This is a genomic window from Martinezella lusitana (assembly GCF_016901135.1).
GTDB lineage: Bacteria > Pseudomonadota > Alphaproteobacteria > Rhizobiales > Rhizobiaceae > Rhizobium > Rhizobium lusitanum_D.
This window is the reverse complement of the sequence record NZ_JAFEVL010000010.1, coordinates 504,800-555,991: the sequence shown is the minus strand read 5'-3', so window position 1 is coordinate 555,991 and position 51,192 is coordinate 504,800. Positions and strand designations below refer to the sequence as shown.

55 protein-coding genes and 1 pseudogene (1 of these 56 running past the window's edge) are annotated in these 51,192 nt (G+C 60.0%); 10 read left to right on the top strand and 46 right to left on the bottom strand.

The window, feature by feature from the left end; translation table 11 throughout:
* From JTP94_RS05685 to JTP94_RS05580, 22 genes and pseudogenes are all read right to left on the bottom strand, one after another.
* Positions 1 to 145, bottom strand: a pseudogene (locus JTP94_RS05685) (bifunctional methylenetetrahydrofolate dehydrogenase/methenyltetrahydrofolate cyclohydrolase); the annotation flags it as partial.
* 117 nt (positions 146 to 262) lie between these two features.
* Positions 263 to 2,182: a succinoglycan biosynthesis transport protein gene (locus tag JTP94_RS05680; RefSeq protein ID WP_204849546.1), complete on the bottom strand. Its 1,920-nt coding sequence runs from the start codon at positions 2,180 to 2,182 to the stop codon at positions 263 to 265.
* Positions 2,183 to 2,281: 99 nt separating this feature from the next.
* A complete protein-coding gene (locus JTP94_RS05675; RefSeq protein ID WP_204849545.1) occupies positions 2,282 to 3,121 on the bottom strand; it encodes a WecB/TagA/CpsF family glycosyltransferase in 840 nt (279 codons plus the stop codon).
* Between the two features lie 261 nt (positions 3,122 to 3,382).
* Positions 3,383 to 3,898 carry a hypothetical protein gene (locus tag JTP94_RS05670; RefSeq protein WP_204849544.1) on the bottom strand — a complete coding sequence of 172 codons (516 nt, stop codon included), beginning with the start codon at positions 3,896 to 3,898 and terminating at the stop codon, positions 3,383 to 3,385.
* A complete protein-coding gene (locus JTP94_RS05665; RefSeq protein ID WP_204849543.1) occupies positions 3,895 to 4,263 on the bottom strand; it encodes a hypothetical protein in 369 nt (122 codons plus the stop codon). The genes JTP94_RS05670 and JTP94_RS05665 overlap by 4 nt, the downstream gene beginning before the upstream one ends.
* 13 nt (positions 4,264 to 4,276) lie before the next feature.
* Positions 4,277 to 4,873: a rod-binding protein gene (locus JTP94_RS05660; protein WP_204849542.1), complete on the bottom strand. Its 597-nt coding sequence runs from the start codon at positions 4,871 to 4,873 to the stop codon at positions 4,277 to 4,279.
* A 132-nt stretch (positions 4,874 to 5,005) separates the two neighbouring features.
* Positions 5,006 to 5,425, bottom strand: coding sequence for a hypothetical protein (locus JTP94_RS05655; RefSeq protein WP_204849541.1), 420 nt, complete (start codon positions 5,423 to 5,425; stop codon positions 5,006 to 5,008).
* Positions 5,426 to 5,497: 72 nt separating this feature from the next.
* A complete protein-coding gene (gene fliR / locus JTP94_RS05650) occupies positions 5,498 to 6,250 on the bottom strand; it encodes a flagellar biosynthetic protein FliR (protein ID WP_204849540.1) in 753 nt (250 codons plus the stop codon).
* Positions 6,247 to 8,334 (bottom strand): flagellar biosynthesis protein FlhA, encoded by a 2,088-nt coding sequence (flhA, locus tag JTP94_RS05645; protein WP_204849539.1) that lies wholly within the window; start codon positions 8,332 to 8,334, stop codon positions 6,247 to 6,249. Before flhA ends, fliR begins: the two co-directional genes overlap by 4 nt.
* A gap of 149 nt (positions 8,335 to 8,483) precedes the next feature.
* Positions 8,484 to 8,750: a flagellar biosynthesis protein FliQ gene (gene fliQ, locus JTP94_RS05640; protein WP_034513658.1), complete on the bottom strand. Its 267-nt coding sequence runs from the start codon at positions 8,748 to 8,750 to the stop codon at positions 8,484 to 8,486.
* Between the two features lie 45 nt (positions 8,751 to 8,795).
* A complete protein-coding gene (flgD, locus tag JTP94_RS05635; protein ID WP_204849538.1) occupies positions 8,796 to 9,278 on the bottom strand; it encodes a flagellar hook assembly protein FlgD in 483 nt (160 codons plus the stop codon).
* Positions 9,266 to 9,718: a flagellar biosynthesis repressor FlbT gene (gene flbT, locus JTP94_RS05630; protein ID WP_204849537.1), complete on the bottom strand. Its 453-nt coding sequence runs from the start codon at positions 9,716 to 9,718 to the stop codon at positions 9,266 to 9,268. Before flbT ends, flgD begins: the two co-directional genes overlap by 13 nt.
* Positions 9,715 to 10,062 carry a flagellar biosynthesis regulator FlaF gene (flaF, locus tag JTP94_RS05625; protein ID WP_204849536.1) on the bottom strand — a complete coding sequence of 116 codons (348 nt, stop codon included), beginning with the start codon at positions 10,060 to 10,062 and terminating at the stop codon, positions 9,715 to 9,717. The genes flbT and flaF overlap by 4 nt, the downstream gene beginning before the upstream one ends.
* A 37-nt stretch (positions 10,063 to 10,099) precedes the next feature.
* Positions 10,100 to 11,143, bottom strand: a complete 1,044-nt coding sequence (locus JTP94_RS05620) for a flagellar hook-associated family protein (RefSeq protein ID WP_204849535.1) — start codon at positions 11,141 to 11,143, stop codon at positions 10,100 to 10,102.
* 3 nt (positions 11,144 to 11,146) lie between these two features.
* Positions 11,147 to 12,622 (bottom strand): flagellar hook-associated protein FlgK, encoded by a 1,476-nt coding sequence (gene flgK, locus JTP94_RS05615; RefSeq protein ID WP_204849534.1) that lies wholly within the window; start codon positions 12,620 to 12,622, stop codon positions 11,147 to 11,149.
* 24 nt (positions 12,623 to 12,646) lie between these two features.
* A complete protein-coding gene (locus tag JTP94_RS05610; protein WP_204849533.1) occupies positions 12,647 to 13,912 on the bottom strand; it encodes a flagellar hook protein FlgE in 1,266 nt (421 codons plus the stop codon).
* 273 nt (positions 13,913 to 14,185) lie between these two features.
* Entirely contained in the window at positions 14,186 to 14,857 is a 672-nt protein-coding gene (rem, locus tag JTP94_RS05605; RefSeq protein ID WP_034513670.1) for a transcriptional activator Rem, read from the bottom strand.
* Positions 14,858 to 15,137: 280 nt separating this feature from the next.
* Positions 15,138 to 15,743, bottom strand: a complete 606-nt coding sequence (locus tag JTP94_RS05600) for a transglycosylase SLT domain-containing protein (RefSeq protein ID WP_271024353.1) — start codon at positions 15,741 to 15,743, stop codon at positions 15,138 to 15,140.
* Positions 15,673 to 17,292, bottom strand: coding sequence for a flagellar hook-length control protein FliK (locus JTP94_RS05595; protein ID WP_204849532.1), 1,620 nt, complete (start codon positions 17,290 to 17,292; stop codon positions 15,673 to 15,675). The genes JTP94_RS05600 and JTP94_RS05595 overlap by 71 nt, the downstream gene beginning before the upstream one ends.
* Positions 17,293 to 17,294: 2 nt before the next feature.
* A complete protein-coding gene (motC, locus tag JTP94_RS05590; protein WP_204849531.1) occupies positions 17,295 to 18,599 on the bottom strand; it encodes a chemotaxis protein MotC in 1,305 nt (434 codons plus the stop codon).
* 3 nt (positions 18,600 to 18,602) lie between these two features.
* Positions 18,603 to 20,039, bottom strand: coding sequence for a MotB family protein (locus JTP94_RS05585; RefSeq protein ID WP_204849530.1), 1,437 nt, complete (start codon positions 20,037 to 20,039; stop codon positions 18,603 to 18,605).
* On the bottom strand, positions 20,036 to 20,668 hold the full coding sequence (locus tag JTP94_RS05580) for a hypothetical protein (protein WP_204849529.1): 633 nt from the start codon (positions 20,666 to 20,668) through the stop codon (positions 20,036 to 20,038). Before JTP94_RS05580 ends, JTP94_RS05585 begins: the two co-directional genes overlap by 4 nt.
* A gap of 38 nt (positions 20,669 to 20,706) precedes the next feature.
* On the opposite strand from JTP94_RS05580, the gene JTP94_RS05575 reads away from it, so the two are divergent.
* On the top strand, positions 20,707 to 20,928 hold the full coding sequence (locus tag JTP94_RS05575; RefSeq protein WP_204849528.1) for a hypothetical protein: 222 nt from the start codon (positions 20,707 to 20,709) through the stop codon (positions 20,926 to 20,928).
* Here JTP94_RS05575 and JTP94_RS05570 read toward each other — a convergent pair.
* Both JTP94_RS05570 and JTP94_RS05565 read right to left on the bottom strand, forming a co-directional pair.
* Positions 20,916 to 21,896, bottom strand: coding sequence for a flagellin (locus tag JTP94_RS05570; RefSeq protein ID WP_204849527.1), 981 nt, complete (start codon positions 21,894 to 21,896; stop codon positions 20,916 to 20,918). The two genes, JTP94_RS05575 and JTP94_RS05570, sit on opposite strands and share 13 nt — an antisense overlap.
* 258 nt (positions 21,897 to 22,154) lie before the next feature.
* Positions 22,155 to 23,075, bottom strand: coding sequence for a flagellin (locus tag JTP94_RS05565; RefSeq protein ID WP_204849526.1), 921 nt, complete (start codon positions 23,073 to 23,075; stop codon positions 22,155 to 22,157).
* A gap of 438 nt (positions 23,076 to 23,513) precedes the next feature.
* Here JTP94_RS05565 and JTP94_RS05560 point away from each other — a divergent pair, with 438 nt between their 5' ends.
* Positions 23,514 to 25,001 carry a pyridoxal-dependent decarboxylase gene (locus tag JTP94_RS05560; protein ID WP_204849568.1) on the top strand — a complete coding sequence of 496 codons (1,488 nt, stop codon included), beginning with the start codon at positions 23,514 to 23,516 and terminating at the stop codon, positions 24,999 to 25,001.
* Positions 24,995 to 26,257, top strand: a complete 1,263-nt coding sequence (locus JTP94_RS05555) for a RimK family alpha-L-glutamate ligase (RefSeq protein ID WP_204849525.1) — start codon at positions 24,995 to 24,997, stop codon at positions 26,255 to 26,257. Before JTP94_RS05560 ends, JTP94_RS05555 begins: the two co-directional genes overlap by 7 nt.
* Positions 26,258 to 26,365: 108 nt before the next feature.
* Here JTP94_RS05555 and JTP94_RS05550 read toward each other — a convergent pair whose 3' ends face one another.
* Both JTP94_RS05550 and JTP94_RS05545 read right to left on the bottom strand, forming a co-directional pair.
* Positions 26,366 to 27,274, bottom strand: coding sequence for a flagellin (locus JTP94_RS05550; RefSeq protein WP_204849524.1), 909 nt, complete (start codon positions 27,272 to 27,274; stop codon positions 26,366 to 26,368).
* Positions 27,275 to 27,528: 254 nt separating this feature from the next.
* Complete coding sequence (locus JTP94_RS05545) at positions 27,529 to 28,437, bottom strand: flagellin (RefSeq protein ID WP_204849523.1); 909 nt, start codon at positions 28,435 to 28,437, stop codon at positions 27,529 to 27,531.
* 332 nt (positions 28,438 to 28,769) lie between these two features.
* On the opposite strand from JTP94_RS05545, the gene JTP94_RS05540 reads away from it, so the two are divergent.
* Complete coding sequence (locus JTP94_RS05540; RefSeq protein ID WP_312038135.1) at positions 28,770 to 30,713, top strand: glycosyl transferase; 1,944 nt, start codon at positions 28,770 to 28,772, stop codon at positions 30,711 to 30,713.
* A 53-nt stretch (positions 30,714 to 30,766) separates the two neighbouring features.
* On the opposite strand, the gene fliP is transcribed toward JTP94_RS05540, so the two are convergent.
* The 13 genes from fliP to flgF form a co-directional block, all read right to left on the bottom strand.
* On the bottom strand, positions 30,767 to 31,525 hold the full coding sequence (fliP, locus tag JTP94_RS05535) for a flagellar type III secretion system pore protein FliP (RefSeq protein WP_204849521.1): 759 nt from the start codon (positions 31,523 to 31,525) through the stop codon (positions 30,767 to 30,769).
* Entirely contained in the window at positions 31,522 to 32,016 is a 495-nt protein-coding gene (locus tag JTP94_RS05530; protein ID WP_204849520.1) for a flagellar basal body-associated FliL family protein, read from the bottom strand. The genes fliP and JTP94_RS05530 overlap by 4 nt, the downstream gene beginning before the upstream one ends.
* A 43-nt stretch (positions 32,017 to 32,059) precedes the next feature.
* Positions 32,060 to 32,773, bottom strand: a complete 714-nt coding sequence (flgH, locus tag JTP94_RS05525; protein WP_204849519.1) for a flagellar basal body L-ring protein FlgH — start codon at positions 32,771 to 32,773, stop codon at positions 32,060 to 32,062.
* Entirely contained in the window at positions 32,770 to 33,294 is a 525-nt protein-coding gene (locus tag JTP94_RS05520; RefSeq protein WP_246754664.1) for a MotE family protein, read from the bottom strand. Before JTP94_RS05520 ends, flgH begins: the two co-directional genes overlap by 4 nt.
* A 23-nt stretch (positions 33,295 to 33,317) precedes the next feature.
* Positions 33,318 to 34,436: a flagellar basal body P-ring protein FlgI gene (locus JTP94_RS05515; protein WP_204849517.1), complete on the bottom strand. Its 1,119-nt coding sequence runs from the start codon at positions 34,434 to 34,436 to the stop codon at positions 33,318 to 33,320.
* A complete protein-coding gene (flgA, locus tag JTP94_RS05510; protein WP_409456583.1) occupies positions 34,433 to 34,918 on the bottom strand; it encodes a flagellar basal body P-ring formation chaperone FlgA in 486 nt (161 codons plus the stop codon). The genes JTP94_RS05515 and flgA overlap by 4 nt, the downstream gene beginning before the upstream one ends.
* Before the next feature lie 34 nt (positions 34,919 to 34,952).
* Positions 34,953 to 35,741, bottom strand: a complete 789-nt coding sequence (gene flgG, locus JTP94_RS05505; protein WP_204849515.1) for a flagellar basal-body rod protein FlgG — start codon at positions 35,739 to 35,741, stop codon at positions 34,953 to 34,955.
* A gap of 96 nt (positions 35,742 to 35,837) precedes the next feature.
* Positions 35,838 to 36,188: a flagellar hook-basal body complex protein FliE gene (locus tag JTP94_RS05500; protein ID WP_204849514.1), complete on the bottom strand. Its 351-nt coding sequence runs from the start codon at positions 36,186 to 36,188 to the stop codon at positions 35,838 to 35,840.
* Positions 36,188 to 36,604, bottom strand: a complete 417-nt coding sequence (gene flgC, locus JTP94_RS05495; protein WP_204849513.1) for a flagellar basal body rod protein FlgC — start codon at positions 36,602 to 36,604, stop codon at positions 36,188 to 36,190. The genes JTP94_RS05500 and flgC overlap by 1 nt, the downstream gene beginning before the upstream one ends.
* A gap of 16 nt (positions 36,605 to 36,620) precedes the next feature.
* Positions 36,621 to 37,013 (bottom strand): flagellar basal body rod protein FlgB, encoded by a 393-nt coding sequence (flgB, locus tag JTP94_RS05490; RefSeq protein WP_034513691.1) that lies wholly within the window; start codon positions 37,011 to 37,013, stop codon positions 36,621 to 36,623.
* A 116-nt stretch (positions 37,014 to 37,129) separates the two neighbouring features.
* The gene (locus JTP94_RS05485; protein WP_204849512.1) at positions 37,130 to 37,675 is read right to left on the bottom strand and encodes a flagellar protein; all 546 of its coding nucleotides are present in this window, start codon (positions 37,673 to 37,675) and stop codon (positions 37,130 to 37,132) included.
* Between the two features lie 100 nt (positions 37,676 to 37,775).
* A complete protein-coding gene (fliI, locus tag JTP94_RS05480; protein ID WP_204849511.1) occupies positions 37,776 to 39,164 on the bottom strand; it encodes a flagellar protein export ATPase FliI in 1,389 nt (462 codons plus the stop codon).
* 12 nt (positions 39,165 to 39,176) lie between these two features.
* Complete coding sequence (gene flgF / locus JTP94_RS05475) at positions 39,177 to 39,911, bottom strand: flagellar basal-body rod protein FlgF (RefSeq protein WP_204849510.1); 735 nt, start codon at positions 39,909 to 39,911, stop codon at positions 39,177 to 39,179.
* 223 nt (positions 39,912 to 40,134) lie between these two features.
* Between flgF and motA the strand changes: the two genes are divergently transcribed.
* From motA to JTP94_RS05445, 6 genes are all read left to right on the top strand, one after another.
* Positions 40,135 to 41,007, top strand: coding sequence for a flagellar motor stator protein MotA (gene motA, locus JTP94_RS05470; protein ID WP_204849509.1), 873 nt, complete (start codon positions 40,135 to 40,137; stop codon positions 41,005 to 41,007).
* A complete protein-coding gene (locus JTP94_RS05465) occupies positions 41,007 to 41,957 on the top strand; it encodes a FliM/FliN family flagellar motor switch protein (RefSeq protein WP_204849508.1) in 951 nt (316 codons plus the stop codon). Before motA ends, JTP94_RS05465 begins: the two co-directional genes overlap by 1 nt.
* Positions 41,958 to 42,021: 64 nt before the next feature.
* A complete protein-coding gene (gene fliN, locus JTP94_RS05460; protein WP_204849507.1) occupies positions 42,022 to 42,552 on the top strand; it encodes a flagellar motor switch protein FliN in 531 nt (176 codons plus the stop codon).
* Between the two features lie 49 nt (positions 42,553 to 42,601).
* Positions 42,602 to 43,645, top strand: coding sequence for a flagellar motor switch protein FliG (fliG, locus tag JTP94_RS05455; protein WP_204849506.1), 1,044 nt, complete (start codon positions 42,602 to 42,604; stop codon positions 43,643 to 43,645).
* A gap of 94 nt (positions 43,646 to 43,739) precedes the next feature.
* A complete protein-coding gene (gene flhB, locus JTP94_RS05450) occupies positions 43,740 to 44,819 on the top strand; it encodes a flagellar biosynthesis protein FlhB (RefSeq protein WP_204849505.1) in 1,080 nt (359 codons plus the stop codon).
* A 5-nt stretch (positions 44,820 to 44,824) separates the two neighbouring features.
* The gene (locus JTP94_RS05445) at positions 44,825 to 45,265 is read left to right on the top strand and encodes a hypothetical protein (protein WP_204849504.1); all 441 of its coding nucleotides are present in this window, start codon (positions 44,825 to 44,827) and stop codon (positions 45,263 to 45,265) included.
* Positions 45,266 to 45,330: 65 nt separating this feature from the next.
* Here the strand turns inward: JTP94_RS05445 and visR are convergent, their stop codons facing one another.
* The 7 genes from visR to cheB form a co-directional block, all read right to left on the bottom strand.
* Positions 45,331 to 46,077, bottom strand: coding sequence for a transcriptional regulator VisR (visR, locus tag JTP94_RS05440; protein WP_204849503.1), 747 nt, complete (start codon positions 46,075 to 46,077; stop codon positions 45,331 to 45,333).
* Between the two features lie 11 nt (positions 46,078 to 46,088).
* Positions 46,089 to 46,826, bottom strand: a complete 738-nt coding sequence (gene visN, locus JTP94_RS05435; RefSeq protein ID WP_204849502.1) for a transcriptional regulator VisN — start codon at positions 46,824 to 46,826, stop codon at positions 46,089 to 46,091.
* Positions 46,827 to 47,346: 520 nt separating this feature from the next.
* Complete coding sequence (gene fliF / locus JTP94_RS05430; RefSeq protein WP_204849501.1) at positions 47,347 to 49,026, bottom strand: flagellar basal-body MS-ring/collar protein FliF; 1,680 nt, start codon at positions 49,024 to 49,026, stop codon at positions 47,347 to 47,349.
* Positions 49,027 to 49,193: 167 nt separating this feature from the next.
* Positions 49,194 to 49,583: a hypothetical protein gene (locus JTP94_RS05425; protein WP_204849500.1), complete on the bottom strand. Its 390-nt coding sequence runs from the start codon at positions 49,581 to 49,583 to the stop codon at positions 49,194 to 49,196.
* A 16-nt stretch (positions 49,584 to 49,599) separates the two neighbouring features.
* Positions 49,600 to 50,154, bottom strand: a complete 555-nt coding sequence (gene cheD, locus JTP94_RS05420) for a chemoreceptor glutamine deamidase CheD (RefSeq protein WP_034513709.1) — start codon at positions 50,152 to 50,154, stop codon at positions 49,600 to 49,602.
* Positions 50,151 to 50,540 (bottom strand): response regulator, encoded by a 390-nt coding sequence (locus JTP94_RS05415; RefSeq protein ID WP_034513711.1) that lies wholly within the window; start codon positions 50,538 to 50,540, stop codon positions 50,151 to 50,153. The genes cheD and JTP94_RS05415 overlap by 4 nt, the downstream gene beginning before the upstream one ends.
* Positions 50,540 to 51,192, bottom strand: partial view of a chemotaxis response regulator protein-glutamate methylesterase gene (gene cheB, locus JTP94_RS05410; RefSeq protein WP_204849499.1) — the 3' portion only. 391 nt of this gene lie beyond the right edge of the window; 653 of the gene's 1,044 nt are visible here — the last part of the coding sequence; its start codon lies beyond the right edge, outside the window; the stop codon is at positions 50,540 to 50,542. The genes JTP94_RS05415 and cheB overlap by 1 nt, the downstream gene beginning before the upstream one ends.

The window sequence follows — 51,192 nt, the reverse complement described above, 5'->3', positions numbered from 1 at the left end:
AGGCGTGGCTGGCCGGATCGTCGCCGACGATGACAACGGCAAGCCCGGTCCTAACACCGGTCTCCGTCTCTAGCCCGCCGGCGGCAACCTTCACCGCCTCGATCACCGAAGCCGCCGCAATCTTTCCATCGATCACTGTCGTCACGCTCGTCTCCCGATATGAATTCGGCAGCAATCTACAAGCCGTCAGCCTGATGGAATTGCCTGCAAACGCCCTATGGTGTCTGAAAGTGGTAATTGCAAGGAGAAAACGGCGGGCCGATCAACCGCGCCCGACGTGCCTGTGCGCGGCATAGGTTTGAACCTTGGCACGCAGGAATGCCAGCTCCTGATGAATGCGCGTCCATTCATCGGCGCCGGCCGGTCGGCTTCCAATTTCCGGCATAGGGGCCGCAACAGGTTCGTCGGGAGCATCATGCGTTGACGGAAACTCCAGCTCGATATCGTGCTGTAGAGCGGTGGCGGGCACGGCGGCATCGCCGATTGCATCATCCTCCGTCGGCGCGGCCCCAGTCAGCCATTTGCGCAGGAAAACCAGGCAAAGCGCCAGGCCGAGCCCTCCCAGGAAGCCGATCGCCTGATTGCCAACAAGATCGTTGTCCAGCGGAGCTGCGGCTGCCGGCGACACCACGGTCATCGGCGCCCCGGCTTCCGGCGGAGCAATAATGGGACTTTGCTGATCCGCCTCGTAGCGGCTTTGCGCGGCGGTAACAGCATCCTGCAATTGCGCGAGACGGACGACGTCAACACCGACGCTCTTCTGGCTGAGAGCGGTCATACGCGCAGAAAGGGCCTGCTGGCTCTCAAGAGCGGCCTTCAGAGCTGCATCGCTGCTGACGACAAGCCGTTGCAGCTGGCTGCGGATGCCGGCCGAGAGATCATCGACCGTCGCCTGCTGCGCGAGCAGGCGAGGATGGCGAGGCCCAAGCTGCGTCGAGAGCTGCGTGAGCTGCGCCTTGGCGGCGTTGTAACGGCTGCGCAGATCATCGAGGGCGGCGGATGCCAGATCGCCCGGCAAGGCACCGCCGAGCACGGAAGCGGGTGTCGCGGATTTGACCGCCGAAACGCGGGCCTTGGCGCTACGCACCGCCAGACCGGCCGCTTTGATGTCGCTATCCAACTGCTGCCGTTGCTCCTGCAACGTCAGTGCCGCCGCGATCCTGTCTTCGCCATACTGCGCCTTGAAGCCCGCGAGCGCGGCCGAAGCGCGCTCGAGCTCCTTGCGACTGTCGTCGGCTGCCGTATCACCAAGGGCTGGCGTTCCCGCCGCCTGCGCGACGGCGGCATCATGGGTGGTGGCGACAGCCAGCCGATTGGCGATCTCGGCGGATCTGACCGGATCGCCCGTGGTGACAGCCAAGCGCAGGAGGCCGGTCGAGCCATCGACGCTCACGGCGACGCCCTTGCGAAGAGCGGCTTGCGCGCGCGACGGCGCATCGGAGGCATTGCCATTGCCGGACAAGAGTTCGACGGCAACGCCAAGAGCGCCCGCCCGGCTGCCGGTAAATTCCGGATCGCGATCCAGCTTCAGCCTGGCGACGACGTCGGAAAGGGCTGAAGGGGCGACCGCGCGCTTTGCGGCTACATCCAGCAATGCCTGGCGCGCCCTGCCCTCGCCTTCAGCATGCAGGATGGTCTGTGACATATAGAGCGGCGGCGGTGCGAGCATCGTCGGAATGGCCGCTCCCGCCAGCGAAGCTGCGATGACAAGACCGATGGAACCAATGCCAAAAGTCCGACGACGCGGCGGAGGGATTTGCTCACGAGGGGCTGGTGTGGCGGCCAGAGCCGGCAGCCCGGTTTCGCCGTCGAGCAGGTCGGGCACGAACTCCAGCAGATCGACGCCGGCTTCCGATGACGGACGACTGATCGGCTCGTCGATGTGGCGATGGCTCAGAATGCTGCTGATATGCTCGGTCAGAGACTGAGCCTGCTGTGAAGCTTCCGCCACGGATGCCCTTCGACCCGAGACGGGATAGGGATCGCCGTCCAGCATTCTGCGGAGGATCGCGCGCAGCTCCGCATCGCGTGGATCGTCGGAGTTGGCCGCACGCAGATGGGCGGCAACGGAGGGGCCATTGTCTTCCCGGTGGGAGGAGACACGCCGGTGCGGCCCGCGCGAAACCTCGAAGGCTTCCGCATCGTCAGGGTAAAATCCGAGCCTTGCTTTGCTTTCCGACATGGCAGGTCATCTCGCGCGCATGGTCGAGGACCGATGCGAATGGTTAACCCACTCTAAATTTTCATGCCAAAGAAATGGTTAACGCCACGTCGGCGATCATCAACTTGCCAGCTTATCTCGCGATACGAGCAGCGGCTGCGGCGCTTCCTGTGGTTCTGCACGAAGGATACGTTCCTTGCGGCCGAACTGGTGCCGAACCACCTGATAGAAGAACTGCGGCACGCCGAGGACATAGCGCCGCCACAACCTGTTTGGTTCCAGCAGCAGGCGGAACATCCATTCGCTGCGCAATGCGCGTACCAGCCCCGGAGCGCGCGGCACCGATCCGGAAAAGAAATCGAACAGCGCGCCAACGGTCAGCACCAGCCGCGCATGCTGCGGACCGATGTTTTCGGCAACCCATTTTTCCTGCAGCGGCGTCCCCATGCCGACGATCAGCACATCGATCTTCTGCCTGCTGATTTCCCTGGTTACCGCGTCGCTTCTCGCCGGATCGAAGAAGCCGTCCGAGACGACGATGAATTCATGCCAAGGCGCGTGTTGCCGCATTCTCTCTGCGGCCTTCTCGACGATCGCGCGACGGCCGCCCACAAGACCGATGCGTTTCGGCCGCTCCATGAAGGTCAGCAGCGCCGGCACAAAATCGGTGCCGTTCAGATTGGCGGGAAAGGGCTCTCCATGGGCGATCCGGGAGGCGATATCGAGACCTACACCATCGGGCAAAACGAGATTGCGCTCCAGAACCTCGCGATAGCTCTCGTCGCGCAGCATCACCAGCATGTTATGAGCATTGACGAAGGAAATTGCGGTATGTCCGACCGGCAGGGATGCAAGTTCATCGATGAAGGTCAGCGCATCTTCCCAGTCGAGATCGCAGACCGGCAGATCGAAGATCATGCGGCGTGACGCGAGTACGGCGAAATCAGCGACCGGGTTCAATCCAACAACCTCCTGCCGGCAGCGCTCAACCATATTCGGTGCCGGCGATACAAGGCGCGCCTCCGCTGCCGTTCGTCGGTGCGGCAACAATGGAGGCATGCATAGGAGGTGCTTATAGCAAGGCAATTCCAACCTTCCGTTAGAATAAAGCCTTGCAATTGCGCGAAATCGGCAGGGATTTTTTAACTTTGCCGTCGGGCGGCAAATCCTTGTTCGCCGCCCCTCGGATGGAGCGGCACTATCGCCTTGCCAGGACGATATCTACTCAGCAGTCGCGGTTTCCGGAACGATCTTCACCGGCTTGACCGTTTTCTTGCCGACGGTTTCCCCGCCATGGGTCTCTTCCTTGGAGAGGTAGTCGAGCTGTTCGATCAGCACGTCGGCAACATAGTCGCCGCCGAGCCGCTCGTTCATCCCCTTCTTCAGATCGCTGCGAAAGGCAGCGACATCGAAGCTCTCGGTGTGGGCGATATCGATCGCCTTGTTGCCGATCAGCAGCGAAAAGAGCTCATCGGTCGTCAGTTCCGGCAAGGGTATCTGCACAGTGTTTGCCTTGCCCTTCTCCATCATGAAGGAGATACGGGTCAGGAAATAGCCGGTCACCTGGCCGTTGGCGATAACGGGAACATTGATCGATTCGCCCTTGACCAATTCCTGCTGTGCCCTCTTGGCATCGTCAGGACTGATCGCGGGCGCCGTCGCCGTCTGCACCGAAAAATAGACCGAGGCCAATGTTACGGCGCAAACCCACAGACCGGTGAGAACGAGCTTGATCATCCGGCCTCACGGACGCGGAATTGCTCTTGAGAATAGGTGCCATCCGCATCGACGTTCTGCACCGCGCTTCTCAGAATATCGGCGACCGCACGCACGGCCTCGAGATGAGCCTCGACGCGACGCGCGTTCACAACCAGTTTCTTCTTCAGACCATGAAGCTGCTCGATATGAGCGACGGCGAGGTCCGCCGGATCGGTATCCCGAAACAGCATCGACAATTCGTAGAGGCAGCGGCTCTTATGAGCGTTCGACACCTTCAGATCGAACTCCGGGTCGGTGCCGATCCGGTTGTTCTCGTTGTCGATAATCATCTCCAGGCGGCCAAGGACCGATTTGATTCGATAGTCCTGCGACATCACTTCCATGGTATTACCTCGCTTATGCTTTCTGGGACGTCAGCGTGTTCTGATTGGTGATGCTGGTATCGCTATCGCTACTGTCGTCAGCCGCGGCAAGCGTCTTGCGCTGAAAATCCGTGATGGCGCTGAGGGCCATCTTCTTGTCGTTCTCATTGGTCGCGGAATTGATGGCGCCGGTATTGCGCATCTTGGTGACCTGTTCCTGATACATCTTTTCGGCGATGCCGACGCCGCCGTTCTTGGCGATCGTGTTGCCCAGCTGCTCGGCCATCATGCCTTTCCAGATCTCGCCCGCCGAACCCTTGCCATAGAGCGTCTCGCTGCTCGGCAGCATGTTCTTCACGAAATTCTGCAGCATCATGGCTTCGAACTTGCGATAGACCTGCGGTACCTTCGTCGGGGCCGCATTCGTATTCGCATTGCTGAGGCCGGCCTGCGTCCCAGCGCTGTTGAGCGCATCCACTGTCGAGCCGAAGCCGTTGCCGTTCTCGGCCAGGCTTGTGGCGGCGAAGGCTGCTCTGTTGGCGGCGAGCTTGGCCTGGGCAGCCTCGACATCGGTCGGATCGGCGGCCTTGACGACATCCAGAACCAAATCACTCGGAGGCGAAATAGCCACGTCACGTCTCCTTCTGCTATCGCATGCCCCGGAAACACACGATGCATCGATCGCGCGGAGGGCATGTCGAATCAAACGGTCAGAGCAAGCGGGCAACCCAACGATGCACGTCCTGCTCCATGATCGCGGTGATTATGGTTTTTGAACCTTGCTGGAGGCTGGCGTTGCTGCGGCGAAGTGCTGATCGACGATGTCGTAGACCGCATTATCGTCAGCTTCACGCGTTTCGAGCTCCCGAGCGTCCTTCATATGCTCTTCCAGCCGGTCTGCCTTGGTGCGCTCCTGCTGGACCTTCATCTGAATCAGCTCCTGAATGCCCTCAAGCTGCTGATCCCTGATCGTCAGGCGGCCGTAGCGGTCGGCATATTGCATGGAAAACGCCATATGAATGGGGTCGGCGGAGCTGATCGCATCCATGACCCTTTCCATCGATGCGGTGACATCGGAGCGCTGACGCGTCGTATCGGCAAGCTCGGTCTCGGCTATCCGTTCCAGATGCCGCTGCACCGCGACGAGGCGCTTCAGTTTTTCAGAACGACTTCTTTCCGCCATATCCTACCTGCTCACCGTCTGTGCGTTCCCGAGCCCGTCCGAAGTGCGCTGCGCAGCCTTTCCGCTCATCCGCTAATGCCCGTTGAAGACGGTGAGGAACGCATTGGAGAACTGGCTGATCATCGCCGCGATACTGAGATAGAGCATGAACAAGCCGCCCATCAGAAGATAGGGCGTGGAAATGAAATAGATCGGTATCTGCGGCGCCAGCTTGTTGATGAAGCCGATCGAGATCTGGAACATCAGGCCATAAAGCAGAAAAGGGCTCGCCAGCCGCAACATGATGAAGAAAGTCGCCTCCAGCGCGTCCGTGATGGAGATCAGCGCGGCTCGGGGCTCGATATGCCCGCCGAAGGGAATGAGGGAATAGGAATCGACCAGCGCCTGCAGAACGTAGTGATGAAAATCCAGGATGAAGAGAATCATCAGCCCGCAAAAGCTGATGAGGCTGGTCAGCGAGGTCTCGCTTGAATCCTCGATGATATCAGCGCCAGCCGGAGCGTTGAAGCCGATCATCATCGATATGACCGTACCGGCGAACTGCAGGCCCAGCGTATAGATCCGGGCCATCATGCCATACATCAGACCGATGATCGTTTCGGTGAAGATCAACGCTATATAGCTCGCGCCGCTCTTCGACACTTCGGGATAGATCGTATTCCAGAGCAGCGGCAGGATCGCCATCGACAAGGCCACCGAGATCAGCAGCCGAATCTGCGTCGGCACCCGGCCAGACGAAAACCCCGGAAGCACCATCATGCAGCCGCCGATGCGGCAAAAGGCGACGAACAGCGCCAGAATGGTACCCTGGGGGTCAGATATCATGAAATCGAACCTAGAATCTTGATCTCGATCCCCTTGGCCAATTCCACATGCGACAGAACCGGAAGTGTCGCGAACAAGCGTTCGATGATCATGCGCACATAGGAGCGCGTTTCCGGCGACGTGACAAGAACGAAGGGCATGCCTCGGTCCATGTATTCACGGATAACTTTGCCTGCCTGCTCGCTGAACTCCTCGAGGCTGCGCGGATCGATGTCGAACTCGACGACCTCGCCCTTCTGATCGCGCTTCAGCGCCTGATGGAAGACCAGGTCCCATTTGCTGCCGAGGCGCAGCACTCGCAATACGCCGTTGTCGGCCAGATCGCCGCAGAGCTGCTGCGCCATGCGCACGCGGACATGCTCGACGATCTGCTCCGTCTTGCGCACGTGCGGCGCAAGTTCGGCCACGGCTTCGAGGATGAGATGCAGGTTGCGGATCGAGACGCGCTCGGCAAGCAGCAGCTTCAGCACCGCCTGCAGGCCGGAATAGGACATATGCGACGAGCAGATCTCGTCGGCGAGCTTCTTGTACTCGGGATCGAGACGTTCGATCAGTATCTTCACGTCCTTGTAGGACAGAAGTGCGGGCAGGTTGTTGCGAATGACCTCGCTCATATGGGTGAGCACGACGGAAACATTGTCGATCGGCTGGAAGCCTTCGCGCTTCAGATCCTCCGTGAAGGCTTCGAGAACGGACACGGCCGGCATGCCGAAGGCGGGTTCGCGGATGTCATCGCCCGGAACGGTGGGTTTGCGGCCCGCGCCGGTGACGACAAGCACTTCGCCGACGCGCAGCACATTGGAGGCGATCGTCGTGCCGTGGATGCGGATCTGATACGACTTATCGGCGATGGCCATGTCGTCGATCACCTTGATCTCCGGCACGACGAAGCCGTATTGCGTCGCGAACTTCTTGCGCATCTTGCCGACGCGGAAGGCCAGTTCCTGGTGGGCGCCAAGCAGGCGGGTGGAGACGATCTTGCCAAGCGCCAGCTCGATCTCGGCGGTCTTCAGAACCGACTTGACCGAATCCTTCTCCATTTCCTTCGTGTGCATCACCTTCTGCTCCTCGGCGTCGCGGCGAAGCTTGTTCTCGGCTTCGATCTGGCGCGGAATGAACCAGGCGCCAGCAGCCATCAGGCCGCCAAGGAACGTGAAAGGCAGGAAAGGCATGCCGGGCATGACGGCCAGGATGCCCATCAGGACCGCCGACACGGCGAGCGCGCGCGGATAGCCGCTCAGCTGATTGATGACGGCCTGGTCGGTGGAGCCGGAGGTGCCGCCGCGCGAAACGAGGAGGCCGGCGGCCAGAGACACGATCAGCGCCGGCATCTGCGAAACCAGACCGTCGCCGACGGAAAGCTTGACGAAGACGTCCGCGGCCTGGCTGATCGGCATGCCGTGACGGAAATAGCCGATGATGATGCCGCCAAAGATATTGATGCAGGTGATCAAAAGGCCGGCAACCGCGTCACCGCGCACGAACTTCGAGGCACCGTCCATGGCACCGAAAAAGGAGCTTTCCTCTTCCAGCTCCCGACGGCGCCGCTGTGCCTCCTTCTCATCGATCAGGCCCGCCGAAAGATCGGCGTCGATCGCCATCTGCTTGCCGGGGATGGCATCCAGCGTGAAGCGGGCGCCGACTTCGGCGATACGGGTCGCGCCCTTGGTGATGACGATGAAGTTGATGGTGATCAGGATCATGAAGACGATCAGACCGATGACGAAATCGCCCGACATTACCAGGCTGGCGAAGCCCGCAATGACGCCGCCGGCGGCGTCATGCCCTTCATAGCCATGCGAGAGGATGACACGCGTCGTCGCGATGTTCAGCGCCAGACGCGTCATCGTGGCGATCAGAAGGATGGTCGGGAAGGACGAAAACTCCAGCGGCTTCTTGATCCACAATGCCACCATGAGGATCAGCACCGAAAGCGCGATCGAAAAGGCGAGCCCGAGATCGATCAGGAACGGCGGGATCGGCAGGAACAGCACGCAAAGGATGACCATGATGCCGAGGGCGAACCCGACATCACGCATACTGGGATTGGCTTTGGGGAGTGCTATTGCGGGTGGTTGTGCCATCGACCGGTTCCGTCTCTTCATGAGAGGAGGCAAACGGCTGATCCGCTTACCCTATTCAAACCGATCTTTAAGAGGCGAAGCTTGTGCGAGAATGGTTTATAGCCAGCGAAACGTATGAACCGAAAGCCGTTTCGGCCTTCGGCTCCGATCTAGAAGCCCGATTGGATTCGGGAAAAGACGAGATTGGTAAAGATCCCAATCTGCGAGCCGACGAAAGGGGCCGTGATGCCGATGGTCACCATGACGGCGACGATCTTCGGCACGAAGGTCAATGTCGCCTCCTGCACCTGGGTCAGCGCCTGAATCAAGGCGATCACCAGACCGACAACCATGGCTGCGAGAACCGCCGGGCCGGAAGCCACGAGCACCGTCCAGATCGCCGCCTGGAAGATATCCAATGCATCGGCTTCATTCATGGCATCTTCACCTCAGGTTCAGCCAGCTCCTCATGAGCTGCTGCTCTAGTTCGTACTCGACGAATCGCTGGTGCTAGTATCGCTCGTTGATGTCGTCGTATCAATGGTCGTGCCGGCCGGGGCAATCGTCACGCCGGCCTGGATCAGGACCTTGTCGCCCGCCTCGGTCTCGGCGATAATACCGTCCGAATAGACGGTTACTTCCTTGATCGTGCCCGTGACCGTGCCGTCGGCGCTCTGGATTTCCTTGCCGATATAGTCGGACGCCTGCGAGATCCATTGGTTCTGCAACACCGTTTCGAGGTGCGAGTTCGTCTGAATCTGCTGCTCGACCTGAGAGAAGCTGGCAAGCTGCGAAATCTGCTGGGTGGCATCCATCGGAGCGGTCGGATCCTGGTTCTTCATCTGTGCGATGAGGAGCTGCAGGAAGTCGTTATAGTTCAGGGTAGCGCTCGCAGAAGCCGCGGCAGCGGTACTGGTGGAATCGCTCGTGCTCGTGCTGCTCGTGACGGCATCTACCGCTGCCATGGAGCGATCTCCCGGCGAATGTGCTCGATCGTGGCCGCCGGCATTTCCTGAGTGTTCAGGATATTGTCCTCGACCGGATAGAGCCCGCGGATCGCCTTCAGTGCATCGAAGGCGCGGCCGGTGGCCACGAGGCCGTCGATACGCTTCAATTCGGCCAGCACTTCCTCATTGTGGAAGCAGGACAGCAGCATGACGATCGACTTGCGGAACATCATCATCGACTGTTCCTTGCCCTCGGGATTGATGAGGATCATCTGCGCGATGAAGTAGAGCTGGCGCAGCGGGGTGTTCGCGTCCTCGGGCTGAAGCACGTGGTTCTCAAGGAGGAAAGTCACATCATTCAGGAATTCCAGGGCGACCTTGCGATCGACACGCAGAACGGCCCCATTTATAAAGATCTTTTCCCCGGCTTTAAGCGATATGCGAAGCGTACTTTTCATTTAAGTCCATCCCTGATGATGGTGGTGACATCGATGATGCCTTGATAGTTTACCGACTGGCGCCGCCGGATCCGATCGCATTCCTTCAATATCCAGATGGCGATCGAAATTAGGTTGGCGCGCAGTTCGACATTGAGCTGGTTCTCCGGACTTTTAAGGTCCTCGACGAAGCTGACCCATACGCGTCGCGTATAGAACAGGGCTTCAATCGCTTCACGGCCGTATTTCCCCGCATCACGGGCCGCAGAGAGAAGGGCAATCGACCGGTCCAGAACTTGTCGTTCTCGCTCTTTGGCGTCGGCCACTGCATCCTGCATGACTTCCGCATATGAGAACTGATACATTCATGCATCCTTCCTGGTCATTACTTCCCTTTGATCATCAAAGGTAATTTACAAGGCTTAGTTGTTGGATCTTGGAGACGATGGTGTAAGCGGTCTCGAGCTGGGTCTGGAGGCTATTGACCTTGGTCGAAGCCTCGTAGGGATCCACTCCCGTCAGGTCGCCAATATTGGTATTGAGAATGGTCTTCTGGGCATTCAGAGCAGTGTTTGCATCCGTCAGGCGCGACTGAGAGAGGCCGAGCTGGCTCGCCTGGGTGTTAAGCCCGTCTATCGCCTGGCGCGCATAACTGGTCGCCTGGTCGGTGACGGCATTCAATGCGTCCTGACCGAGACTAGGCGTCGTACTCATCAGCGAATTGGCAACCGTCGTTGCGAGTGCCAGATAGCGCATACCCGAGGAATTCGCATTTGTCGACGAATCGATGACTTCAGAGTTACTAATCCGGCTCGTCATGTTCTGATCCGACGCACTCGACCAGCTAGACCAACCGCTGTCGGACGTGACCATCGGCTCGACAATGGTCGTGATGAAGTCCTTCATCTGGTCGCCGCTGAGCTGGTCCACAGTTGTGCCATTGTCCGTGGCATACTGCGTCAGCGCTGTCTGGATCGCCGTGGTCGTCGCCGAGGAGTTGTCGGTCACCGGCTGCACGTCGGTGTTGGTGCCGGCGAAAAGATATTCGCCGTTGACCATGGTATTGGCGTCCGCAAGGAAGCTGGACATGGTCGCCGTGGCCGTCTGCTGCGTCAGCGACACGCTGCTGCCGTCGGTGTTGCCGCGCAGCGCCACCAACTGATCCATGAACTTCTGGGCCTGGGAGCTCATGTCGCTCAAGGCCGTCTGCGACGATGTCATTCGCTGGTTTGCGATCGAGTTGCTGCTGAGGATCGAATCGATGCGCGTCACTTCCCTCGTCAGATTGACGTTCTGCGTCGTGCTGCTGCCCAACGAAACGCCAATATCCGCATAGGTACCGGTGGTTGCCTCTGTCGAAGCATCCGTCATCTCGTTCTGCGCCTGACGGATCGTCTGGCGCATGGAGTTCTGAATGGCCGTGCTCGAAATGAAAGAAAGTTTCATGGCTTAGCTCGCAATATCCAGTACCGATTGAAGCATCTCGTTGACTGCGTTCAATATCTTGGTTCCAGCCTTGTAGGACTGTTCGATATCCATCATCAGCGTCAGCTCTTCGTCGAGATTGACGCCGGTCGCGTTTGAATAGGCGCTTGAGGAGCGCGAGAGTGCCGCAGATGTGTTTTCACCCGCCGTCGTTGCCGTGCTGCGCTGCCCCTCGAGCCAGCCGATAGAGCTGGACGAATAATCCATGAGGCTGGCGTTCGTGTCGGAGCCCGCGCTGGAGTCGAAGTCCATCTTCGTGTTCATGGATGTGATATAGGCATCCAGCTGGGTGGAATAACCGCTATCGCCGCTGGTGTTGACGACATAATCCGTACCGTTGATACCGCCGTCGCGCAGGAGGTCCGGATTGCCGCCCTGCGAGGCGATCAATGCCGAGTTGACGGTGATCGAGCCGGCCATACCCGTGACGACCGATGCGCTGGTCGGAACAGTACCGTCGCTCCAGGTGAACAAACCGGTCTGTGCCGCTGCGGTAGGATCCGACTGGTTCTTCTCCGAGAAGACCGTTACCAGACCGCGCGCGATTTCATCGAGTTGCTTCTGGTAGGTCGGAGCGACGTCGTCTCGAACCTGCAACGACGCCTGCAGGCTACCCTGCCCTGTGGTGGCGGCGCCCTGACCCGCAGGCAATGCAACACCATCGATGTAGACATTGTTGCCGACAGTGCCTGCCGTGTAGGAATTCGTCGGCGTAAAGGTCACCGAGCGTGGAATGGTCTCGAAGAGGGTCGCACCGTTCGTGGTGTAGAGCGCCACGTCGTTGTTGGCGCGCGTCACCGTCGTCACACCGACGATCTGCGAGATCTGCTTCAAGACGGAATCGCGCTGATCGAGCGCATCGGCAACCGCGCTCGAAGTAGGTCCGGCGGTTGCCGTCGCGGACTTGACCGCGTCGTTTGCCGTCTGGAACTGATTCAACAGACCATTCAGCGTATCGACATCGGACGCGATCTGCTTATCGGCATCGGCCCGGGTGCTCTGCACCGCGGTCGTGGCGTCGTTGAGCCCAGTGGCAAGGCTTTGAGCCGCATTGATGGCGGATTGAGCCGCCGTGGTGCTGGACGGCGACCCCGCATAAGTCTGCATCGCCGTCTGAAAGGTGGACAGGTAGGTTGCAGGTGCGGTCTCGTTGTCGTTGCCGCCAAGTGTCGCTGACTGAAGGCTGTTATAGGCCTTCAGAAGCAACTGCTGCGCAGAGTCGGCCGACGCGTTGCTGAGATAGGCCTTCTGCAGCGCTGGCTCATCGGCGCGAGCGATCTTCACGACCTGCGCGCCAGACATGTCGGTCGTCAACATCGCCTGGCGACGCGAATAATCCGCGTTGCTAGCATTGGAGATATTGTTCGATACGACGCTGCTCTGCGCGCCTGTATTGTTGAATATCGCCTGTGCGTTATTGAGTGCTGTTGTGAGCGACATGACTGACTCGATACCCTATCCGTTTTAACGTTGCAGGTTGACGAGAACGTCGAGAAGATCGGAACCGGCCTGGAAGACCTTGGAGTTCGCGGTGTAGCTCTTCTGCGACACGATCATATTCGTCAGCTCGGTTGCGAGGTCGACGTTGGATTCCTCCAGTGCGTTGGACTGGATGTAGCCGAACCCGCCGCTCTGTGGCCAACCACTGACCGTTACGCCGGACACACCATTCGCTGAATAGACGTTTCCGGTTTCCACAGTCAGATTGTCAGGGCTTGCCACCGTGGCGAGCGGAATGCGGTAGAGTGCTTTGGTCGAGCTGTCCTTGTAGACGGCGTTGACAGTGCCATCCTTACCGATGGTGACGCTCGTCACCGGGTTGGGAGCCTGACCGTTCATCTTGCCGGTGGCGCTGAAATCGGTGGCTACCTGGCTGAAGCCGGTGAAATCCATGGCAATGGTCTGCGAGTTGGATCCGAAGGTGACGTCGAACGTGCCGCCCGATGTCAGCGCACCATTGTCGTCGAACGTCAGGGTCGTGCTGCCGACAGCGCCGGAAGAATAGGGGAACGGCGTGTCGCCCGAAGCGGCGTCCGCCTTGTTGTAGACCGAGACATCCCAGGTGTTGTCGGCAGTCTTGGTGTAGTAGACGTCGAAGGTGACGGCGTTGCCCTGACTGTCGTAGCCCGTAATCGAAGCCTTGCTCGTGTCGGTGGTGACTGGCGACTGGTTTTCGGACGGCAGGTATCCGGTCGCGCTGCTGGTGGCGATGTCGGCGTTGGAATCGAGATTACCCGACATGGTGCCGGTCGTCGTCGCGACCGCAGTTACGCCACTCTGGTTGACATTGATCGGGACCATGCCGCCGAAGCCGTTGACGACAACCGAAGGGGAGCCAGCCGCGGCGGAATAGCCCATCAGCGTAAAGCCGGCGGAATTGACCAGGTTGCCGCTGGCGTCGGCCGAGAAGTCGCCGGCGCGGGTTAGAAACGTTTGTCCCGCCGCGCTCTGAACGACGAAAAAGCCGTTACCCTGGATTGCAAGGTCGGTGCTCGAAGTGGTGGACGATACGTTGCCCTGCTGCGAAATCGCATAGTGAACCGAAGTCTCCACGCCGCCGGAATTGTAGCTGCCGCCCGAAGAAGGCAGCACGAGGGAGGAGAAGCTCGTCGTCGCCTCTTTGTAGCCTGTCGTGCTGGAGTTGGCGATATTGTCAGAGACGGTTGCCAAACGATTCGCTTGCGCATTCATCCCTGAAACCGCGGTTTTCATGCTACCGAAAATGCTCATCTGGAATCCTCGTTTTCCTTCTTGCGACTGAGAGTAGGTGGCGGGCCTTGCGTGAAGCTGTCTGAGAGGAGGAAAAGTCATTCATCGCGAGGTGACTTTTCAAAGAGCGTCGCATTGCATCCGCCCGGGCATCAGCGAGACGCCAAACGGTAAGAGACGACGCACCTTCGAAAGGAAACATCAGCCTGACGACTGCCCAAGCAAAAGCCCGAGAATCGCTGGATTCCCGGGCTTCTGTTTGAATTCAACTGGCTGGAGGCAGGAGCGGGAGCTTCAGCTCCAATCGATGCAGTAACCAAGGAAGCGCTTGGAGTCGACCGGATCGAAACCAAGCTTCTTGCGCAGCTTCTTGCGCAGCTTCGAGATATGGCTCTCCACCACGTTTTCTTCGACTTCCTCATCGAAGATGCCGTAGATGGCATTGAAGATTTGCGTCTTGGTTACCCGGCGACCGCGATTGGCGATCAGGTATTCCAGGATGCGCCGCTCACGCCGTGGCAATGCAAAGACATCACCGTTGATTTCCGGGTCGCGACCATCGGCAAAGATGCGAATCGCGCCGATATCGGTATAGTTGTTGATGGCCTTGAGCCTACGGCGGATTGCCGCGGCACGCGCCAGGATCTCCCGCGGATGCACCGGCTTGCGGACCACATCGTCGACGCCACAATCAAAAAGCGCAAGAGTCGATTCAAGCGAGGGATGATCGCTGACCGCGATGACGGGTGCCATCGTCCGGTCACGGATCGCCCTGGGAAGCTCGTGTACGTGCTGTCCCTGCCCGATTAGAAATGCCTCGACCGCCGCAATATCGCCCTCTGCCGCCGTCGTGACCCATTCGCCAAATTCGCGAGGATCAAATCCCGTGGACGGGATGCCCTCCCGTCCAAAGAGTGAAGTATATCCGTCCTTAACAAGCTCTCGCTCATCAACCACTACGATCATTCGTCCGCCTCCGAATCAGTGTGGTGTTTCGATGAACTATGGGTACGAATCGGGCGAATCACGAACAACTGTCGGAAATGAGTGACGGGAATTAATAATTGATTAACTTTCAAGGAGCGATTTGCACTAGATATAGTGGGTGCTCGGCAATTTACACCGATAAAAAAGTAGTTAGTTATTACATTACGAATATGCGTAATTCAGGCCATCTCGCGGCTGTCAACTACATCGAAAGGGTTAGTGGCGGCTAACCGGAAGCGGTATGCAACCTATAGGTTGTCTAATCCTGGCAGAAGGTCGCCGCGTTGGGCGTCCATTTTCCGTAGCCCGTGGCAACCAGATTGGCGATCACGCGGCAGACATAGACCTTCTGGGCGGGGTTATTGTTCGGACCGGCGTGGTATCTAGCTACCGCCATCGTCCAAGTCTCATGCTGGTCATGGAGGTTGCGGAGAAACTTGGCGGCATACTCGACGTTACTGCGAGGATCGAACATAGCGGCAACAGAGGCGAAATTCTCGCCGTGGAAATACTGGTTTATCTGCATGCAGCCGATATCGATAAGCTTTGCGCCGTTCTGTCGCGCTGCGGCGAAAGCTTGCAGGGCGGCATTTTCGGACGGCGGGAAGACCGGCCGGCCTTCGATATTGAGGGCGTAAGGATAGAGCGAACCCTTGCGTCCCGTTTCCGTCAACCCGACCGAGTAAAGGATTCCTTCCGGTATTCCGTATTTCGCGGCGGCCGACTGAATCTCACGTTCGCAGAGGCCGGCGGCACCGTTATCGGGTGGCGTCGCGTTTCCGGATGCGAACGCCTCACAGGTAAACTGCGCCAGAGCGAGAACGCAGAGCGTTGCCAGCAGCGCCGTCTTCCACGCCGCGCTCACCCGAGCTGCGATTGCCGTTATTGCCATTTGCCTGCTGTCCCGAATAGTTCTGGCCCTTCGGCCGTGCATCGCCGCCTTGCCCCTGGTTCAAGAGGGATTGCTGTTGCGACTGCCCCGATCCGGATTGCCGGCTGCCGGTGTCGGACTGTTGATCCGCATTCGACGCCATCGTCACCGTGATGCTGTCGACCTGATAGCCCTGAGCCCGCAGCGCATCGACCATGCGGCTCTGATCGGCATGGAGCTGTCTGTAGGCCTCGCCTGTCTGCACCTTCAGGTCGACGCTCAACTGGTCGCCGGAAAGCCGCATGGTGGCCGTGACATCGCCGAGATTGTCGGGGCGCAGCTGGATCTTGAGGGTGTTGACGACCTTGCCGGTGCTCGTCTGACTTGCTGCGTTGGAGAGCGCCGAGCCCGGCTGCATCGCAGCCGACCACTCGCGATCGCCCGCAAGCGAGCCGGCAACGAGCGCCGAGTTGGGGCTAGCGGTCAGGCCCAGATAGCGGCGACTGTCGAGCACTGTGACCGACTGCCCATCGCCGTTCGCCGAGGCCGCCACATTGACATCTGCCGCGTCGTCACCATTCTTGGTGATCGACATGTCGAGCGAGCCGCCTCGTCCATCTGCGCGCGCCACCCGAAATGTCTGCGCCGTATCCGCTTCATTGCCGTCGCTTGGCAACGCCGCCGTATTGTCCGACGAGTCTTGCGTCAGCGCCGCCTTGCCGAGCACGGCTCCCTGAACCTTCGTATCGCCTGTAGCCTGACCATTTGGTACCGCTACGGCTTGCGCCGCGGCAACGGTCTGCGGAGCGTTGAGGAGCGACAAGGCGTCCGAGATCGTTCCAGCCGTATGCGCGCCTTGTGTCACTGAAGACTTACCGTCATCAGTGGTTGACGTGCCTTTGCCACCCTTTACGACCGGTGTCTTGCCGTCACCTTCGCCCGGTGCCGGCTGGTCAACGGCGGTGGCCACCTCGACCAATTGCTGCGCGATATCGGCGAGCTGATCCAGGCTCTTGGGCTGCACTGGCACTTTACCCGCCTCACCCGCTTCGGAAGAGGGCATGGCCTGATCCGTCGTCGCGGCAGCCGGGTCAGTAGCGGAGCCGGCGGAAGCATCGGCCGCAGCCGCCTTCTGAAGCTCTATCAACGACTTGGAGAGAGTGGCTGTCCCTGCACCTTGGGCAAGCTTGGCGCCCTTGGGCAGGCCGGCGAGATTGGCCAGATTGGCGGCGGACGTATCGATCATTCCAGCCCCGGCATCGATGCTTTCGTCGACAGCCAGAGCGCTGGAAGCCAGAGCGTCAGGCGCCTTATCGCCCGACGCTGCCTTCCCCGTATCCGTATCCGTGTCCTCGTTCATATCGGCAGCGGCATTCGCGTCGGTACCGGCACTCGTCCCCGACGTGTTACGTCCGTTGCCGAGTGAGCCGGTCAGCGCATCCAGAAATCCCTTGCCGTCATCCTGTTTTCCCGGGCGGGCACCCTTGGCGGAAGCAAGAACATCCACCCCCGAAGAGGCGCCGGATATACCGATGTCGTTCATGATCAATGACTTTCCTGCTTCAACATGCCGTCGATCGCATCAAGCTTCGAACGGCTCGTCGTGACGAATGCATTGAACGAAGAGTCGGCCTCCTGCCGCCCTCCCTCCGGGGTACGAGCCGCGCTTGCCGCGGCTCCCTCCTCAACACCCGCCGTGCCGGGCAATTGGCCTCCCGGTTGATTCGTCACAGCAGCATCGTGTTCAGTACTCTGTTGGTTTGGCAGATTAGGAAGAGTGCCTTGCCCGAGGCTTACGGGGTCCGGTGCGCGCAGGATCTCCTGCGCCACCGCCTTGGCAGCATCGCGCAACGCACGATCCTGCGTGTTCAATTCACCCGCAGGCATCTGGTTGAGATTGTTGACCGCCGATTGCAGAGCTGGCGTGGATACGCCCGCAACCCCGCCGTAGAAGCCCGCCAATGCGCCGAAGGCATCGCTACCGTCATTTGATATCGCCTGGGCGCGACCGGCCGCGAGCGTCGCGAGATCGGACTTGCCGGCGATCGCCGCGCGGCGTGCCATACGCAGATAGATTTCCCGTTGCCTGGGAGGATCCATGAAGGAGAGGATATCGACGATATCCTGCTGTTTGACATCGGAGTCGTGGTCGACGACCAGCTGCACGAAAAGATCGGCGAACTGGCTTGCATAGGGCGAATGCAGAAAGCGCCTCGTGTAGCGCTGCGCATATTCGAGCCCTGATGGCACCAGCCCGGCATCGGCGCACAGTGCAAGCGAGCGTCGAAGTGCCGATTCCTCTACGATCGTCCCCGGTGCGGTCAATCGCGCCCAGTCGTAAAGCTTCAAGGCCGCCGCCGCGTTCTTGCCGGACATCACATTGCCGGCAACCAGTGCGAGGTAAGGGCCGATCGGCTTGTCACGATATTCCTTGGCAATGTCGGCGAGCGTGTTGACGACCAGCAGACCCTTGCCGTTCAGATACTTCCTGAGAAGGTCGGCAACCCGGTTGTCGAAATTGCCGTTGACGTCGCGCGACATCAGATATTCGAGTGTTTCCGGATTGCCACCGCTCATGGTGTAGATCAGGGCCGCATCGACGTTACGGTCGTCGTCGAAAACAGCCTTGTCCGCATTGCGCAGGCGCTCATCGATTGTGGCCAGCATGAAACGCTGCATTTCACCGGCGGAGCTGTCGCCCGCGACGACGGAATCCTGGATGAATTCGAGCGAGCGCAGCATCTTGTAGAGTGGCAGGATGTCCTGCCCCTCGGCGCGCACGCCCCCCGGCAGGAGCATGCCGAAGGTCAGCGCGAGCACAAGGCTATGACGATGCTGTTTGCGCATCATGGACTATCCCTGTTTGCCTTGGCCTGACTTGCCCTTGCCCGGGACGGGCTTCACGGGGTTCTGGGTATCGGGAGGTGCCTGGTCTTTCGACGCCTGGCTCGACGGGTTCGCAATCAGGATCTCGATACGGCGATTGGCGTCGTTGAAGGGATCGTCGGGCAATTTCAGGCGCCGGTCCGCAAAGCCGGAGACCTGCACGATTCGCTTCTCATCCAGTCCGCCGCCGGTCAGCATATAGTAGGCACTCTGGGCGCGGTCGAGCGACAGCCGCCAGTTGTCGTTACGGCCGCCAACCATATAGGGGCGTCCGTCGGTATGGCCCCGGACCAGGATCGATCCCTTGCGCTCAGCCAGGATCTTGCCGATCTTCTCCATTGCCAGCACCATTTCCCGGCGCGGCACGGCGGAACCGATGTTGAACATCGGGTCGTTGCTCTGATCGGAGATCGTCACCAACAGACCGCCTTCGGTCGACGTGACCTGCAGACCCTCGGCCAGCTGGCCCGCGACACCGTTGATCTCAGCCTGTATCGCCTGCTGCAGTTCCTTGGCTTCCTGCTGCTGCTCCTTGGTCGGCGTCGTGCTCTTGCCCTGCGCCACGGCGGCGTTGTCCTCGAAGGTCGAGGCATCGCTCTGCCCGACGGCGCTCGCGGTCTGTGCCGACTTTCCTGCCCGATTGTTCTGCTGCTGCGCGCCGGATGCCTGCTGCTCGCTCACCGTCGGTTGCTGTTCCGGGGTCTGAGGCTGATTGGCCGGCTGGCCGGTATCGGCAGCGGTTGCCTTGGAAAGCGCGATGACTTCGCCCTTTGGCGACTGATCCGACTTGGCGGACTGTTCCTCGTTCGCATTCTTCGACGCGCTGGAGACCTTGACCTGCTTGGTCCAGAAATCCGGATCGAATGGATCGCGATAGGCCTGACCGCCGTCCGCGCCCGTGGCCGGACCCGACTGGGCGGCACCGCCCTCGCCCTTGGCGCTGACATTGGCCTGCTGACCGACTTCCTGTGCGATTTCCGCCAGGACCGAATAGGGGTTCTCGAAGAAGTCAGCCTCCGAGTAGTTCGTCTCGTCGCCGGAGGTGGACGTCAGGTCTTCGCCCGTCTTGGCGGATTTGCCGTCGTTCGGTCTGTCTTGCGGCTTATTTGATTTCTGCTGATTCTTCTCGCCTTCAGCCTGGTCGACAGGCTTCTTGAGACCCTTCTCCGTCGGCTTCTCATCGGCAAGCTTGATCGGATTGAAATAGGAGGCGACCGAGGCCTTCGTTTCCTCGTTTGCGGCGTTCACGAGCCACATCACCAGGAAGAACGCCATCATGGCCGTCATGAAGTCGGCATAGGCGATCTTCCATGCACCGCCATGGCCGGTATCCTGATCTTGGCCGCTATGCCGCTTGACGATGATGATCTCATGCTTGCCGTGATTTTGATCGCCGTCGCTCATTTCAGAATCTCTCTCAGGCTGGCGGCCCAGGCGGACATGCGCGTCACAAGAACGCTATCGCCGATCGTGACGGCGAGATCGACATCCGGCGCTTCGACGTGGCGCAGGAGAGCGCCATCGTCGCCGAGATGGGCGTGAAGGGCTTCAAAGAGATGATGGGGCCCGCTAACCACAATCGGACCGGCGCTGCCGTCGAGGATCGCCGCCTTGACCAGATCGGCGAGATCGGCGACGGCGCTGGCGGTCAGCGTTTCGGTCATGATCGGCGCAAGCACCGCGGCGGCTTCCGCGCTGATCGCCTGGCCGAGCATCGTCGCCATACGCGTCATGTCTGCCGCAATCCTTTCCGCCGCCTGCTCCTCATAGCGTGCCCGCAGGGCGTCGATTTCGCTGCGGAACGAGCCCGCCATGGCCTCGAGCTCAACCTGATGCTTCTCAGACAGTTGCTGCGTGGCCGCCTCGTGCCCTTCCGCATATGCCTCGCGGCGCTCCGCCTCGATATCAACCGGCGGCTCTACCGGACTATCTGGGACAACGGCCATCTCGCCGAACGCCATGTCCACCACGTCGGAGGATGGTGCCTGTTCGGCGCTGAAATCCTTGAGGTATCGGGATAATACCAAGCTCACGCGTGCATCTCCCCGTTCACATCGGCAAGGCGCTGCGAGTGGATACCATAAGAGGGCCGAACAATTCCCATGCTCAAAACGTCGATCATCACGCTTCCGGTTTCCGTCCTGTGGCTGCGCTGCCGGAAATGACGACTGATGTCACCGGCAAACTGCGCAACCATGCCACTGCGATGGACCGTAGGCAGTCAAACTTGTGCGAGGATGAAGACAGGACCGTCGCCGATCTGGCCGCGCCGCCCGACCATCATTTCGCCTGAAGGAGAATCAACACCTTGTTCGCCATGCTATTGGCGATCGACAATGACTGGACGCCCATCTGCTGCGCCGTCTGGAGGGCATTCTGCCGCACCGACGCCTCTTCCATGTTCGTATCGACGAGATCGCCGACACTGCTCTTGATGGCGTCACTGAGCTTGGAAATATAGCTGGACTGGTCATCGATGCGCGACTTCATCAGGCCCAGGGTCGAATCCGCCGAGGTTGCCGACGTCAGAAGCGAATTCGTGACATTGAGCATATCCGTCAATTCAGCGTCCGTCGTGCTGCTCGAGATCGCGATTTCCGTCCCGCCGGTCGGCGTCGTGCCGCTATCGGCGGCCAGAAGATAATAGTTGCGGGCCGTAGTGCTGCCACTGCTCGAGGTGTCGAACGTGCTTGCATCGACATTCTTGGTCAGCAATCCGCGGCTCGGATCGGCAGTATCGATCATCAGGGTTTGTGAACTGTCGTAGTTGATCGACACGAGGCTTATCTGCCCGCTGGCACCGCGGGTGAAGTTGCTGATTACGGATTGCTGCGTCGTGGCCTGCTGATTGGTATTGTAGAGCCAGTTCTCGCCGGAGAAGGACGCCGACTGCGTGACCGATTGCAGCTGACTCTTGAGCTGCTGAATATCGGCGTTGACGGCATCCTTGTTCGTGCCGGGCTCCTGCGCCGAAACCAACTTCGCCTGGATCTGGGTCAGCAGGCTTACGACGCTATCCATGGCCGTGGACGCCGTGTCGACCTTGGACGAGCCGAGGCCGAGTGCGTCCGTAATCGTGGAAAGGCTGCTCTGGTCCGAGCGCATCGTTGTCGCCATCGACCAATAGGTGGGATCGTCGCTTGCAGTTTCGACGCGAAAGCCGGATGAAACCTGCTGCTGCACGATACCCAGATCTTTGTTGACTCCGCGTAACACGGTCAGTGCCGCGGACGTGGCACGATTCGTCGTCACATTGCTCATCTGAACATCCGTAATTCCATTGGAACTGGCAAACCGGGCCGATCCGGCAGCAACGATTGGCCTCATGCCCACCAGCGGGAGAGATCCCGGCACGGCCCGTCGCTAAAACAAGGTGCCGAAATCGCTCCAAAGAGATCGAAAAACGGGCCCTGCGCAGAAAACTGCAAATCAGTTACGCGGCAAGGTTAACAAAAGCTTGTGCGCGGCGACAAGAGAGAAAAGCCGCCGCGCCATCTCAACGTAAGCTCCGGTCAAGGCTCACTTGAAGAGCGCCAGGACGTTCTGCGCGCTGCTGTTGGCGATTTGCAGCGATTGGATCGCCAGTTGCTGCTGCGTCTGCAACGCCGAAAGCTTGCTCGACTCTTCTTCCATGTTCGCATCGACGAGCTTGCCGACGCCCGAGTCGATCGTATCCTGCAGGGAGGAGACGAAGCTGGTCTGCAGATCGATGCGTGTCGAGAGCGAACCGAGCTGCGAAGCGGTGCTTGTCATGGCGTTGAGGGCGCCTTGTACAAGGTTCATCGATTTGGCGATATCACCGCTCGTCATGTTGGTGATATCGAGGCTGAATACGGAATAGGATGTGCCGTTGATATCCTGCTTGGTACCGAGGATGCCCGAACTTGTATCGATGGCGCCCGCAGCATCCGCGCCGAACATGACATTGCCCTGCGACCCGGTATCGAAGCTGTAGCTGGTGCTGTTGACGGCAACAGTACCGTCATTGTTGCGCACGAAGGAAGAGACGACGGAAGCCGACGCACCATCGGCCGCAAACATCCAGTTTTGTCCGGAGAAGGAGGCGGATTGGGCAATGCTCTCCAACTGCTGCTGAAGCTGCGCGAGCTCCTCCTGCACATCAGCCTTGTCGACGCTGTTTTCGGTTGCGGCGACGAGCTTGTCCTTGATCTGCTGAACGACGGTGATGGAATTGTCCATTGCCGTATAGGCCGTATCGACCTTGGCCGCACCCAGCCCCAGCGCGTCGGAGACGGCGGAGAGCGCGCTGTTGTCGGAGCGCATGGTGGTTGCAATCGACCAATAGGCAGCGTTGTCGGATGCCTTGGCGACACGATAGCCGGAAGAAACCTGGCTTTGAGTATCTTCGAGGTTCGTATTGATGGAGCGCAGAGTCTGAAGAGCGGACATTGCCGCGTTATTGGTGAGGATGCTGGTCATCGAAGGGTGCCCCTTGTGGCTGAGTTTGGAAGGGACATTCCGGTCTGCGGCCGGGAACGGCAATCAGCCTCATGCTTGTTAACCGGCTCTTAAGAGTGGTTAACCAACCGTTGCGTTAGCTGCAAATGACAGCATTAGCCTTAACAAAAGGTTAATGCCGCGCGTAAAAATTAACGGAATCATATTTCCCGGAGAATAGCCAATCGAGCCCTCGGGGAATCCATCTGCACCACCTTGCATTGCGTATGCCCAAGAGCTTTTCGCTCCGCGCGCATGAAAGCATCGATTTCGGGGGGATCTTGCCATTTTGGAGCGTTTGAACAACGCAAGTCAGCCTCGCGCCATCTTGGACGGCATAGCATTGCGCCGATCCGACGAATGTCGAGTAAGACGCGGCCAGGCGGCAATGTCGGCCCAACGGCCGATTACGAGGTGATGATGTTTAGCTTGCAGGACGCCGGACGGATGGCGGATGATCGCCATCAGCGGACGAGCCTCGATCCCGACGACTGGCAGGCCTTGCGCAAGCAGGGTCATCAGATGCTGGACGACATGTTCGATCATCTGCAAACACTTGCTGCAAAGCCGGTCTGGCAACCCGCCCCGTCTTCCGGACGCGCGCTATTCGATGCACCATTGCCCATCGAAGCAAGCGACCTCGAAGATGTCCATGCGATTTTCCGCGACAACATTCTCCCCTATGGCAGCGGCAATATCCATCCGGGATTCATGGGTTGGGTGCAGGGCGGCGGCACGGTTACCGGCATGCTTGCCGAAATGCTCGCCGGAGGGATGAACGCCAATCTCGGCGGGCGAGACCACATGCCGATCGAGGTCGAACGCCAGATCATCCGCTGGACACGCCAGATATTCTCGTTTCCGGATACGGCCGGCGGCATATTCCTGACCGGCGCGTCTCAAGCCAATTTCGTGGCGGTGCAACTTGCAAGATGCCGCAAACTCGGCGCCGATGTTCGAGCGACGGGGCTATCCGACGAAGCTCGGCTGGTGGCCTATGCGTCGCGTGAGGTGCATGGCTGCGTGCCGCGCGCCTTCGAGATGTCCGGGATCGGCAGCGATCAGCTGAGGCGCATCCCGGTCAACACCGCCGGGCAGATCGATGTGCCCGCCTTGGAGCAGGCGATCCTGCGCGACAGGCAAGAGGGGCACACGCCATTTCTCGTGATCGGAAGCGCGGGAACCGTGAATACCGGCGCCGTTGACGATCTGGCCGCCCTGCGCGGCATCGCTGACCGCTACGATCTTCATTTTCACGTCGACGGTGCGCTGGGCGCGCTGGGTATCCTGAGCGAGGATCTCGCCGATCTGTTCGCGGGCATCGAGACCTGCGATTCGCTGGCCTTCGATTTCCACAAATGGGGCCAGGTACCCTACGATGCCGGCTTCCTGCTCGTTCGGGACAGCGAGTGGCAGCGTCAAACCTTTGCATCGGAAGCCGCCTATCTCAGCCGCGCAGCCACGGGCCTTGCGGGCGGCGACTGGTGGCCCTGCGATTACGGCCCGGATCTTTCCCGTGGCTTCCGCGCGCTGAAGACCTGGTTCACTCTAAAGACCTATGGCGTCAAGGCGCTGGGCAATGCGATGAGCGCCAATTGCATGCTGGCGCGCGGCCTCGCCCAAAGGATCGAGCGGGAACCGGTCCTGAAGCTGCTGGCGCCTGTCACGCTCAATATCGTCTGCTTTGCCTATGTCGGCCCCGACGGCGAGGCACCACCGGCCATTAACGCTGATATCGTCGAACGCCTCCATGCCGAAGGCCGGGTCGCTCCGTCTCTGACCCATCTGAACGGACAGCCGGCAATCCGCGCCGCGATCGTGAACCATCGCACGCGACAGGCGGACATAGACGCGCTCGTTCAGGGCATTTTGACACTCGGTTCCCGACAGGATCTTCGCCAATGCTGATGACCAAAGCCCCTTTTACCGCCTCGGCCTCACTGGACACGTCGGCCGCAGCCCGCATTCTGGGCATGCAGAGAATCGTATCGCTCGTCTATGCCGGCCGCGACGTGACGCCGCTCTGGAACGAGCTGATGCAGCGCGCGACGGCGGATCACACCGATGCCGCCGCATTCCTGGATCTGGCGACGATCCTGCAAACGCTGAGCCGCACCGAGGAGGCCCGCCAGATCCTGCACAATGCCGTGCAGCTGCGCCGCGATTTCTGTGTGGTCCATGGCAATGGAACCGGCCCGCGCCTTCTGGCCTTCGTCACGGAAGGCGATTTCATGGCGAACACGCCGGTGGACTTCCTGCTGGCCGGCAGCAATTGTGTGTTGTGGTTGCACTATGTCGACCTCGAGACCACCGCGCTCGCAGATCTGCCGGAATACGACGTGGCCTTCATGGCAATCGGGGAATCGACCGAAAACGCACCTCTCCTCGCCCATATGAAAAAGCTGCTTGCAGGTTTCGACGGCCCTGTCATGAACCGCAATCCCGAACTGATCAGCAGGCTGACACGTGATGGCGTGAGCGAAATGCTGGCCAATGAACCATCAATCCTCTCGCCGGCCACCTATCGCGTATCACGTCAGGATCTCGTCGCCGTGGGCGCGGGTGTCAAACGCCTGGAAGACTGCGTTCCGGGCCTCGCATTCCCGCTCGTCATCCGGCCGATCAGCACCCATGCCGGCCACGGAATGGAGCGCATCGCCGATCTGGCGGGACTGTCAGCCTGGCTGGAGATACAGCCCGCTCCCGAGCTCTACGTCGCGCCCTTCATCGATTTCCGCGGCCCGGACGGCTACTACAACAAGCAGCGCGTCGTGTTCATCAACGGCAGGGCTTTCGCGAGCCACATGGCGCTCTCCGACCATTGGATCGTGCACTATCTGAGCGCCGGCATGGGGCAAAACCCGGCAAAGCGCGCCGTCGAGCAGGCCTGGATGGAGAACTTCGATACGGACTTCGCGGTTCGTCACAAGGACAGTTTTGCGGCTCTCCACCGCCACATCGGGCTCGATTATTTCGGCATCGACTGCGCCGAACTCCCCGACGGGCGCCTGCTGGTGTTCGAGCTCGATGTCGCGATGGTGGTCCACAATATGGATGATCCGGCCATCTATCCCTACAAGCAGGTCGCCATGCGCAAGCTGTTCGACGGCTTCGTCGATGCGGTTCGCGGCAAGGCTGGCGCAACACTCGCGGCCGCCTCGTAGAGGCCACCGCAGCAGCAAGCGACGAAAAAAGGAAAACCGCGCCTTTGATAGGCGCGGTTGACTTCTTGTTCAAAGATTTCGACCGGCGCGCTGCGCCGACGTTTCCGATTAACGGAAGAGCGTCAGGATCGACTGCGTCGAAGAGTTGGCGATCGACAGGGACTGGACGGCCAGCTGCTGCTGCGTCTGCAGAGCGGACAGCTTGCTCGATTCCTGTTCCATGTCAGCGTCAACCAGCTTGCCAACGCCCGATTCGATCGAGCTGGAGAGCGAGGAAGCGAAGCTCGTCTGCAGGTCGATACGGCTGGAGATCGAGCCCAGCTTCGAGCCCATGCTGGTCAGGGAGTTCAGAGCGGTCTGAACCATGTTCAGGGCGCTGGAGATCTGGCCAGAAGTCATGCTGGAGATGTCAAGGCTGAACACCGAGTAGCTGCCGGTCTTGGTGCCGAGGATGCCCGACGTCGTGTCGATCGTGCCGGATGCACTCGCGCCGAACAGAACGTTGCCGGTTGCGCCGGAGTCGAACGCGTAGGACGTCGTGCTGACCGAAACGGTGCCGTTGGTGCCGCGGATGAAGGAGGCAACAACCGATGCGGAGTCGCCGTTTGCGGCTACGACCCAGTTTTCGCCGTTGAACGAAGCCGACTGGGCAACGCTCTGCAGCTGCTGCTGCAGCTGGCCGATTTCTTCCTGGATGGACGACTTGTCAACCGAACCTTCCATGGCGGTGACAAGCTTGTCCTTGATCTGGCCGACGACGTCGATGGCGCTGGTGACGGCGGTGGTTGCCGTATCGACCTTGGCAGCGCCGAGGCCGAGAGCGTCAGAAACGGCGCCGATGGCGCTGTCGTCGGACTTCATGCTGGTGGCGATCGACCAGTAAGCAGCGTTGTCGGAAGCCTTGGAGATGCGCAGGCCGGACGAAACGGCGTTCTGCGTGCTCTGCAGGTCGGAGCCGATGGTGCGCAGCGTCTGGAGAGCAGCCATTGCGGCGTTATTGGTAAGAATGCTCGTCATGATATTTTGCCCCTTTGGCAGTGGTTAAATAAGGGACATTCCGGACTAAGAACCGGTAACGGCATTCAGCATCATGCCTGTTAACCAAATCCGTTAAGGTTAACTCGCCGCTTCGATGGTCCTAAGAAACAGCAATATAGTTAAGAAAAGCTGAACCGCCTTGAGGCTGAAAATATAAAAAAAACCGCGCCTTAGATAGGCGCGGTTAACTTCTTCTTTAGGAATTTCGATCAGCGCGTAGCCGACGCTTCCGATTAACGGAAGAGCGACAGGATCGACTGCGTCGAAGAGTTGGCGATCGACAGGGACTGGATGGCCAGCTGCTGCTGCGTCTGCAGAGCGGACAGCTTGCTCGATTCCTGTTCCATGTCAGCGTCAACCAGCTTGCCAACGCCCGATTCGATCGAGCTGGAGAGCGAGGAAGCGAAGCTCGTCTGCAGGTCGATACGGCTGGAGATCGAGCCCAGCTTCGAGCCCATGCTGGTCAGGGAGTTCAGAGCGGTCTGAACCATGTTCAGGGCGCTGGAGATCTGGCCAGAAGTCATGCTGGAGATGTCAAGGCTGAACACCGAGTAGCTGCCGGTCTTGGTGCCGAGGATGCCCGACGTCGTGTCGATCGTGCCGGATGCACTCGCGCCGAACAGAACGTTGCCGGTTGCGCCGGAGTCGAACGCGTAGGACGTCGTGCTGACCGAAACGGTGCCGTTGGTGCCGCGGATGAAGGAGGCAACAACCGATGCGGAGTCGCCGTTTGCGGCTACGACCCAGTTTTCGCCGTTGAACGAAGCCGACTGGGCAACACTCTGCAGCTGCTGCTGCAGCTGGCCGATTTCTTCCTGGACGGACGACTTGTCAACCGAACCTTCCATGGCGGAGACGAGCTTGTCCTTGATCTGGCCGACGACGTCGATGGCGCTGGTGACGGCCGTCGATGCGGTGTCAACCTTGGCGGCGCCGAGGCCGAGAGCGTCAGAAACGGCGCCGAGGGCGCTGTCGTCGGACTTCATGCTGGTGGCGATCGACCAGTAAGCAGCGTTGTCGGAAGCCTTGGAGATGCGCAGGCCGGACGAAACGGCGTTCTGCGTGCTCTGGAGGCTGCTGCTGATGCCCTTCAGCGTCTGGAGGGCGGCCATTGCGGAATTGTTGGTAATGATGCTGGTCATTGAGGTTGTCCCCTGAAAACTGGATACAAAAAGGAGGACATACCGGACTGGGAATACCGGCGATGACGGAGCGGCTTCATGCACCTCGATCCATTTCCTAGCGGACCAAACCCGTCATGTCGCAAGGACACTCGCATCCATTGCTTGCGAATTCCTTAAACGCCGGCTGCCGGGAAATATCTCTCCGGAACGTGGCTAAGAAAGCATGAAGACCTATCGATCGATGCTTCGGTTTCAGGCAAGCTACGCGCGCGATGATGGGGCGAATCCATGATGCCGGCGCTCGGTCTTCGACCGGAGCCAGTTCAACATTCCGCTCGGAGTTCTCGCTCGTGAATACGAAAAACGCCTTTGTGACAGCGTCCGGTTTCTATCAGAAGGGACAATATACGCGCGCGCTCGAAACGCTGAACGAATTGCTTAACGTCGACAGGTCACCCAAGACCTACGCGCTGCTGGCGAAGACATTGCTCAAGCTCGGGTTTAAATCGGATGCGGCGAGCGCCTACGAGCTGGCAGGCAGGCAAAAGCCCCGTCGCGAGGACTATCTTCGCGAAGCGCTGCTGTTGCACGGCGATTGCGGCAACGACAATCAGGCGCTGGCGATCGGAAGTCTGATCCTGCCGATGGCGTTCAAGGATCCGGACCTTGCCTTCGTCCTCACCCGCATTTTCCTGAGCCGCCAGCAGAAGGAACTCCTCGCCGGCTTCAAGACCGTGCTGGTCGAGGGGCCTGAACTCAGACATCGGCTGATGGCGGCAAAACTCCTGACGGACGACCTCTATGACGAAGGCAACCGACACATCGTCGCGACGCTGTTCAAGAAGCACCCCGACAACATCATCTTTCGCACGCTCTATTTGATCTTCGCCCGCGAGGTGTCCGACCTTGCAGTCGTCGACAAGCACATGGCCCCCATCACCGCGTCGATCGCGCAAGGCAATCTCGACTATGTGATTCCGGACAATCCCTTCTTCCATCTGCACTGGTGCGGCGACGAGGCGATCAACAAGCTTGCGATCCACGATACCGTGCCGCTGCCAGCCGGCCATGCCGAGGCGCGGCGCGAGGCCCCGCATGCATGGGGCAACAAGATACGCATCGGCTATCTGTCGTCCGACTTCTGGCCGGGACATGCGACCATGAAACTCATGCAGCGTACCCTGGAACTGCACGACAGGGATCGGTTCGAGATCACGCTCTTCGACCATTCGGATCTGTCTTCCCAGCGGGAGCAGGAATTCGATCACGCGAAATGGGGGGCGATGGTCGACGTTCGCAGCCTTTCCGACCAGGCTGCGGCGGAAATGATCCGCGCCCGCGGTATCGACATCCTGGTCGACCTCAAGGGACATACCAAGGAAAGCCGCGCCCGCATCCTCAATCACATGGCCGCCCCGATCCAGGCTGCCTGGCTGGGCTTCCCCGGCACGGCCGTCAATATCGATCTCGACTACATCGTCGGCGACCCCTACGTGCTGCCGGACCATTCGAAGGCGCATTTCCACGAGAAGTTCTGCCGTCTGCCCGAATGCTATCAGCCAAACGATCCGCTGTACCGCCCGAAGCCACGGCCGACGACGCGCGCGCAGCATGGCCTGCCCGAGGAGGCCTTCGTCTTCGCCTCCTTCAACGGCAACCGCAAGGTCACGTCGCAGATGGTCGACGTATGGTGCAACATTTTGAAGCGCAGCAAGAACAGCGTGCTCTGGCTGCTTTGCAACGGCGCCCGCGCCGAAGCCAATCTCTGGTCACGTCTGGAAGCGCGCGGCATCAACCGCAAGCGGGTCGTCTTCACCACCCGTATTCGCTACGAGGACCACATCGATCGTCAGCAGCTTGCCGATCTCGGCCTCGACACCTTCCCCGTCAACGGTCATACGACCACGTCGGAGCAGCTCTGGGGCGGCCTGCCGGTCCTCACCATGAAGGGCACCAACTTCGCTTCCCGCGTCAGCGAAAGCCTGCTGAACGCGGTCGGCTTGCCGGAGCTGGTGGCCGACGACGTCCAAGGCTATGAGGATATGGCGGTAGAGCTCGCCAGCCAGCCGGAACGCATTGCGCAGTTTAAGGAAACACTGGCCGTCAATCGCTCGATCATGCCACTCTTCGACGCCGAGCGATTCACCCACCATCTGGAGACGGCCTTCGAGATGATGGTGGCGCGCGCCAAGCAGGGCCTTGCACCCGACCATATGGATGTGCCGGCGCTGCCGCTCCGCATGGAGCCTTTTCTGACTTATGATCAGAACGCGGCGGCAATCGCGGCCGAGTAAGGCTTGCAGATCGTCGGGAACCAGGTTTCCGACGATCGCCAGCGACTGACCTATCAGTGGAAGGAACGGACGAGACTGCCGACCAGCAGGTTCCAGCCGTCGATCAGCACGAAGAAGAGAATCTTGAACGGCAGCGAGATCGACGTCGGCGGCAACATCATCATGCCCATGGCCATGACGATGGTCGATACGATCAGGTCGATGACGAGAAATGGCAGGACGACCAGAAAACCGATCTCGAAACCGCGACGGATCTCCGAGATCATAAAGGCCGGGATCAGAACACGGTAGTCGATCTTGTTATCAACCACCGGCGTCTGACCGCGCTCCTGCGCCAGATCGACGAAAAGCTTGATGTCCTTGTCGCGGGTATTGTTGGACATGAAGGTTCGGAACGGCTCGGCGATGCGCTGCACCGCATCGGCTTCCGAAATCTGATTGGCGAGCAATGGCTGCGCGCCATCCTTCCACGCCTGATCGAAGGTCGGCGACATGACGTAGAAGGTCATGAACAGGGCCAGGCTGAGCAGGATCATGTTCGACGGCGTGGTCGCCAGGCCCATGCCGGAACGCAGGATCGAAAAAGCGATGATGAAGCGCGGAAAGCTCGTCACCATGATCAGGATGCCGGGCGCGATCGACAGGATCGTCAACAGCCCAAACGTGCGGATGATCCAGGCCGCGACCGAGCCATTCACTGGGACGTTCAGAAGATCTGTGGGAAGCTGTTGCGGCAATTGCTGCGCCATCGCCAGTTCAGGCGACAATACAGCGATAGCTAATACAGATAGGACAAGTATTAACCGAATCATTCGATCACGAAAGTTCTGAACATAACTTTCGATACGCGTCCTTCCGAGCGCAGGTCAACACGCTCTTGAATGTCATCCCGAAGATATTGCATCCCCCGTGCGCCTTCGATCTGCTGCAGGGAGACCGTGCGGATATAGGTCATGATATCCTGATGGATGGCCTGGGCGAGTTGCGCGTCGGGCTGACCCTTGAATACCAGCGCAAGTTCCAGCCTTATCCAGTTTTGCGAGGGATAGGCGAGATTGGCGGTGATCGGGTCGAGCGCGATGATGCCGTTCGCCAGATCGGCCGCCGTGGCCTGCTTGCTGTCGCCGGCGGCTTGCTTGGTTGCCTGCATGGCCGCCGTGGCCATCTTGATCCTCGGGGCGACCACTGTGCCGAGCAGCCAGCCGCCACCGCCGCCGAGCACGGTCAGCACCAGCAGCCCGACGATCGTCATGATCAGCGGTGATCCCTTGCCTTTTGCCGGTTCGTCTGTGGCTACTGCCATGTCCTTATCCGTCCGTTATCAAACTATCCGATGCCACCGGCCGTCAGAGCGGCGACAGCAAGTCGACGGCCTGCTGACCCGACGGCGGCTGCTGTATTTCCGTCAGACGACCACGGCCGCCATAGGAAATGCGCGCCTCGGCGATCTTGTCGTAGGAAATCGTATTGTCCGCGGTAACGTCCTGCGGACGCACGATACCGGCGACGTTGAGAATGCGGATTTCCTGATTCATGCGAACTTCCTGCGAGCCACTGATCATCAGATTGCCGTTCTCGAGAATGCCGGTCACGACCGCAGCCACGAGCAGGTTGATCTGCTCGGAACGCTGCATCTTGCCCTTGCTGTCGGTGCTCGTATCGGAGCCCGAGGTCGCCGTCGCATTGGTGGCAGGCTGCCAGCCGAAGATCTTGGCGGCAATGTTCCAGTTCATGTCGCTCTTGTTCGTGCGGTCGCGGTTGGTCTCGTTGTCCCAGTTCGCCTTGTCGTTGATCTGGATCGTCACCGTCAGGATGTCGCCGACATTGAGCGCGCGCGCATCCTTGAAGAGGGCCGCCTGCGAATCGTTCCAGAGCGAATAGCCCTGCGCGACCTGGTGAGGCCGCTTCGGATATTGCGACATCTGTGGCGTCTGTGCGTATTGCAAGCCGCTGCCGATCGGGCTCATGGCCGGCGCCCTGCCGATCTCCTTCAGAGCTTGAGAGTTGCAACCGGCGAGGAAGACAACGACCGCGCACGTGGCCGTAAGACGCATGTTCATGTGGGGTCCTTCGACTTCGATGTATTCGGGTCGGATGCGCTGGAGATGATGTTGGTGATGACAGCCGCCTTCTTTGCATCCATTTCCGCGAGAATGAGGCTCGACTGGCGCGCCGAAAGCTTCATGATGATCGCCGCTGCCACCGTGATCCTGACATCGTTGAGGCTCGCCGCCGCCGCGTCCGGTTTCATGTTCTTGTAGATGTCGACCAGGCCGAGATCCGCAGTCTTCAGGAAGTCGTCGCGGCGTTTGAGCCAGTCCTCGTATTCCGCCTTGCGCTTGTCCATGGTGGCGATGCGCTGATCGACATCCGCCTGCAGCTTTTCCAATTCCTGCTTCTGCAGCAGGTAGCGCTGATCCCGGGCCGGATTGGCGATGTTGGTGCAGAATTGCCGGATCTCATCCTGGCTGGAAGCCGGGTCGACGACCGGCTTCGGCGCTTCCTGCGCCGTTGCGAAGCCAAGCGACAGCACCATGGCAACCGTTGCCAAGGCCGACGCAAGGCCACAGGAGTTCAGCATTTTCCGGGCGATCGCGATCGATATCATTGCAATACGAGCTCCGCTTGCAGGGCGCCGGCCGATTTGATGCCTTGCAGGATGGCGATGATACCGTCCGGCTTGACGCCGATGTTGTTGAGGCCGGAGACCAGCGTCTTCAGGTCGGGCCCTTCCAGCACCGCGACACGGCCGCCGCTCTTGGTCGCGGTGATGTCGGTCTGGTCCTGGATGGCCGTCTGGCCGTTCGAGAAGGGCTCCGGCTGGATCACCTGCGGGTTCTCGCTGACCTGCACCGTCAGCGTTCCATAGCTGACGGCGACCGGCGAGACGCGAACGTCGGCACCGATGACGATCGTTCCGGTTCGCTCGTTGATGACGACCTTGGCCGGCGTATCGGTCTGGACACTGAGGTTTTCTAGGTCGGCCATCAGCCGCGTCAGATCCGCCATCTTGGGCTTGGCGATCGCGACTTCCTGCGAATCCTTGGCCTCGGCGATCGGCGCTCCGAAGCGCGAAGTCGCCCAGGTATTGACGGTGTCGGCAATCCGGATGGAGGTGGAAAAGTCCGGATTGCGCAGCTGCAGGACCAGATTGACCGAATCCTTGAAACGCGACGGCAGCTCGCGTTCGATGATGGCGCCGCCGGGTACGCGCCCGGCCGTCGTGACGCCTTCGGTGACCGTTGCGGCAGCGCCCTGGGCCTGGAAGCCCGAGACGATGACCGAGCCTTGCGCGACGGCATAGATCTGCCCGTCGGCACCGCTCAGCGAGGTCATGATGAGCGTGCCACCACGTAGCGACGTGGCATCGCCGAGCGAGCTGACTGTGACGTCGATGCGGCTCCCCGGGCTTGCAAACGGCGGCAGGTTTGCCGTGACCATCACGGCGGCGGTGTTCCTTGCGGCGGATTGGCCGCCCTGGGTCGAGATACCGAGATTCTGCAGCATCGCGCGCATGGACTGCTCGGTGAAAGGCGAGGAACGCAAGCCGTCGCCGGTCCCCTGGAGACCGACGATCAAGCCGTAGCCGATGAGCTGGTTGTCACGGCCTGACTGCAGCGAGGCGATATCCTTGATGCGCGCTTGCATCGCCATGGCCGGATCGGCAACGATCAGGCTGGGCAATGCAAGCAGAACCGCGAGAAACTGACGAAGTCTTTTCATTTTGCGACCACGCGGATCGTACCGTTTTCGAGAACCGTGCCGTTGACGATGACGCCGGAATCCATATTGCGGGCCCGCACGCTGTCGCCGACGGCGCCGTCATCCAGCGGCGTCCCGGCCGCGGTGATCGTCATGCTGCCCATGGTCATCACCAGGCGGACGTTGGAGCCGCGCGTTACCGCATAGGGCTGCCGCAACGCCGAGACGGAGATGGTCCGGCCAGGCAGAAGCGTCCGCTTCGACACCAGACCCGTCACTTCCCGGAGCCGCTTGGCATAATCGCCTGTCAGATTGGGGTTGGTGACTTCAACCTCCTCGAGCTGACCGCTGCTGATGATGTCGCCCGGATAGATCGTCTCGGTCGGCACCACCGCGGTCCCCATGCTGGCCGCATCGGCGCGTGCCGCGCCTGCGGGCGCGATCGACACGAACACGACGGAGAGGCTCGCTGCGGCGAGCCAGGCCATTGCTAAGCTTTTCATCCGGCGAAACCTCATGTTCGGCCCATCCTTCCCGCTACTTCAGGTTCTTGCTGACGATCTGCGCCATGTCGTCAGCCGTCGTGATGACCTTGGAATTCATCTCATAGGCACGCTGTGCCGTGATCAGATCGGTGATTTCCTTGACCGGATCGACGTTCGACGATTCCAGGTAACCCTGTTTCAGGTATGCGAAACCGTTCTCGTTCGGATCGGAGACGACCGGATCGCCGGAGGCCGGCGTCTGTGTGAAAAGGTTGCTGCCCATCGGCTGCAGGCCGGCTTCGTTGACGAAGTTGGCGATCTGCAGCTGGCCGAGAACGGTCGGCGTCGTCGCCGTGCCGATGGTCGCGGCGATCTGGCCGGCCGAGCTGATGGTAATGTTGCTGGCATTGTTCGGGATCGTGATACCGGGCTCGAGCACGTTGCCGTCGGGCGTGACGATCTGGCCGGTGTCGCTCTTGTTGAACGAGCCGGCGCGGGTATAGGCCGTCGTGCCATCCGGCATCTGGATCTGGAACCAGCCGCGGCCGACGAGCGCGACGTCGAGATCGTTCTGTGTCTGCGACAGTTCGCCCTGGATCTGGATGTTGCGCACGGCCACGGTCTGCACGCCGAGACCGATGTTGGCGCCTTCGGGAACCACGGCCTGGTTCGGCCGGTTGGCGATGCCCTTGGCGCGCTCGGTCTGATAGAGAAGGTCGGAGAATTCGGCGCGCGAGCGCTTGTAACCCGTCGTATTGATGTTCGCGATGTTGTTCGCGATCACTTCAAGATTGGTCTGCTGGGCGTCCATGCCCGTCGCGGCAATTGCGAGCGCTCTCATGCTTTCGTCCTTCGGGCTGGGGCGGGACCTTCGAAACCGCGATGCGGCCTGCGAATAATTCTCGCCAAATCAGGTAATTAGAGCGGGAACCCCGCTCTAGATCTGCATTTTCGTAATATCGAGAAAGGCCGACACGACCTTGTCACGCAGTGCGATCGCGGTCTGCAGCGTCTGGTCCGCCTGCATGACCTTGTCGACGACTTCGCGCGTGCTCATCTCGCCCTTCATGCCGGCAAAGGAGGCATTTTCAGCTTCCTTCAGCGTGTTGACGGAGTCCTTCGCAACATTCGACATGACCGAAGCGAAGCTCATTCCGGCCGTGGTTCCCATCGCGGCGGCCGGCGATGAGCCAAGCGCGCCGGATGCGGCGGAGGTCAGGTCCGTGGCAATGCTGCCAAGGCCGCGGGTGGCTGAGAGAGAGGCGACATTCTTGATTGAGTCGATCATTATTGGTTCTTCAACAGGTCAATAGTGGAAGAGATGAGATCGCGGGCCTGCCTGACCGTCTGCAGGTTGGCCTCGTAGGAGCGGTTGGCTTCCCGCATGTCGGCCATCTCGACGAGGACGTTGACGTTAGGCATCTTGACGTAACCCTTCTGGTCCGCTGCCGGATTGTCCGGATCGTATTCCTCGACGAACTTGCCCGTGTCTTCGCCCAGCTTCTTGACGCCGACCGTCGTCAACCCGTTGGTACGGTCCAGCTCGGCGCCGAAAGTCACGGTCTTGCGCCGGTAGGGATCGGCGCCGGGCGTATCGCCGGTCGAGCGGGCGTTGGCGATATTTTCGGAAACGACACGCAAACGCGTCGATTGGGCCTCCAGGCCGGAGCCTGCAATCTTCAATGCGGCTGATAAGGGGTCCATGACATCTTCACTTCATCTATTGTTTTACGGTCATCAACATCATGCGATGAAAGGAGCTCACGAGTGCGGTATTCAAGCTGTACTGCCGCTTGATATCGCCGGCTTTGGCGAGTTCGTCTTCCAGGCCGACGGTGTTACCCGACTCCTGGACGCCTATTTCCTGGCTGAGCGGCGCTTCTTCGACGTTGACGTCGCCGCTCGTGCTGAATTCATTGCCCGAAAGATGCGCAGGATTGGTTTTCACCATACTGACGTTCTGGTTATCCAGAACAGCCTGAAACGGCGTAACGTCCTTGGCGCGATATTTCGGGGTATTGGCATTGGCGATATTGCCGGCAACAACTTCCTGACGCGCCTGGAGCCACTCGGCTTGCCGCGAGGCCAGGTCAAAGAGCTGAATGGGTTGCATGGCTTCTCTCCGTTCTTACACTATCACCCTAGCGGGATAATCTTGCGTGGGACTTGCGGGAAATGCGTTCCTGTAAACTCTTCGAAACGCCTGAAACACAGGCGATTCCGGGCTTTTCAATCATGGCCGTAAACATCACCCGTCGAGGTGACGATGACCCACTTTCCGTCTCGCTGTTCGATGGTGGCCAGACGGCTGTTGTCGGGCAGAATCGATCCGACGCGCACGACGTACATGCCCGTGTCATCCTCGATCAGAGCGCGGCCGTTTACGACGTGCAGCAGATGAAACGGGGACTTCCCGGGAAGCGGTTGGTCCTCGGCGGGCTGCCCCTTATCGTCATCGCGGCCGGCATTGCTGACAGTCGCCGTCGTCAACGGATCGGGAATGAGGTCTTTCGGGCCGTTGGGGTTCTTGTTGACCATGGCTAGCGGCGACACGCTGACGATCTCGCGGCCTGGCCAGTTCGGCAGGTCGCGCGAGCGGTCGCCTTCGGCCACGTGAATGCCGAACTTGTCCGGGTTCAGGAAAACGTACCAGGGGAAAAAGGCTGACGCGCCGGCAAGCGCCAATCCCGCGCAGACCAAGGCCCTGTCCGTGACAGTTCGCTTCTTCGCCGGTTTCAGCGAAGCGACCGGTTCGTCTGCATCGGATTCTCTCACGTTTGGTCCCTCTTTCGGCACGAAGTTCGGAAGTGTCGGCTAGCTGCGAATAAGATATTTGAATTCAAAGGGATGGATGAGGTGATGCAACTTGCCACCGCTATCTTCCCTTGGCCGGAACCACTCCGGCCGAGGCATTCTTCAAAGCGGTCGCAAGGTCGGTAAACGCGTCTGCCGATGGCCGCTCGCCAGGGGTCTGCTTCAGTATCTCGTAGATGATCGGAACCTGGCGGACGGCGATATCGAGATCCGCGTCGGCCCCCTGGCGGTATCCGCCGATGAGGCGCAAGTCCCTGGTTTCTTCATAGCGATGCACAAGCGCCTTCAGACGCGAAACCAGTTTTTCCTGATCCGGCGTCCAGGCCTTGCGCGCCAGACGTGAGATCGACGCCAGCGGATCGATCGGTGGATAGCGGCCTTCCTCGGCAAGGCTGCGCTGCAGGACGATATGACCGTCGAGAATACCGCGGATGGAATCGGCGATCGGATCATTATGATTGTCGCCGTCGACGAGGATGGAAATGATGGCGGTGATCGTGCCGGTGCCCTCCGGCCCTGGGCCGGCGCGCTCTAGAAGACGCGGCAGTTCGGTGAAGACCGAGGCGGGATATCCGCGCGCAATCGGCGGTTCACCGGACGCGGTCGCAACCTCGCGAATAGCATGGGCGAAGCGGGTGACGCTATCGACGATCAACAGCACGTTGTCGCCCTGATCGCGGAAATGTTCGGCGATGGTCATCGCCGACAGCGGCGCCATCTTGCGCAGCATCGGACTCTCGTCGCTGGTCGCGACGACGGCCACCGATTTCCGCATGTGCGTGCCGAGCGTGTCCTCGATGAATTCGCGCACTTCGCGGCCTCGTTCGCCGACCAGCGCAATCACCACCTTGTCGAAGGCGTCGGCTCTGGCCAGCATTGACAGCAGCGTCGACTTGCCGACGCCGGAGCCGGCAAAGATGCCGAGGCGCTGGCCGAGGCACAGCGGCGAAAAGATATCGATGGCGCGCACGCCGGTCTTGAAGCCGGTATCGACGCGCTTGCGCATCATCGAGGGTGGCGCGGTGTTGGAGATGGCGCGCGATTCCAGTCCCACCGCCAGCGGCCCCAGCCCGTCGATCGGTTCACCCAGCGAATTGATCGTGCGGCCGCACCAGCCGTCGTTCGGCCCGATGCGGAAGGCGCCCTTGCGGATGATGGTATCCTGAATGCCGATCGGTTCTCCCGGCTCGATCGGACAGACATAGGTCAGCTCCGGCTCGACGCGGACGACCTCGCCGAGATGGACGCCCGTCTGCGAACGATGCGCGACAAAATCGCCGAGACGCACCTGTCTGGAGAGACCGGCAACCGTGTAATGCCCGGCGGCGATCGTCCGCACGTGGCCGCCATGGGCCACGGCATTTTCCGCCATCGCATACTGGCCTGCCAGGACAGCCATGTGCGAAAGCTTCGGCGACAACGCGCCATCCGGCAACCGATCCTCGAACATGATCCGCCCTCTTTACTGGCTGCCGCCGAGGGTCTTGATCGCGTCAGTGAGCGTGCCCTCACTGCTGCTCGTAAGCGTGCTGATATTGTCGAAGGCGCGGTTGACCTCGATCAGCTTGGTCATTTCCCGCATGCCGTTGACGTTGGAGTTTTCGAGGTAACCCTGGGCGACGCCGACGTTGGAGCGGTCGACAACCGGCTGGGGCGTATCCGTCGGCAGAATGCCGCTGTTCTCGTAGCGCAGGAAGCCTTTGCCGACATCCGAATTATAGAGACCGATCTGGCCCATGCGCTTGCCGGCCTGCGAGATGGTGCCATCCGACGAGACGGTCGGCGCGCCGCCCGCCGGGTCGAGCTGGATTGGTCCGCCGCCGGGATCGAGCACGGGAAAGCCCCGCACGGACACCAGCGCACCGCTGTCGGTCATGGTGAAACGGCCGTCGCGTGTCAACACCAGACCCGCCGGCGTGTTGAGGCCGAACCAGGCATCGCCCTTGACGGCGAAGTCGAATAGATTGCCGGTGTTCTGCAATTCGCCATTGTCGGTCGAGAGATAGTCGTTGCCTTGCGACACGAAGGCGACTTTGGCGTTGAGCTTGTTTTCGGTATTGCTGAGGACTTGATCGAACTTGACCTCGGTGCCCCGGAAGCCCGTCGTATTCACGTTTGCCAAGTTGTCGGCGATCGTCGTCAGACGCCGCTCAAGCGCCATTTGGGACGACAGCGCCACATAGATACCAGACTGCATTTTCAACGCCCTCCGGACATTGGAGAATAACGGGAAAGGAAACGCCGAACGGCGGTCCTACATTTCGTTAGCGGGGCATGGATGCCCTTGCCCGTTACTCTGCCTGCATTGGCTTGTGCGAAGCTGACAAGACGAAAGGCGGCCGCACAACACGGCGAACAGCCTCACGCAAGGCAGGTCTCCTAGTTCATCGTATGAAGCAACGTTCAGGTGTGGACCGACGATGAACATTATTATCGGATTTGTAGTGACCTGCGGCTGCATCATAGGCAGCTTCATGGCCATGGGCGGAGACGTAGGCGCGCTGTTCCAGCCCTTCGAATTTGTCATTATCGCAGGCGCCGGCCTCGGCGGCTTCATCATGGCCAATCCGATGAAGGTCGTGAAGGACTCGGGCAAGGCCTTGCTGGAAGCGTTCCGGCACGCGGTTCCGAAGGAGCGCGACTATCTCGACACGCTCGGCGTGCTCTACGCCCTGATGCGGGACCTGCGCACCAAGTCGCGCAACGAAATCGAAGCCCATATCGACAACCCCGATGAATCGGTGATCTTCAGGGCGGCGCCGACCGTGCTGAAGAACAAGGATCTGACGGCCTTCATCTGCGATTATGTCCGTCTCATCATCATAGGCAACGCCCGCTCCCACGAGATCGAGGCGCTGATGGATGAAGAGCTCAACACCATGCAGCACGATAAGATGAAGCCCTATCATTCGATCACGATCATGGGCGATTCCTTCCCCGCCATCGGTATCGTCGCCGCCGTTCTCGGCGTCATCAAGGCCATGAGCCACATCAACGAATCACCCGAAGTGCTCGGCCATCTCATCGGCTCGGCGCTGGTCGGCACCTTCCTCGGCATCATCCTGTCCTACTCAGTCTGCGCGCCGCTGGTCTCGCAGATCAAGGTCGTGCGCAACAAGCAGCATCGTCTCTACGTCATCGTGAAGCAGACGCTGCTGGCCTATATGAACGGCTCCGTACCGCAGGTGGCGCTCGAATATGGTCGCAAGACCATCTCCTCCTACGAGCGTCCGTCCATCGACGCCGTCGAGCAGGAAATGATGAACCCCGGCGGTGAGAGCAAGGCAGCCTGATGACCATGAGCCAGCAATCCGCACACAAGACGCAGACGATGGATCGCGCCCTCTACGCCAAGCTCACCGGCAGCCTTGGCGATGAGGCGGCGCTCACAAAGCTCGGCACGGCGTTCGGCCAGGTCTATGCTGAATTTCTGCCCGATATGATCAAGAGCGAAACCGGTCTCGACATAGGGATCGGCTATACCAGCTGTCAGCCGGGCCTCATGAACGACCTGGTTGCCGGGCTCGGCGGCAACTACGCCCTGGTAAACGGCTCGCTGCGCAACTGGGCGCCGAAATTCGTGCTCGGCTGCGGCGCCGGCTTTATCATGACGCTCATGGAACATATGCTGGGAGCCCGTCCGGAGGACATGGAAGCCGCCGTTCCCCGGCCGCTTTCGGTGATCGAACTCGATCTTTCCGTCATGGTGTTCGACAAGATCGCCAATGTGTTGCGTTCGGCCGTCAATGCGACCGGCGGCTTCGAGCCCTATCTGGACCCGCCCCACAACGTCGAAGATCGTCCGGCACCGGTCAGCGGCGAAAACGATGAATTCGCCGCAGCGATCACGATGACGGTCTCGCTCGGCAAGTCGCTTTCCCAGGTCGTCATCATCGTGCCCCAGCGCGAGCTGTTGCGGACCGTCGTCAGCGCACCGCGGGCGAAGAACACGACGGCAGCCTCCGAGACATGGTCGGAACAGCTCGGCGAGCAGGTGCGTCGCTCGCAGGTGACGCTGGATGCGCGCATCCGGCTGCAATCCCTAACGCTCGATACGATTTCCAGGCTCGCCGTCGGCGACGTCATTCCATTCATGGATGACGGCGAGGTCCGGGTCGAGGTCAGCGCCAACAGCAAGGATCTCTACATCTGCGAGTTCGGCCGCTCTGGCGAAAACTATACGGTGCGCGTCAAGGACAATGTGAATTCCGATGACGAGCTTCTTCGGCACCTGATGAATTGACCGGCTGGCGGTTGCCCGCCACCCACGGCAGCTTGAGGCAAGTTTCAACTGGAATAGTGATTTCATGGCTACGAAGACGATACAGCAAAGCAGCGAGGAATCGCTCGAAGTTTCAAGCAGCGACGCCGCATTGGACGAGGCCATCGATGGTCTGCGCGGCGTCCTGAAAAAGGACACTGAAGGCAACATGCCGGATTTCGACCCCGATGCATTCGGCGCGGAGCCAAGCACGGGCCTTTCGACCTTCGGCGATTTTGACGACGACAATTCCGGCTCGGCCTTCGGCGACGGCGACTTCGGTAGCCCGTCCTCTGTGGCCGCCGCGCCGGGTAGCGCTCTTGCCGCCAATCTCGACCTGATCATGGATATCCCGATCGACGTCCAGATTGTTCTCGGCAATAGCCGGATGCAGGTCTCCGGCCTGATGAACCTGACCGAGGGTGCCATTATCGCACTCGACAAGAAGATCGGCGAGCCGGTCGAAATTACCGTAAACGGCCGCAAGATCGGCCGGGGCGAAATTACCGTTCTGGAACATGATGACACCAGGTTCGGTATCAAGCTCATTGAAATATACAATACGAAGAAAAGCTGAACCCGGCTCAGGATGAGCCCACTCCCCGTGCGGGATGGAGACGAAGACCATGATGGACTTTGACGATTTCAGCGGCGCGCTTGCCGAGAAACCGTTATCTCAGACTGAAAAGGCGGCGGCCGTCCTTCTTGCCATGGGTAAGCAGGTGGCGGGACGGCTGCTCAAGTATTTTACCCAGAATGAGCTGCAGCTCATCATCGCCTCGGCGCAATCGCTGAGGCTCATTCCGCCGGATGAATTGGCGCTACTCGTGGCGGAATTCGAGGACCTCTTCACGGAGGGCGCCGGCCTGATGGATAACGCCAAGGCCATCGAGAGCATTCTCGAGGAAGGCCTGACGCCGGACGAGGTAGACAGCCTGCTCGGCAGGCGTACCGCCTTCCAGGCTTACGAAACCTCGATATGGGACCGTCTCGGCGAGGCCGATCCGGTTTTCGTCGCCAAGTTCCTCCTGCGCGAGCATCCGCAAACCATCGCCTATGTGCTGTCGATGATGCCGTCGGCCTTCGGCGCGAAGGTATTGCTGCAGCTTCCGGAAGCGCAGCGCCCCGACATCATGAACCGCACGGTCAACCTGAAGGAAGTCAGCCCGAAGGCGGCGCAGATCATCGAGAACCGCGTTCTCGGGCTGATGGCGGAGGTCGATGCCGAACGCAACGCTTCCGGCTCGACCAAGGTCGCGGATCTGATGAACGAACTCGACAAGCCGGTGGTCGATACCCTGCTGAATTCGCTGGAATCGCTCAACAAGGAATCGGTCGAAAAGGTCCGTCCGAAGATCTTCCTCTTCGACGATCTCACCCGCATGCCGCAGCCGAGCCGCGTGCTGCTGCTCAACGACATCGCCGCCGACATCCTCACCATGGCGCTCCGGGGTTCGAACTCCGAAATCCGCGAGATCGTGCTTTCCTCGATCAGTCCGCGCCAACGGCGCATGATCGAATCCGATCTGCAGATGGGCAACACCGGCATCAACCCACGCGAAATCGCCGTCGCGAGACGCGCCATCGCGCAGGAGGCCATCCGGCTCGCCAATTCCGGCCAGATCGAGCTCAAGCCCAAGGAAAACACGCCTGTGGAAGAAGCAGCGTAATCTCGGCACGACTCACCTAATTCGTCTTAGTATGTTCAAGCTCAGGGCCGCGTGTGATGCGCGGCCTCTTTCCGTTTCATGAAGGACGGCTGTTTTGGCTGACGAAGACAAGGACAGTAAAACAGAAAAGCCGACGGAGAAAAAACTCCGCGACACGGTGGACAAGGGCAACGTTCCCCACTCCAGGGAGGCAACCATCTTTGCTTCCATGCTCGCGACCATCATCTACGTCACCTTCTTCCTGCCGGAGCGCTTGGGCCGCATGGGCGAAGTCCTGCGCGACCTCTTCGAAAAGCCCGATCAATGGCAGCTTGAAACGGGGCCCGACGCCATGTTGCTGTTCACCCGCCTGGGCTGGGAAGTCGGCAACCTGGTGCTGCCCGCCGTCGTGTTGTTCTTCACCTTCGGCATCGGCTCCTCGATGTTCCAGAATCTGCCGACGCCGGTTCTCAACCGCATCCAGCCGCAATTCTCCCGAATATCGCCCGTCTCTGGATGGAAGCGGATCTTCAGCACATCCGGCCTGGTGGAATTCTGCAAATCTCTCGCCAAGATCGTGCTGGTCGGCATCATCATGTTTTTCGTGCTGCGAAGCCAGTTCTTCCACGCGATGGACTCCATGTCTTCCGACCCTCAGACGATCTTCGTGCGTCTGTCGACGATCGTTCAGCGAATCCTGGTCATCGTGCTCATGGCGACGGCGGTCGTCGGTATCGGCGACGTGTTGTGGAGCCGACATCACTGGTTCGATCAGCTGAAAATGACCAGGCAGGAGATCAAGGACGAACATAAACAGTCCCAGGGCGACCCGATCGTCAAATCGCGCCAGCGCTCGATCGCGCGAGACCGCGCCCGGCGCCGCATGATGAAGCAAGTGCCGCGCGCGACCCTTGTCATCGCCAACCCGACGCACTTTGCCGTGGCGCTGCGCTATGTGCGCGAAGAGAATGACGCGCCCATCGTCGTCGCGAAGGGGCAGGACCTTATCGCCTTGAAAATCAGAGAGATAGCGGAGGCCAACAATATTCCCGTTTTCGAAGACGTGCCCCTCGCACGCTCCATGTTTGCGCAAGTCTCGGTTGATAGCGTCATTCCGTCAGTATTTTACAAAGCTGTCGCCGAGCTCATCCATAGGATCTACGCCGCGCAGTCGAATAGAAAACGGGTACGATAAACCAAATGAAAAAATGCCCCTACTCTGCCCAACGTGAACAAATACTTGCCGAAGCCATCAGCCCGGTCGCGAGCGAGCTGCGCCTCCTCGACGCCGCCGACCTGATATCGCTGCTGCGTTTCGAACGATACGGTAATCTCGCTGACCTCGTTGCCTCGGCGGCCGAGCTCTATTTCCTCCCCGGCACAGTTAATTTCGGGCTTGGCGGCGATTACAAGCTCGATTGGGGCGGCCCGGCGGAGGTCACAATCGACCTCGAAATCAAGCCGCGCGGCGTCACCATCTATGCGAAACTGGCACTGGCCGAGCATCATGCCGGCATCGAGATCAATCACATCGCCTTTGACAGGGCGTCGACCGATCCGGACGAGAATACGGCGCTGCTCGCACGTAGTCTCATGGATGCCCGCTACGCAATCCATGGCGAAATTGCTCGCGCGAGCTGAGCTGCTTCCAAATCTTGCAATTTATTTGACGAGGGCTATCCGCCGCGGCGCTGCAGCTCAGCCTGTCAGCTTATATAGCCGAAGCGGATTGCCTTCGCGATCGCCTGGATGCGGTTGACGCTGTCAAGCTTGATCGTGGCCGAGCCGAGATAAGCGTTGACGGTGTGTACCGACAATCCGAGCTTCTCGGCAATTTCCTCGCTGATCCGGCCGTCGCCGGCGAGCTGCAGACAGACGATCTCACGCTCGCTGAGTGCTTCGGCGGCCTGCGAACGGCGCTCATCAAGCGACAGGAGCTCCATCATGAGCTGGCAGCTGCGACCGTGCAACTCCACGATCATGTCGCTCGCCAAATCCATGAATTTTGCCGTGAAGACGACATAGCCGTTCCCCACGCTACCCAGGCGTACGGGAAAGGCAACGCCGGCAAATGGCACGAGATGCGGTTTCAGGCGCTGCGTGAACGAGGCGAAGTCCGGCGTCTCGGCGGTGCTGTCGCTATCGCGGCCGTTCCACATGAGAGGAAGCAACGATTTCTCGATATGCTCGATCAGCGCATCGCTATAGGCTTCGACGAAAGCCTTGCCGACGACGGAGTTCGCAGAGCCCCAATTGTCGATCTCGCATACCAGGCGCTGCTTGTGCGGCAGGCCGGAGCCATGGAGACGGTAAACCGCAAAATGCTGCGCATCGATCAACTTCAGCATCGATACGAGCTTCGGAAAAAGATCGGAGCGGCCAGAAATCCTGCCCGAGCGGGTAAGCCGTGTTTCTCCCGGCATACCCGTCGTCCTGTCTGGCTGATATCGCATTCACTGAGCCTTCAAACGAGATTGTTTCGGACGGCGAAGGCAATTGCCTCCGATCTGGTCTTGGTCGCGGTCTTGCGCATGACACTGGTGATGTAATTGTTGATGGTATTGCGCGATATTCCGAGGATCATGGCAATCTCGTCGCTCGTCTTGCCCTCGGCGATCCAGAACAGACATTCCAGCTCACGTTCAGTCAGATCGAAATCGCGATCCGACTTGACTTCGATGCAACGCGTGAAGCTGGCAAGATAACCCGACAACAGACCGACATCGCGCAGCCGTTCGAGCAAGAGCGGCATGGAGTCGCGGGCCAACAACAGCAAGGAGAAGCGCGTGCGGCCGACGTTGAAGGTCATCGCGTAATATTGGCGACCGACGCCTTCCGGCAGCTCGACATCGTCGGGCAGCACAGCCGCATTCGCCTGGAACAGCGCCATGCATTTTTCCAACTCGCCGGTGCGGCCATAGCCGCTCGTCAACTCCGGTGCAAGGCGCCTGACAAGATCGAAAGGCCAATCGCAAGCGACGACGAAATCGAGGCCGTTCTCCTGTATGAGATCGCACCGAGCCAGAAGATAGTGAGAGGCGCCGGCATAGCTCGCCAGCGCGCGCAGGCCGGCCTGCAGATAGGATGGGCCGGCAATGGCGCTGAGCTGCAGAATGAGCTGCTCACGCGACATGGCGCCAAAGGATGCCGCTGATCGCGCGTCCCTGTCGCCCTTGCTCACCTGCGATATCTGCATATCCATTCTTGCATTTCCTGCCGCTGCTAGACGATCGGCTGTCAACGAGAGCATTGTTCCGTCAGCAAACAGCGCATCGCCAAGAAAGCCGCTTCGATTCTCGGCAAGGCATCCGCGCCGATTCATTCTCTACCGCGACACAAACACATCCCGGCGCGGGCGGGGCAGATGAGCGCACTCACCACTGAATTCCATGTCGGCAATCGCATTGGCATCAATCGCCGCATACACAACCACCGAACCGTGAATTGATTTTTCCGCGTTCCGGACTCTGCAAACTCTTCGAACCTGCGAAACACGGAAATCGAGGGCCGATTCGCGCTGTTTGAACAACTATGGCGGAAAGGCACCCCAGTTGTAAGTCGATTCTTTCTACCCAGCAACGGGCTTTCCGGCGAAATTCCATCTTACGCACACGTCAAATTACCCAGTTGCGTCAGAGAGACCCCGGCGAAGGCATCGGGGAAACTGCGGCATTTCAAGCACCTCAAATGGGAAAGGACCGGGATCTCTCCCGGTCCTTTCATCAGGCTGCCTTGTCGACGGCCCATTTTCTGAGGATCTTCGCGGCTCGTTCCTCGCTAATCTCCACCATTCGCGAAAGGCGGCGTTCCGGCCCTTCCTTGACGCGGCGGTTGAAGGTGCCGCCATCGTCGCCCATCGTCAGCAGATCGTCGGTACTGTCGAAGCCGAAATCCGAGCCGAAGCCGTCCATCAGGGCTGCGCCGGGTCCGCCGACCGCAGGAGCGAAGTCTGGCAGCTCCAGCCCCGCTGCTTCCGGCAGAGCCGTGCCGCTGCCCGCGCCACCGCCGAGCGAGCGGATCAGTGGGCGGAAGCCCATCCAGACGATCAGGAAGGCGACCGCGACGAAGGCGAGCGAGTTGATGATGCCGGCCATGTTGCGGCCCAGCATGTCCATGACGCTGAAGCTGGAGGAATTGTCGTCGAGCAGCTGGTTGTCGAGGAAGTCCATCGCATTGACGGTGACGATGTCGCCACGGCTCGAGTCGACGCCGGCTGCAGTCGCCACGATCTTCTGCATCTCGGCGATATAGGCGTCGATCTTCGCCTGATCCGCGCCCTGGCCGACCATCTGCGCGACGCGGCCCCTGTTGACGACCACGGCAACGGACAGCTTCTCGATCTTGTAGCTGTTGCGTGTCGTCGCCGTCGTCTTGCTGTTGATTTCGTAGTTGGTCTGCTCTTCGCGCTTGTCGGACTGGTCGTTCGAGGTCGGCGTGTTACCGCCGGATTGCGGGGCCGCCTGCGGAATATTCTGCTCGACGGTTGCCGCGGTGTCGGGCTGGTTCTGCTGCGACTTCTGCGCTTCCTTCACCGTGCGGACGGAGCGCTCGACCTTCGAATCCGGATCGAAGGTTGTTTCCTGCACCTGCTGGCTGTCGGTATTGAGCTGCGCCGTCACGCTGGAGCGGAAATTGTCCATGCCGAGGAAGGGTGCGAGCGCCTTGTCGATATTCGACTCAACTTCGCCCTGTACATTCTGCACGATGCCGAGATTGCGGCTGAGCGCGCCGTTGCTGGGATCGTCGCCGGAGGCAAGCAATTGGCCGGTCGAATCGAGGATCGTGACGTCGTCGACCTCAAGACCCGGGACGGCGGAGGCGACGAGATGCCGGATAGCCGGCGCGGACTTGCGCGCCGCTTCCGCACTGGCGCGGATCATGACCGAGGCTGTCGGCTTCTGATCCGCTTTGCGGAAGTTGCCGACATCCTGCATGACAATGTGCACGCGCGCCGCGCTGATACCGGCGATGGAGGTGATCGTGCGGCTGATTTCCCCTTCGAGCGCACGAACGCGGGTGACTTCCTGCATGAATGAGGTCAGGCCGAGCGAACCGACATTGTCGAACAGCTCGTAGCCGGCATTGCCGCTATTCGGCAGACCGCGCTCGGCGAGAAGAGCGCGGGCTTTGCCGGTCATGCCGGTCGGCACCGTCAGGCTGGTGCCATCCGTACCGACCTGAAAGTTGATCTTGGCTTCGGCAAGCGCGATGCTGATCTGATTGAGATCGGTGGCATCCAGGCCGACATAGAGCGTCTCCTGGGCGGGCTTATTGACGTAAAGCGCCGCAAGAAGGACCAGCACAATCGAAACTGCGCCCACGCCGCCCATGATCAGCAGGCGCGTTCTCCCGAGATTCTGGAGATTCCGGAGCAAGGGAACTAATTGATTTAACAGATTCATTCTGTTCTCGCACGATTCGTCAAAGACCTGATGGCTTTGTGCCGTGCAGCGAAAATAGAAATCGAAACTTGTGCGAACGTTTCGTCGGGCCGAAAAACCGGAAAAAACCCGGAGTAAATTAGAGAAAATTATATAAGAAAAACAGCATTCATTGTCACCGGCTTCGATCAGAAGAAATCGAAATCGCCGGCAGCCTTCGCCATGGGCTGGGAATGCGCATGGAAACTGCCGCCGCCAAGCGCCTTTTGCATTTCCGTCAGCTTGACCAGGCTCAAGGCCGTCGCAAGATCGACCGTCCAGCCCTCCGGCATCGCGCCGGCAATCGTGTCGATGAATTCAGCGATGCCGCGCGTCTTCTGGACAGCGAGATCGATACCCTGGATGACCTTCATCGTGTCGGGCGATTCGAGCACGTTGATGCCACTGATATCGAGCAGTTGCGGTTCGATGCGTTCGATCAGATAGGCGACGTCATGCAATTCGGAAACAATGCGCAGGAGGATGGCCGGAAGCGTTTCCTCGAGGGTGGACGTTTCGGCACGCTGGAAGGGGGTCATACAGTAGCCTCGCTGATCAGAAAAACTCGATCGTGTTGTCGACTGGCTTGGGTGCAACAACCGGACGCTGCTCGAGCGCCACGGTCTTCTGCGTCTCTGCGCCGGTTAGCGGGTATTGCCTGGCACGTCCGGAGATCGGCCAATATTCGATCTTGCGCCCATGCTCGCCGCCCGTGCTGGAGCCGACAACCGGGATACCTTCGTCTTTCAGAAACTGCATGGCGAAAGCCGCATTCTGCTCGCCGACGTTGGAAAAGGTCGCGATCGTCTTTGCGCCGCCGAAGACCTTGGCCTCCAGACGATCGCGTCGCGCGCCCTTTTTCAGGAGGCCGTTGATCAGAAGTTCCATCAGGTGCACGCCGTAACGCGTCGCATCGCCACCGCTCATCGGCGAAGTTGCCATCCCCGGGAGGAGGAAATGGTTCATGCCACCGACGCCAGCGATCGGATCGCGCAGGCAGGCCGCCACGCAGGAGCCGAGGATGGTCGCCAGCACCACGTCCGGATCGCTGACGACCTTGTACTCGCCCTGGATGATGTGCATGCGACGGACCGCACCCTCGACGATCATTTCAGCGCTCCGAACACGGCCTCGATGGCCGCTTTCATCTTCTCCATGGTGAAAGGCTTGGCCAGAACGTTGTTGGCGCCAAGCTGGGCTGCTTTCTGAACCAGCGCACGGTCGCCTTGAGCCGTTAGGATGATAAAGGCCGCCTTCTTCGTCGTAGGATTGGTGCGTACGGCCTGCAGCAGGCCGAGCCCATCCATCTTCGGCATGTTGAAATCAGAGATCACCAGATGGTGCGGCTGCTGCTCCATGATCTTCATGCCCTGCTCGCCGTCACCGGCAGCAGTAATCTGCTTGAAACCCAGTTGTGTCAGCGCGTCGCTCAACAAGAGACGGCTGGTGACCTGATCGTCGACGATCAGAACTTTGATTTTTTCCGCTAGAGACATTATTCGCTCCCTTCCTTTCGGGCGGCTGTTACCTTCAAAATTTCCTCGCCAATGGCGTTCAGCGGAAACTGCTGTTCGACTGCACCGAGTTCGAATGCGACCCTCGGCATTCCGTAGACCACGCAGGTCTTTTCATTCTGGCCGATGGTGCGCGCGCCAGCATGACGCATCTTGAGAAGACCGGCGGCGCCGTCGCGCCCCATGCCGGTCAGGATCACGCCGACGGCATTGCGGCCCGCCAGTTCGGCGACCGAATCAAAGAGCACGTCGACGGAAGGGCGATGGCCATTCACCGGCCCGCCTTCAGCCAGACGGCAATGGGGTGCCGAAGCGTTGGCGACCCGCAGGTGCCTGTCGCCGCCAGGCGCCAGATAGATCTTGCCGATTTCAAGCCGTGCCCCGTCGGTCGCCTCTTCCACGACAGGCGCACAGAGACGGTTCAGCCGCTCGGCAAAGCTGCGCGTGAAGCTCGGAGGCATGTGCTGGGTGATAACGGTCGGCGGGCAGTTGGCCGGAAATTTCTGCAGCACATTGATCAATGCCTCGACGCCGCCGGTGGACGAGCCGACCGCGACGATCTTGCGGCCGACGCGGAAATCGGCAACAGCCGGCGGCGGCGTACGACTGGCGGTGGGCTTGACATACTGCCGCT

Excerpts from the sequence above, each read along its gene's own strand:
- JTP94_RS05680 (WP_204849546.1), bottom strand. The coding sequence starts at position 2,182 with ATGTCGGAAAGCAAAGCAAGGCTCGGATTTTACCCTGACGATGCGGAA.
- JTP94_RS05670 (WP_204849544.1), bottom strand. The coding sequence starts at position 3,898 with ATGATCAAGCTCGTTCTCACCGGTCTGTGGGTTTGCGCCGTAACATTG.
- JTP94_RS05665 (WP_204849543.1), bottom strand. The coding sequence starts at position 4,263 with ATGGAAGTGATGTCGCAGGACTATCGAATCAAATCGGTCCTTGGCCGC.
- JTP94_RS05655 (WP_204849541.1), bottom strand. The coding sequence starts at position 5,425 with ATGGCGGAAAGAAGTCGTTCTGAAAAACTGAAGCGCCTCGTCGCGGTG.
- fliR (WP_204849540.1), bottom strand. The coding sequence starts at position 6,250 with ATGATATCTGACCCCCAGGGTACCATTCTGGCGCTGTTCGTCGCCTTT.
- flhA (WP_204849539.1), bottom strand. The coding sequence starts at position 8,334 with ATGGCACAACCACCCGCAATAGCACTCCCCAAAGCCAATCCCAGTATG.
- fliQ (WP_034513658.1), bottom strand. The coding sequence starts at position 8,750 with ATGAATGAAGCCGATGCATTGGATATCTTCCAGGCGGCGATCTGGACG.
- flgD (WP_204849538.1), bottom strand. The coding sequence starts at position 9,278 with ATGGCAGCGGTAGATGCCGTCACGAGCAGCACGAGCACGAGCGATTCC.
- flbT (WP_204849537.1), bottom strand. The coding sequence starts at position 9,718 with ATGAAAAGTACGCTTCGCATATCGCTTAAAGCCGGGGAAAAGATCTTT.
- flaF (WP_204849536.1), bottom strand. The coding sequence starts at position 10,062 with ATGTATCAGTTCTCATATGCGGAAGTCATGCAGGATGCAGTGGCCGAC.
- JTP94_RS05620 (WP_204849535.1), bottom strand. The coding sequence starts at position 11,143 with ATGAAACTTTCTTTCATTTCGAGCACGGCCATTCAGAACTCCATGCGC.
- flgK (WP_204849534.1), bottom strand. The coding sequence starts at position 12,622 with ATGTCGCTCACAACAGCACTCAATAACGCACAGGCGATATTCAACAAT.
- JTP94_RS05610 (WP_204849533.1), bottom strand. The coding sequence starts at position 13,912 with ATGAGCATTTTCGGTAGCATGAAAACCGCGGTTTCAGGGATGAATGCG.
- rem (WP_034513670.1), bottom strand. The coding sequence starts at position 14,857 with ATGATCGTAGTGGTTGATGAGCGAGAGCTTGTTAAGGACGGATATACT.
- JTP94_RS05595 (WP_204849532.1), bottom strand. The coding sequence starts at position 17,292 with ATGAACGACATCGGTATATCCGGCGCCTCTTCGGGGGTGGATGTTCTT.
- motC (WP_204849531.1), bottom strand. The coding sequence starts at position 18,599 with ATGATGCGCAAACAGCATCGTCATAGCCTTGTGCTCGCGCTGACCTTC.
- JTP94_RS05585 (WP_204849530.1), bottom strand. The coding sequence starts at position 20,039 with ATGAGCGACGGCGATCAAAATCACGGCAAGCATGAGATCATCATCGTC.
- JTP94_RS05570 (WP_204849527.1), bottom strand. The coding sequence starts at position 21,896 with ATGAGCAATGTGACGACGAATCGTGCCACGTCCGCGGCACTGACCGTG.
- JTP94_RS05565 (WP_204849526.1), bottom strand. The coding sequence starts at position 23,075 with ATGACCAGCATCCTCACCAATAACGCGGCAATGTCCGCTCTTCAGACT.
- JTP94_RS05560 (WP_204849568.1), top strand. The coding sequence starts at position 23,514 with ATGTTTAGCTTGCAGGACGCCGGACGGATGGCGGATGATCGCCATCAG.
- JTP94_RS05555 (WP_204849525.1), top strand. The coding sequence starts at position 24,995 with ATGCTGATGACCAAAGCCCCTTTTACCGCCTCGGCCTCACTGGACACG.
- JTP94_RS05550 (WP_204849524.1), bottom strand. The coding sequence starts at position 27,274 with ATGACGAGCATTCTTACCAATAACGCCGCAATGGCTGCTCTCCAGACG.
- JTP94_RS05545 (WP_204849523.1), bottom strand. The coding sequence starts at position 28,437 with ATGACCAGCATCATTACCAACAATTCCGCAATGGCCGCCCTCCAGACG.
- fliP (WP_204849521.1), bottom strand. The coding sequence starts at position 31,525 with ATGATTCGGTTAATACTTGTCCTATCTGTATTAGCTATCGCTGTATTG.
- JTP94_RS05530 (WP_204849520.1), bottom strand. The coding sequence starts at position 32,016 with ATGGCAGTAGCCACAGACGAACCGGCAAAAGGCAAGGGATCACCGCTG.
- flgH (WP_204849519.1), bottom strand. The coding sequence starts at position 32,773 with ATGAACATGCGTCTTACGGCCACGTGCGCGGTCGTTGTCTTCCTCGCC.
- JTP94_RS05520 (WP_246754664.1), bottom strand. The coding sequence starts at position 33,294 with ATGCTGAACTCCTGTGGCCTTGCGTCGGCCTTGGCAACGGTTGCCATG.
- JTP94_RS05515 (WP_204849517.1), bottom strand. The coding sequence starts at position 34,436 with ATGAAAAGACTTCGTCAGTTTCTCGCGGTTCTGCTTGCATTGCCCAGC.
- flgA (WP_409456583.1), bottom strand. The coding sequence starts at position 34,918 with ATGAAAAGCTTAGCAATGGCCTGGCTCGCCGCAGCGAGCCTCTCCGTC.
- flgG (WP_204849515.1), bottom strand. The coding sequence starts at position 35,741 with ATGAGAGCGCTCGCAATTGCCGCGACGGGCATGGACGCCCAGCAGACC.
- JTP94_RS05500 (WP_204849514.1), bottom strand. The coding sequence starts at position 36,188 with ATGATCGACTCAATCAAGAATGTCGCCTCTCTCTCAGCCACCCGCGGC.
- flgC (WP_204849513.1), bottom strand. The coding sequence starts at position 36,604 with ATGGACCCCTTATCAGCCGCATTGAAGATTGCAGGCTCCGGCCTGGAG.
- flgB (WP_034513691.1), bottom strand. The coding sequence starts at position 37,013 with ATGCAACCCATTCAGCTCTTTGACCTGGCCTCGCGGCAAGCCGAGTGG.
- fliI (WP_204849511.1), bottom strand. The coding sequence starts at position 39,164 with ATGTTCGAGGATCGGTTGCCGGATGGCGCGTTGTCGCCGAAGCTTTCG.
- flgF (WP_204849510.1), bottom strand. The coding sequence starts at position 39,911 with ATGCAGTCTGGTATCTATGTGGCGCTGTCGTCCCAAATGGCGCTTGAG.
- motA (WP_204849509.1), top strand. The coding sequence starts at position 40,135 with ATGAACATTATTATCGGATTTGTAGTGACCTGCGGCTGCATCATAGGC.
- JTP94_RS05465 (WP_204849508.1), top strand. The coding sequence starts at position 41,007 with ATGACCATGAGCCAGCAATCCGCACACAAGACGCAGACGATGGATCGC.
- fliN (WP_204849507.1), top strand. The coding sequence starts at position 42,022 with ATGGCTACGAAGACGATACAGCAAAGCAGCGAGGAATCGCTCGAAGTT.
- fliG (WP_204849506.1), top strand. The coding sequence starts at position 42,602 with ATGATGGACTTTGACGATTTCAGCGGCGCGCTTGCCGAGAAACCGTTA.
- JTP94_RS05445 (WP_204849504.1), top strand. The coding sequence starts at position 44,825 with ATGAAAAAATGCCCCTACTCTGCCCAACGTGAACAAATACTTGCCGAA.
- visR (WP_204849503.1), bottom strand. The coding sequence starts at position 46,077 with ATGCGATATCAGCCAGACAGGACGACGGGTATGCCGGGAGAAACACGG.
- visN (WP_204849502.1), bottom strand. The coding sequence starts at position 46,826 with ATGGATATGCAGATATCGCAGGTGAGCAAGGGCGACAGGGACGCGCGA.
- fliF (WP_204849501.1), bottom strand. The coding sequence starts at position 49,026 with ATGAATCTGTTAAATCAATTAGTTCCCTTGCTCCGGAATCTCCAGAAT.
- JTP94_RS05425 (WP_204849500.1), bottom strand. The coding sequence starts at position 49,583 with ATGACCCCCTTCCAGCGTGCCGAAACGTCCACCCTCGAGGAAACGCTT.
- cheD (WP_034513709.1), bottom strand. The coding sequence starts at position 50,154 with ATGATCGTCGAGGGTGCGGTCCGTCGCATGCACATCATCCAGGGCGAG.
- JTP94_RS05415 (WP_034513711.1), bottom strand. The coding sequence starts at position 50,540 with ATGTCTCTAGCGGAAAAAATCAAAGTTCTGATCGTCGACGATCAGGTC.